This window comes from Natronorubrum sulfidifaciens JCM 14089 (assembly GCF_000337735.1).
In the GTDB taxonomy this organism is placed as follows: Archaea; Halobacteriota; Halobacteria; order Halobacteriales; family Natrialbaceae; genus Natronorubrum; species Natronorubrum sulfidifaciens.
Genome location: NZ_AOHX01000047.1, coordinates 56,275 through 113,945, shown reverse-complemented (window position 1 = coordinate 113,945; position 57,671 = coordinate 56,275). Strand labels below are relative to the sequence as shown.

49 protein-coding genes (1 of these 49 running past the window's edge) are annotated in these 57,671 nt (G+C 60.5%); 21 read left to right on the top strand and 28 right to left on the bottom strand.

The genetic code is table 11. The features are described from left to right. Both C495_RS15990 and C495_RS15985 read right to left on the bottom strand, forming a co-directional pair. Positions 1-1,246, bottom strand: the 5' portion of a protein-coding gene (locus tag C495_RS15990) for a cation:proton antiporter (protein ID WP_008164764.1). 422 nt of this gene lie to the left of the window's left edge; only the first 1,246 of its 1,668 coding nucleotides appear in the window; it begins with the start codon at positions 1,244-1,246; its stop codon lies off the left edge, out of view. Continuing rightward, entirely contained in the window at positions 1,239-2,993 is a 1,755-nt protein-coding gene (locus C495_RS15985; RefSeq protein ID WP_008164761.1) for a cation:proton antiporter, read from the bottom strand. The genes C495_RS15990 and C495_RS15985 overlap by 8 nt, the downstream gene beginning before the upstream one ends. Before the next feature lie 147 nt (positions 2,994-3,140). Here C495_RS15985 and C495_RS15980 point away from each other — a divergent pair, with 147 nt between their 5' ends. The 3 genes from C495_RS15980 to C495_RS15970 all read left to right on the top strand — a co-directional run bounded on the left by C495_RS15980 (position 3,141) and on the right by C495_RS15970 (position 5,726). After that, positions 3,141-3,644, top strand: coding sequence for a cation:proton antiporter regulatory subunit (locus C495_RS15980; RefSeq protein ID WP_008164760.1), 504 nt, complete (start codon positions 3,141-3,143; stop codon positions 3,642-3,644). Positions 3,645-3,681: 37 nt separating this feature from the next. Next, positions 3,682-4,959 carry a cation:proton antiporter gene (locus C495_RS15975; RefSeq protein ID WP_008164757.1) on the top strand — a complete coding sequence of 426 codons (1,278 nt, stop codon included), beginning with the start codon at positions 3,682-3,684 and terminating at the stop codon, positions 4,957-4,959. Between the two features lie 101 nt (positions 4,960-5,060). Next, positions 5,061-5,726: an HAD family hydrolase gene (locus C495_RS15970; protein ID WP_008164756.1), complete on the top strand. Its 666-nt coding sequence runs from the start codon at positions 5,061-5,063 to the stop codon at positions 5,724-5,726. 27 nt (positions 5,727-5,753) lie between these two features. On the opposite strand, the gene C495_RS15965 is transcribed toward C495_RS15970, so the two are convergent. From C495_RS15965 to C495_RS15955, 3 genes are all read right to left on the bottom strand, one after another. Then, a complete protein-coding gene (locus C495_RS15965) occupies positions 5,754-6,149 on the bottom strand; it encodes a hypothetical protein (RefSeq protein WP_008164754.1) in 396 nt (131 codons plus the stop codon). Between the two features lie 23 nt (positions 6,150-6,172). After that, a complete protein-coding gene (locus C495_RS15960) occupies positions 6,173-6,640 on the bottom strand; it encodes a DUF2240 family protein (RefSeq protein WP_008164753.1) in 468 nt (155 codons plus the stop codon). An 82-nt stretch (positions 6,641-6,722) separates the two neighbouring features. Next, a complete protein-coding gene (locus tag C495_RS15955) occupies positions 6,723-7,364 on the bottom strand; it encodes a ribonuclease H family protein (RefSeq protein WP_008164752.1) in 642 nt (213 codons plus the stop codon). Between the two features lie 241 nt (positions 7,365-7,605). On the opposite strand from C495_RS15955, the gene C495_RS15950 reads away from it, so the two are divergent. Beyond that, a complete protein-coding gene (locus C495_RS15950) occupies positions 7,606-7,971 on the top strand; it encodes a DUF7344 domain-containing protein (protein ID WP_008164751.1) in 366 nt (121 codons plus the stop codon). A gap of 234 nt (positions 7,972-8,205) precedes the next feature. Next, the gene (locus C495_RS15945; RefSeq protein ID WP_008164749.1) at positions 8,206-9,132 is read left to right on the top strand and encodes a DMT family transporter; all 927 of its coding nucleotides are present in this window, start codon (positions 8,206-8,208) and stop codon (positions 9,130-9,132) included. Between the two features lie 26 nt (positions 9,133-9,158). Here the strand turns inward: C495_RS15945 and C495_RS15940 are convergent, their stop codons facing one another. The 4 genes from C495_RS15940 to C495_RS15925 all read right to left on the bottom strand — a co-directional run bounded on the left by C495_RS15940 (position 9,159) and on the right by C495_RS15925 (position 14,044). Beyond that, complete coding sequence (locus tag C495_RS15940; RefSeq protein ID WP_008164747.1) at positions 9,159-9,434, bottom strand: hypothetical protein; 276 nt, start codon at positions 9,432-9,434, stop codon at positions 9,159-9,161. Positions 9,435-9,746: 312 nt separating this feature from the next. Then, positions 9,747-11,975: a CDC48 family AAA ATPase gene (locus C495_RS15935; protein ID WP_008164746.1), complete on the bottom strand. Its 2,229-nt coding sequence runs from the start codon at positions 11,973-11,975 to the stop codon at positions 9,747-9,749. A gap of 266 nt (positions 11,976-12,241) precedes the next feature. Beyond that, positions 12,242-12,967, bottom strand: coding sequence for a polysaccharide lyase (locus C495_RS15930; protein ID WP_008164744.1), 726 nt, complete (start codon positions 12,965-12,967; stop codon positions 12,242-12,244). Between the two features lie 66 nt (positions 12,968-13,033). Beyond that, positions 13,034-14,044, bottom strand: coding sequence for a GNAT family N-acetyltransferase (locus tag C495_RS15925; protein WP_008164743.1), 1,011 nt, complete (start codon positions 14,042-14,044; stop codon positions 13,034-13,036). 189 nt (positions 14,045-14,233) lie between these two features. On the opposite strand from C495_RS15925, the gene C495_RS15920 reads away from it, so the two are divergent. Further along, positions 14,234-15,892 (top strand): polysaccharide lyase, encoded by a 1,659-nt coding sequence (locus C495_RS15920; protein ID WP_152418919.1) that lies wholly within the window; start codon positions 14,234-14,236, stop codon positions 15,890-15,892. Between the two features lie 96 nt (positions 15,893-15,988). On the opposite strand, the gene C495_RS15915 is transcribed toward C495_RS15920, so the two are convergent. Further along, on the bottom strand, positions 15,989-17,053 hold the full coding sequence (locus C495_RS15915; RefSeq protein WP_008164739.1) for a DegT/DnrJ/EryC1/StrS family aminotransferase: 1,065 nt from the start codon (positions 17,051-17,053) through the stop codon (positions 15,989-15,991). A gap of 261 nt (positions 17,054-17,314) precedes the next feature. Between C495_RS15915 and C495_RS15910 the strand changes: the two genes are divergently transcribed. Both C495_RS15910 and C495_RS15905 read left to right on the top strand, forming a co-directional pair. Beyond that, positions 17,315-18,205, top strand: coding sequence for a polysaccharide lyase (locus C495_RS15910; protein WP_008164737.1), 891 nt, complete (start codon positions 17,315-17,317; stop codon positions 18,203-18,205). A 112-nt stretch (positions 18,206-18,317) separates the two neighbouring features. Then, the gene (locus tag C495_RS15905; protein WP_008164735.1) at positions 18,318-19,475 is read left to right on the top strand and encodes a glycosyltransferase; all 1,158 of its coding nucleotides are present in this window, start codon (positions 18,318-18,320) and stop codon (positions 19,473-19,475) included. Positions 19,476-19,564: 89 nt separating this feature from the next. Here C495_RS15905 and C495_RS15900 read toward each other — a convergent pair whose 3' ends face one another. Genes C495_RS15900 through C495_RS15885 form a run of 4 tightly spaced genes read right to left on the bottom strand, consistent with a single transcriptional unit; the run spans position 19,565 to position 24,084 of the window. Further along, on the bottom strand, positions 19,565-20,962 hold the full coding sequence (locus tag C495_RS15900; protein WP_008164733.1) for a nucleotide sugar dehydrogenase: 1,398 nt from the start codon (positions 20,960-20,962) through the stop codon (positions 19,565-19,567). Beyond that, on the bottom strand, positions 20,946-21,845 hold the full coding sequence (locus C495_RS15895) for an NAD-dependent epimerase/dehydratase family protein (protein ID WP_008164730.1): 900 nt from the start codon (positions 21,843-21,845) through the stop codon (positions 20,946-20,948). The genes C495_RS15900 and C495_RS15895 overlap by 17 nt, the downstream gene beginning before the upstream one ends. Further along, positions 21,833-22,807, bottom strand: a complete 975-nt coding sequence (locus C495_RS15890; protein WP_008164727.1) for an NAD-dependent epimerase/dehydratase family protein — start codon at positions 22,805-22,807, stop codon at positions 21,833-21,835. Before C495_RS15890 ends, C495_RS15895 begins: the two co-directional genes overlap by 13 nt. Further along, positions 22,804-24,084, bottom strand: coding sequence for a DegT/DnrJ/EryC1/StrS family aminotransferase (locus C495_RS15885; protein ID WP_161605572.1), 1,281 nt, complete (start codon positions 24,082-24,084; stop codon positions 22,804-22,806). The genes C495_RS15890 and C495_RS15885 overlap by 4 nt, the downstream gene beginning before the upstream one ends. Before the next feature lie 545 nt (positions 24,085-24,629). Between C495_RS15885 and C495_RS15880 the strand changes: the two genes are divergently transcribed. Next, entirely contained in the window at positions 24,630-25,658 is a 1,029-nt protein-coding gene (locus C495_RS15880; RefSeq protein ID WP_049890393.1) for a lipid II:glycine glycyltransferase FemX, read from the top strand. 12 nt (positions 25,659-25,670) lie between these two features. Here the strand turns inward: C495_RS15880 and C495_RS15875 are convergent, their stop codons facing one another. The 5 genes from C495_RS15875 to C495_RS15855 all read right to left on the bottom strand — a co-directional run bounded on the left by C495_RS15875 (position 25,671) and on the right by C495_RS15855 (position 32,654). Continuing rightward, positions 25,671-26,744 (bottom strand): glucosamine inositolphosphorylceramide transferase family protein, encoded by a 1,074-nt coding sequence (locus tag C495_RS15875; protein ID WP_008164722.1) that lies wholly within the window; start codon positions 26,742-26,744, stop codon positions 25,671-25,673. A gap of 155 nt (positions 26,745-26,899) precedes the next feature. Continuing rightward, a complete protein-coding gene (locus C495_RS15870; RefSeq protein ID WP_008164721.1) occupies positions 26,900-28,690 on the bottom strand; it encodes a DUF6541 family protein in 1,791 nt (596 codons plus the stop codon). 127 nt (positions 28,691-28,817) lie between these two features. Next, positions 28,818-30,308 carry a lipopolysaccharide biosynthesis protein gene (locus C495_RS15865; RefSeq protein WP_083902498.1) on the bottom strand — a complete coding sequence of 497 codons (1,491 nt, stop codon included), beginning with the start codon at positions 30,306-30,308 and terminating at the stop codon, positions 28,818-28,820. Positions 30,309-30,361: 53 nt separating this feature from the next. After that, on the bottom strand, positions 30,362-31,507 hold the full coding sequence (locus C495_RS15860; protein WP_008164717.1) for a glycosyltransferase: 1,146 nt from the start codon (positions 31,505-31,507) through the stop codon (positions 30,362-30,364). Between the two features lie 94 nt (positions 31,508-31,601). After that, positions 31,602-32,654 (bottom strand): lipid II:glycine glycyltransferase FemX, encoded by a 1,053-nt coding sequence (locus C495_RS15855; protein ID WP_083902497.1) that lies wholly within the window; start codon positions 32,652-32,654, stop codon positions 31,602-31,604. A 573-nt stretch (positions 32,655-33,227) separates the two neighbouring features. On the opposite strand from C495_RS15855, the gene wecB reads away from it, so the two are divergent. The 4 genes from wecB to C495_RS15840 all read left to right on the top strand — a co-directional run bounded on the left by wecB (position 33,228) and on the right by C495_RS15840 (position 36,996). After that, entirely contained in the window at positions 33,228-34,340 is a 1,113-nt protein-coding gene (gene wecB / locus C495_RS15850; protein ID WP_008164715.1) for a non-hydrolyzing UDP-N-acetylglucosamine 2-epimerase, read from the top strand. Next, positions 34,337-35,257 (top strand): nucleotide sugar dehydrogenase, encoded by a 921-nt coding sequence (locus C495_RS15845; protein WP_241430618.1) that lies wholly within the window; start codon positions 34,337-34,339, stop codon positions 35,255-35,257. Before wecB ends, C495_RS15845 begins: the two co-directional genes overlap by 4 nt. A gap of 34 nt (positions 35,258-35,291) precedes the next feature. After that, on the top strand, positions 35,292-35,726 hold the full coding sequence (locus tag C495_RS18635; protein ID WP_241430617.1) for a UDP binding domain-containing protein: 435 nt from the start codon (positions 35,292-35,294) through the stop codon (positions 35,724-35,726). A 10-nt stretch (positions 35,727-35,736) separates the two neighbouring features. Beyond that, a complete protein-coding gene (locus C495_RS15840; protein ID WP_008164714.1) occupies positions 35,737-36,996 on the top strand; it encodes a glycosyltransferase family 4 protein in 1,260 nt (419 codons plus the stop codon). Between the two features lie 27 nt (positions 36,997-37,023). On the opposite strand, the gene C495_RS15835 is transcribed toward C495_RS15840, so the two are convergent. From C495_RS15835 to C495_RS15820, 4 genes are read right to left on the bottom strand one after another with little or no spacing between them, the layout of a single operon-like run. Beyond that, complete coding sequence (locus tag C495_RS15835) at positions 37,024-37,956, bottom strand: NAD-dependent epimerase/dehydratase family protein (RefSeq protein ID WP_008164712.1); 933 nt, start codon at positions 37,954-37,956, stop codon at positions 37,024-37,026. Beyond that, on the bottom strand, positions 37,953-38,675 hold the full coding sequence (locus tag C495_RS15830) for a glycosyltransferase family 2 protein (protein WP_008164711.1): 723 nt from the start codon (positions 38,673-38,675) through the stop codon (positions 37,953-37,955). Before C495_RS15830 ends, C495_RS15835 begins: the two co-directional genes overlap by 4 nt. Next, positions 38,672-39,628 (bottom strand): NAD-dependent epimerase/dehydratase family protein, encoded by a 957-nt coding sequence (locus C495_RS15825; RefSeq protein WP_008164709.1) that lies wholly within the window; start codon positions 39,626-39,628, stop codon positions 38,672-38,674. The genes C495_RS15830 and C495_RS15825 overlap by 4 nt, the downstream gene beginning before the upstream one ends. Further along, positions 39,621-41,048: a nucleotide sugar dehydrogenase gene (locus C495_RS15820; RefSeq protein ID WP_008164706.1), complete on the bottom strand. Its 1,428-nt coding sequence runs from the start codon at positions 41,046-41,048 to the stop codon at positions 39,621-39,623. Before C495_RS15820 ends, C495_RS15825 begins: the two co-directional genes overlap by 8 nt. 508 nt (positions 41,049-41,556) lie before the next feature. On the opposite strand from C495_RS15820, the gene C495_RS15815 reads away from it, so the two are divergent. Continuing rightward, positions 41,557-41,835: a hypothetical protein gene (locus C495_RS15815; RefSeq protein ID WP_008164705.1), complete on the top strand. Its 279-nt coding sequence runs from the start codon at positions 41,557-41,559 to the stop codon at positions 41,833-41,835. A 41-nt stretch (positions 41,836-41,876) separates the two neighbouring features. Here C495_RS15815 and C495_RS15810 read toward each other — a convergent pair whose 3' ends face one another. Further along, the gene (locus C495_RS15810) at positions 41,877-42,803 is read right to left on the bottom strand and encodes an NAD-dependent epimerase/dehydratase family protein (RefSeq protein ID WP_008164703.1); all 927 of its coding nucleotides are present in this window, start codon (positions 42,801-42,803) and stop codon (positions 41,877-41,879) included. A 188-nt stretch (positions 42,804-42,991) separates the two neighbouring features. Beyond that, positions 42,992-43,822: a hypothetical protein gene (locus tag C495_RS15805; RefSeq protein WP_152418917.1), complete on the bottom strand. Its 831-nt coding sequence runs from the start codon at positions 43,820-43,822 to the stop codon at positions 42,992-42,994. Between the two features lie 444 nt (positions 43,823-44,266). Here C495_RS15805 and C495_RS15800 point away from each other — a divergent pair, with 444 nt between their 5' ends. The 5 genes from C495_RS15800 to C495_RS15775 all read left to right on the top strand — a co-directional run bounded on the left by C495_RS15800 (position 44,267) and on the right by C495_RS15775 (position 51,423). Further along, the gene (locus tag C495_RS15800; RefSeq protein WP_008164698.1) at positions 44,267-45,286 is read left to right on the top strand and encodes a DUF1616 domain-containing protein; all 1,020 of its coding nucleotides are present in this window, start codon (positions 44,267-44,269) and stop codon (positions 45,284-45,286) included. A 158-nt stretch (positions 45,287-45,444) separates the two neighbouring features. Next, a complete protein-coding gene (locus tag C495_RS15795; RefSeq protein WP_241430616.1) occupies positions 45,445-46,131 on the top strand; it encodes a hypothetical protein in 687 nt (228 codons plus the stop codon). Between the two features lie 488 nt (positions 46,132-46,619). Next, complete coding sequence (locus tag C495_RS15790; protein ID WP_008164695.1) at positions 46,620-47,804, top strand: sugar phosphate nucleotidyltransferase; 1,185 nt, start codon at positions 46,620-46,622, stop codon at positions 47,802-47,804. Continuing rightward, positions 47,804-49,600, top strand: coding sequence for a glutamine--fructose-6-phosphate transaminase (isomerizing) (gene glmS / locus C495_RS15785; RefSeq protein ID WP_008164693.1), 1,797 nt, complete (start codon positions 47,804-47,806; stop codon positions 49,598-49,600). Before C495_RS15790 ends, glmS begins: the two co-directional genes overlap by 1 nt. A 617-nt stretch (positions 49,601-50,217) precedes the next feature. Continuing rightward, a complete protein-coding gene (locus C495_RS15775) occupies positions 50,218-51,423 on the top strand; it encodes a surface glycoprotein (protein ID WP_049890384.1) in 1,206 nt (401 codons plus the stop codon). A gap of 367 nt (positions 51,424-51,790) precedes the next feature. On the opposite strand, the gene C495_RS15770 is transcribed toward C495_RS15775, so the two are convergent. Then, the gene (locus C495_RS15770; RefSeq protein ID WP_008164690.1) at positions 51,791-52,225 is read right to left on the bottom strand and encodes a hypothetical protein; all 435 of its coding nucleotides are present in this window, start codon (positions 52,223-52,225) and stop codon (positions 51,791-51,793) included. A 631-nt stretch (positions 52,226-52,856) separates the two neighbouring features. On the opposite strand from C495_RS15770, the gene C495_RS15765 reads away from it, so the two are divergent. After that, positions 52,857-54,683, top strand: coding sequence for a PGF-CTERM sorting domain-containing protein (locus C495_RS15765; RefSeq protein WP_008164689.1), 1,827 nt, complete (start codon positions 52,857-52,859; stop codon positions 54,681-54,683). 39 nt (positions 54,684-54,722) lie between these two features. On the opposite strand, the gene C495_RS15760 is transcribed toward C495_RS15765, so the two are convergent. After that, positions 54,723-55,469, bottom strand: a complete 747-nt coding sequence (locus C495_RS15760) for a hypothetical protein (RefSeq protein WP_008164688.1) — start codon at positions 55,467-55,469, stop codon at positions 54,723-54,725. Positions 55,470-55,589: 120 nt separating this feature from the next. Here C495_RS15760 and radB point away from each other — a divergent pair, with 120 nt between their 5' ends. Continuing rightward, positions 55,590-56,297 carry a DNA repair and recombination protein RadB gene (radB, locus tag C495_RS15755; protein WP_008164687.1) on the top strand — a complete coding sequence of 236 codons (708 nt, stop codon included), beginning with the start codon at positions 55,590-55,592 and terminating at the stop codon, positions 56,295-56,297. A 189-nt stretch (positions 56,298-56,486) separates the two neighbouring features. Here the strand turns inward: radB and C495_RS15750 are convergent, their stop codons facing one another. Further along, a complete protein-coding gene (locus tag C495_RS15750; RefSeq protein WP_008164685.1) occupies positions 56,487-57,644 on the bottom strand; it encodes a CBS domain-containing protein in 1,158 nt (385 codons plus the stop codon). Positions 57,645-57,671 lie beyond the last annotated feature (27 nt).

The window sequence follows — 57,671 nt, the reverse complement described above, 5'->3', positions numbered from 1 at the left end:
CACAGGTCTCGGCTAGGAACCGTCCTTGCCGACCGTATCCGGCGATGATGACGTGATCTGAGATCGTTTCGGGGACCGCACTCCACTCGTCGATTTTGCCGTAGGTGCCCCTGAGCAAGCCACGGCTTGCCAGCCCCCGGTGGATTCGTTCGTCATAGCGTTGGCTCACACTCGAGGTGATCATCGTCACGGCCGCGGCGAAGATGATCGCATCGAATACCAACTGAGAGAGCAAGCCCAACAGCAACGCTTCGATCGCGATGATGAGTGCGAACTCGCTGACTTGGTCAGTGCTCAAACTGGTCAGCGTTGCCGACCGTGCCTCATACCCCTTGTACATCAGAATCGCTGTCGCGACCGCTGGTTTCACGACCCCCGTCAGAACCACGAGGACAGCGACGATGAGGAGCTTCTCGAGGGTCGGAAACGCCACGAGCGCGCCGACCGTAAGGAAGAAGATCGCGACAAAGAAGTCCTTGATCGACTCGAGGCCGTTAAACAGGCCGAGATACTCCGTGGGCTCGTGACGGACCGCGAGGCCGGCAGCGAACGCCCCGACGACGATGGAGATGCCAGCGCTTTCGGCTGCGCCGACGAACACCACGAGCAGTGAGATGACACTGATGATCATCAACTCGTCCGAGCCGCCGGCAAACCGCCCGATCATGTCGAACAGGTATCGGTTGACGAGCACGGCAGCGGCGAGCAACGCGAGCCCGTAGCCGAGTTGGGCCGCGATCGGGTCTGCGGCGAGTGTGCCGGCACCCAACACGAGCAGGAAGACGATCGCGAGCAGATCCTGAATGAAGTGGATCGATTTGGCGAGTCGGCCGTGAACGAGATTCCGTCGAATCTCCGTATCGAGCAGTGCGGTTCCAACGATCGTCGATGAAAGCGCCGCAGCGATTCCGAGGTAGATCGATTCCGCGAGCGGAACCCCAAGGACGAGCCCGGAGCCGACTCCGAGTGTGCCAATCACGAACACCTGCCCGACCGCAGCGACTTCGCTGTCGGCAAACACCGTCCGAACGGCGGAGAACTGGATACTGAGGCCAAAGGAGAACACGAGCAGGGCGATCCCGTACTGAGCAAGTTCCAGCGTCGCCCCTTCGTCGATGAACAGGCCCGCGATGATCCCTGCGAGAATTAACAGCGGGACTGTCGGCAGTTTGAATCGGTTTGCTACCAGCAAGAACGGGCCGGCGATGATGAAAATTATCGAAACTGCGGTGAGTAGGTCAGTCATCGACCTCACCTCCAGTGTGGTCGATCGCATTCGGGAACGTCACCGAGCGGTGCAACAGCTCGAGGTCGTCCTCGATGGCTTCCATCAGCGTCTCCTCGTCTTCGAGATACGTCTCGAGCGATTCCGCGAGTCGTTCGGCAGCGAGGTGGTCGCTCATGATTACACAGTGGGCACCGTGGTCGTAGAGGTCGTGTGCGTCATCGATTTGCTCGGCCTCGACGAAGACGGTCGCGTCCTCGCCGGCCTCTCTGAGGAGCGCTTTACTCACTGCAGGTTCGACCGACGACGAGAGGACGAAGTCGGCCTTTTTCAGGGCCGCGTCCTTCCGGATCGTCGAATTTCGGAAATCACCGTACAGCGTGTCATACCCCTCATCATCGAGCGCTTCGATGTGTTCGACCGTCCGGTCGACGACGATAACATCGTCGTAGTGGGCGGCGAGGATCGGGAGGGCGCGACGAGTGACCTCGTCGTAGCCGATAACGACGGCGTGGTCGCGGTATTCTCGGCCGCCTCCCTCGAACTCGTCATCGGTGTCCCACCGCGAGAGCGCCGGTCTGAGGCGGGCGAACAGCTGGCGGTTGTACTCGATGAAATACACCGACGCGCTCATCGTGAACAGCGCGAGTAAGGTGACGAAGCCGAGCACCTCCGCGCCGACGAAGCCACCTTCGACGGCGACGGCGGTGACGATGATTCCGAACTCGCTGATCTGCATCATGTTGATGCTGCCCAGAAACGTCGTCTCGAGGCTGAACTGTTGCCAGTCGATCAGCAGGAAGAAGATGACGAATTTGGCGGGCATCAACACCAGCGCGGCGATGACGGCTTCCTGTGAGTAGGCAAGCAACTGACTCGGCTCAAGGTCCAGTGCGACCGTGACGAAAAACACCATGACGAACAGGTCAGTCAGCGGGTTAACACGGTCTTTGAGCTCCTTGCTGTAGGGGAGTTGGGCGATCGCCAACCCGGCCAAGAACGCGCCCATCTCGATAGACATGTAGGCCTCGATGCCAAGCGGTGCGAGAAAGAGGTTGATGTTGTCGGAGACGAATACGAAGATGAACGCCCACGAGATGGCGATCAGGAAAAAGACCTCCTTGTTGTCCGCGATCCGGCGGAAGACGACCGGCAACAGGTAGCGAGAGGCCCCGATCGCGGCGACGGTAATGATCGCAACCAGCGTGAGCACGACGGCCAGCGTCGTCGCGATCTCGGCCACATCGTCGGGTCGACCGGCTGCCAGCACGGCCAGCAGAATAACGACGACGACGTCCTGGACGAGCAACACCCCGACGTCGATTTTGCCGTGTAGAGAGGTCGCGTCGTCCTTATCAGTCAACATCTTGATGACGACTGCCGTCGAGCTGTACATCAGCGCGAGCCCGATAATAAACGCCTCGAGGAGGCTAAAGCCGAGTGCCATCGAAACACCCATGCTAACGATGGCAACCGCCGCCATCTGTGGAATCGATATTTTGACGATCGGGACGAGGACGTGACGAATCTCGTCGAGTCGCATCTTGATCCCGAGCAAGAACAGCAAGAACGCAAGCCCCAACTCGGAGAGCAGTTCCGTCATCTCGGTGACTTCAACGATGCCGAGGGCTGCCGGTCCCAGGATCACTCCCGTAATGATGTAGGCGATGACCGTCGGCTGGCCCGTCTGCTTTGCAATAAATCCGACAAGTGTCGCCGCGAGCAGGATAATCGCGAGATCGACAGTAAGGACTGCCTCGGAAACCATTCGTTGGGGTCGTTCTGTCGAAGTGGATTAACAGTATCGAAAGCTGGGCCGCGTCTCTCCGCTGTGACACGGAAGCGACGCCGAGCGACGGGGCTCGAGCGAGCAACCAGGCATTGTTTTAATAGGGACTGCGAGAGCCACTGACGTATGCCGATTACCGAAACCGACCTTCCTGGCGTCGGGAAGAAGTTTGAAATCGACCTCGAGGACGGCAAGACGCTCGTCATCGTCACCCACAACACGGGCAGGCGTGACGTGTTCCTGAAAGCGGACGACGATGCCGACTCAGAGCGGCTGTTCGAACTGTCCGACCAGCTCGCTCGGACGGTCGGAACCATCCTCGAGGGGGCGTACTTCCAGCCGATCAAGACAGAGGACAAGGCGACGACGCTGGGGGACGGAACCAACATCGAATGGTTCGACGTGCCGGCGGACTCCCCGCTCGAGGGACGGTCCCTCGCCGAGGTGCTTGCGGATGGCCGAATCCATGTCGCTATCGTCGCCGTCCAGCGCGGCGAGGACGTGATTCCGGCGTCAGAACCTGAAAAACGTCTCGACGAGGGAGACACGATCATCGCTGTCGGGACGAACGAGGACCTCGAACAGTTCAAAACGCTGCTTAGCGGCGACGACGGGTCGGGATTGGACTAATCCATGGCTGGAATGACGACGGTGGAGGTGGCCGACAGTGGCTGGTGAAACCGCACTACTCGACGTCGGTGTGCTCTTCGCTGCTGTTGCCCTTGCTGGACTGTTGGCAAACCGGATCAATCAGTCGGTGATACCGTTTTACATCGTCATCGGCATGGTTCTCGGGGAGTACGTTCTCGGACGAATCGACTTCCCGGCGCTGCTCGGGACGGATCTCGTCCCACACGGTGCCGAGCTCGCCCTGCTCGAGACCGACTTCATCTATGTGGGTGCCGAGCTTGGGATCGTCCTCCTGTTGTTCTTCCTCGGTCTCGAGTTCAATCTCGATCGGCTCATCGCCGCCAAAGAACAGATCGGGAAGGCCGGGACCGTCGATCTCGTGATCAATTTCGGTGCCGGGCTGGTCCTTGGCTACGTCCTCTTTGGTTCCTTTCTCCCAGCCTTTCTCACTGCGGGGGTCGTCTACATCTCCTCGAGTGCGATCATCACGAAATCCTTGATCGATCTGGGCTGGATCGCAAACGACGAGTCGAACCCGATGCTCGGGACGTTGGTTTATGAAGACCTGTTTATCGCGGTCTATCTGGCGATTGCGTCGGCACTCGTTCTCGGCGGCGGTGACGTCGGCGAGGCGCTGGGTCAGATCGGGATCGCCGTCGGCTTCATTATCGTCTTGCTGCTGTTAGTCTATCTGGGGACGGCGTGGTTTCAGCGCAGTCTGGAAACCGACTCCAACGAGTTCACCGTCCTGCGAGCGCTCGGCATTACAGTCCTCATTTCGGGGGCAGCACTCTCGCTGGGGGTCAGTGAAGCTGTGGCCGCGTTCTTCGTCGGGATGGCATTCTCCTCAACGGCACACGTCCACGACTTAGAAAACTTGCTCGAGCCGCTCCGTGACACCTTCGCAGCCGTGTTTTTCTTTTGGATCGGGCTGATCACCGATCCGACGCTGTTTCTCGACGTCCTGTGGCTCATCGCGGCGGCCGTCCTACTGACCACTCCGACAAAGCTGGTCAGTGGCTACCTCGGTGGGCGGATCTACGACCTCGACGAACGCCGATCGCTCCGGGTCGGACTCGGGATGACCACCCGTGGCGAGTTCTCGCTCATCATTGCGAGTATCGCACTCGCTGGCGCTGGCATCGGACTCGCTGAAGGCGTCGCGGACGACATCTACGCGTTCGCTGTCGGCTACGTCCTGTTCATGAGCATCCTTGGAACCACGCTCATGCAGTACTCGGACAGGATCGAAGCCGCCGTCGTTCCGTTGCTCGAAGGCGACAGCGAGCCGTCGGCCCACCCAAGCGACGACTGACCTGCAGCGATCGGCCGAACGATTTTCCGTCCGTTTTCGAGCAGGTTTCGACGCCATCGAAAAGGGATAGTTTCAATCTGCTCGAGCCCCCTGTGACTGCTATGCCACGGGCGGTCGTCTTCGACCTCGATTACACACTCGCCGTGCCCACACAGGACCGAACCACAATTCTGCAGGAGGCAGCCGCCACTGCCGGTGCGCCACCGCTGACACGCGAGGCGTATCTCGAGGCCCATCGGCGCAATCTCACGCGCGAGACCAGAGAACCGATTTTCGCCGACCTGCTCGAGGGCCGGGAGACCGACGCCGAGCCGGCCGCCGTCGCCGACGCCTACCGGCAGACGATCGCCGAGACGCTCGAGCCGTTACCCGGCGTCGAAGCCATGCTCGAGGATCTCAAAGCGGAGTATCGCGTCGGACTGCTCACCAACGGTCCCGTTCGCGCCCAGCGGGACAAACTGTCGACGCTCGGCTGGGAACGAGCCTTCGACGCTGCGCTCGTCACCGGCGAACTCGAGGCCGGCAAACCGGACCGGCGTGCGTTCGATGCGATCGTCGGCGAACTCGACGTCGCCCCCGACGAGGCCGTCTACATCGGCGACGAGGTCGAGGCCGACATCTACGGCGCGACGAACGCCGGCCTCGAGGCCGTGCAGGTGCTGCTCGAGGACGGCCCCAACCCCGACCCGCGGGCCACCGCCCACGTCGAGCAGGCGGCCGTCGGCGAGCGGATTCCTGACGTCGTTGGGACACTCGAGACACGATAAGAACGAAACGGGCTGTTTTGCGGCGCGTTACTCGCTCGAGTCGGTCTGCAGCGAGCGACACACTGCCTGCACCACGTCCGATCCTCGCTTGGCGGCCGCGCCGTGTTCGACGAAGACGAGCGTCCGAGGCGGCTCGGTCGCCTTCGGTCGCACGCGAAGTTCCAACTCCTCGGCTGTCTCGGCGGCGACGTCCTGTCCGGCCTCGAACTCGAGGCGAGCCCGGTCGTCGTGGACGAACACCCGGGCGATTCGCTCATCGGAGAACGTGACGTCGTATGCGCGCTCGCCGTCGACCGTCGGCTCGACGTCGCGGTCGGCGTTCGTGACCTGAACCGACTCGAGGACTCCGTCCTCGCGGCCGTCGAGTTCAGACGCAAGTAGTTCGGCGATCCGGCGGCCATCGGTGATCCGTTCCTCGACCATACGCGTGGTCGGTCGGCCGGCAACTAACGCCCTTCGGCTTGCCCGTCATCACGGAGCGTCGAGCGGGCGACGGGGAGCAGATCGGAGATGTCGACACCTTCCCGGCGAGCGTAGACGACGGCGGCGACTTCGATCGTCACCCCGAGTTCCTGCTGGAGCGTGTTGATCGCGCCGACGGCCTCGTGTTTCTCGACGCCTTCGGCGACGAGGCTCTCGAGGACGCGTTCGAACGCGGAGCGTTCCTGTAGGAGTTCCTCGCCGGGAACGAACTCCTCGTGGACCGTCACGTCGGCCGTGTCGAACGTCGCCTCGAGGGTCCCATCGACTCGCTCAAGGAGCCCCTCCTGTGTCGCGATATCGATCAGGCGTTTTGACTGGTCGGGCGAAAACCAGTCCCGGTCGAGTGAGAGCGCGACGACGAACTCGTTTTCCTGCAGTCGCTGGGTGCCGTTCTGGAGAAACGGCGCAGCAACGGCGACGCGGAGGCTCATCGAGTATGCATCTTCCGAACGACGAAATAACGGTGGCGGTTCCGGTCGCGTCCGTCACTGGGAACCGCGTCCCACCGCGCGGTCAGTCCGAAGCGCGGCCGCCGGTGTTGCGGTCGGCACGGGACGGCGGCGGGAACTGGGCCCGTGCTGCCGACGGCTCCGGCATTTCGGGGAGCACACAGCGGTTTGGCTCCTGATTGACGTGCTGGTAGCGGTCGGGCGTGTTCGCGAGCGGGTGAGCGGGGTTTTGGTCGCTATCGATGCGTGCGGCCCGAACCTCGCCGAAGCCGTGGAGTCGGGCCAGAATACCCCGCCAGTGATACCGTGTCGCGGCAGGGATAGAGACGGGGCGTGGCGGTTTTCCGTCGGGATGGTTCGTCGCGAGGATCGTGCTGTTGACGTTGCTGGCGAGTTCGTCGTGGTCGATAAGGACACCAACGCGGGCGTCTTGAGGGGCACGAGCAGCCAGTACGTCGAGGCCGAGATGGAGTGCGCGATACTCGGCGACGTTGTTGTCAGGCGGCATGTCCGTGGTTGCGACGCGGGCAACACGGGTGCCGTCGCGCGTTTCGATAACGGCGCCCAGCCCACCGCCCGACTCCCGGAACGACCCATCGGTAGCGACGTAGAAGTCACGATGATGGGTCCGCGGGGGATGGGCGATGTGCGGTGTGGGCGACTCGTCGAACAGGTCCCGCAGTGCGGACCGGCCGTGAGCGGCCATGATAATCGGTAGTTGTCTATGACACTTAACTGTTTTGTGCATGCTAACGAGTTGCAAATGAAGACCAAAACGGGCGTCGTTCGATCGCAGTTCCAGCAACCCCTTTGGCGGGAAGCTGGACATAGATCGTCTGTGTCGACCGGTGTGCGGATATTCTCGATGAGCCGTGATCGATCGTTCAGCGAGGAGACCCAATCTGTGTTGGCAGCAGGTGTAATATGACGGCGTTCGTTGAGCGGGTATGAACGACGCAACCGCCACTCGGATGGAAGCAGCCTGTTCTCTCCTCGCAGAGTCGGAACGCCGATACCTGCTCTACGAACTGGCGACCCACCGAGGCGCGAATCTCGAGGACGTCGTCAGCCAGCTCGCCGCGTGGGAACACGACACCCAGCCATCGCAGGTCGACTCGGAGCGCAAACAGCGCCTCTATATCTCACTGGTCCACAATCACCTTCCTCGACTCGCAGATCACGGCATCATCGAGTACGATCTGCGAAGCGGAGATATCGTCCTGTCCAACGGGTTCGACGATATCAAACCACTGTTAGAGCAGTTCAAACAGACCGAAGACGATCCGAAACTCCGCCAGCAGTCCTCGCTTTGACGTCCTCCCCACGCTGAACAGTAGACGCCGAACCTAATTCACGATGCTGCTGGTGAGGGTGTCTATGGTGAACAGCGAGGCGTTGCGCCTGTTCATCAGTAAACGGGTTCGAACACCGCATCCTGTCGGCCTCTCTGTTCGGGGGTCCGACCGTCGCGACACAGCCGTCTGTGCGACGAGCGTTTTGCGATTCCAAACCGAAACACGTAGGCGTCGACTGACGAGACGTTCGGTGTGCGTCGCTATCGAAATCTCGGGCTCTTTCTGGCACTCGCTGCGATCTGGGGAACGGCGTTCGTCGCGATCAGTGCCGGTCTCGAGCACTTCCCACCTGTGTTGTTTGCGGCCCTCCGATACGATATCGCCGGGATACTCATGCTCGCCTACGCGGCCTACGCCGTCGACGACTGGTACCCGCGAGGCCGTGCTGAGTGGGGGCTGGTCGCCGTCGGCGCAACGCTGTTGATTGCGGCCTATCACGTCTTCTTGTTCATCGGCCAACAGAACACCACGGCAGCGGCGGCCGCGATCGTCGTAAGTCTCTCACCGGTCCTGACGACCGGGTTCGCTCGGGTGCTCGTCCCATCCGACGCGCTGTCGCCGCTTGGGGTCGGTGGCTTACTCATCGGGCTGGTTGGCGTCGGCGTGATCGCCCGACCAGACCCGTCGAACCTGCTCGCTGCAGACGTCGTTGCCACGCTCTTGGTCTTCTGTGCGGCGGCCGCGTTCGCACTCGGGAGCGTCCTCACCCGTCGGGCCGAGACCTCGTTGCCGATCGAGACGATGGAGGCATGGTCGATGCTCGGTGGTGCCGTCCTGATGCACGGCGTGAGTCTGGCACTGCGCGAGCCACTCGAGCCCACAGCGTGGGTCCATCCCGAAGCGCTCGGCGCACTCGGCTATCTCGCGGTCGTCGCGAGCGCGCTCGGCTTCCTGTTGTATTTCGATCTCCTCGAGCGCCTCGGTGCCGTCGAGATCAACATGGTTTCATACGTTGCGCCGATCTTCGCCGCGCTGGTCGGGTGGCTCTATCTGGGCGAAGTCATCGATGCGACGACTGCCGTCGGCTTCGGACTCATCGCCGTCGGCTTCGTCCTCGTCAAGCGCGAGGCGTTACGTGACGCGTTCGGACGGGTCGGGTGGCGTCGCTCGAGCGACTGAGTCACCAACGCAACTCGTTCCCGAAGCTACTGGCGATGTGCATGCCCGACGTACAGCGCAGCGAGATTCAAGACGAGTAAGCCAAGAAAGACACTCGCTTCGAACGAGGTCGACAGGCCGGTTATCAACACCGGAATGTACAGGATTGGCAGGATGATCGCCCCCCAGAACCCGGTCGTCCGAATCGGACCGGCGAGCGCTGGGGCGACCTTCTCGAGTGTTCCGTCCACGCTGTCCTGTTCGACCGCCGATTCACGGGCTGCCGACGGGTCTCGGTTCGGGGCTGAAGGAGGGTTCGACATCGAACTACTCAAGGTAGTTTCGATTCTCAGGCCGAGCAAATATACCGGCGCGAACGTTGCACACAATTATACCGCATTCACTCTGCGTAAGGTCGGCTTACACCGGCTGTACCCGGTTCGTAGCTGTCTCTCCCGGCTCGAGACCCGTCGCGACCCCGAGGTATCCGGTCAGTAATCAGTGGCTACTGTCACGACACTCGACGTGGACTCCCCGAACGGGGGCGACCAGCACAGTCTGTGACAGAACACGTGGTTCGAGAGCGATCGTTGCCGTCTCAAGCCGCTGTGCCCGCCGCTTCCGACACGGCAGGGCTACTGGAAGCCGATCCGACTTCCGCGGCGTCCCGTCGGGTCCGGCCCGCTCGAGCCACCTTTGAACTCCTCTTCGATCTGCTCGTAGTACTCGAGGATGTCGTCGGTGATCGTCGGCCGGACGTTCTCCATCGCCTGTCGGAAGTGACGCATCTCGACGAGGTCGGCCTCGTGGTCTTCGCGCAGCGCCTCGATTGCCGCCTCTCGGGCGATCGACTCGAGGTCGCTGCCGACGTAGCCGTCCGTGATCTCGGCGATCTCACGGAGCGTGACGTCGGCGGCCAGCGGCGTGTCCTCCGTGTGGATATCGAGGATGCGCTCGCGGCCGTCGACGTCGGGTTCGCCGATCATGACGAGGCGGTCGAATCGACCCGAGCGCAGCAGTGCGGGGTCGATCATGTCCGGGCGGTTCGTCGCGCCGATGACCATCACGTTCTCCATCTCCTCTAACCCGTCGAGTTCGGTCAGCAGCTGGTTGACGACCCGCTCGGAGACGTTCGAGCCGACTTCGCCGCCTCGGCCGGGTGCGAGCGCGTCGAGTTCGTCGAAGAAGATCACCGTCGGCGAGACTTGCCGCGCCTTGCGGAAGGTCTGTCGGATGGCCTTCTCCGATTCGCCGACCCACTTGCTGAGCAGTTGTGGGCCACGCACCGAGATGAAATTCGCGTTGGTCTCGTTGGCGACGGCTTTCGCCATGAGGGTCTTCCCGGTGCCCGGCGGGCCGTACAGCAAGACGCCGGATGGCGGATCGACGCCCAGCCGGCTGAACCGCTCGGGGTTGTTCAGTGGCCACTCGACGGACTCTTGGACTTGCTCTTTGGCGTCGTGGAGACCGCCGACGTCGTCCCAAGAGATCTTCGGGAGTTCGACGAGCACCTCCCGCATCGCCGAAGGTTCGACCTCGTTGAGTGCGCCACGGAAGTCCTGGCGCTTGACGATCATCCGGTCGATCAGGCTCGGCGGGATATCCTCCTCGTCGAGGTCGATCTCCGGTAAGTACCGTCGGAGCGCCTTCATCGCCGCCTCTTTCGTGAGCGACTCGATGTCCGCCCCGACGAAGCCGTGGGTCTCGTCGGCCAGATGGCCGAGGTTGACGTCATCCGACAGTGGCATCCCGCGCGTGTGGATCTGGAGGATCTCCTCGCGACCCACCTCGTCGGGCACACCGATTTCGATCTCACGGTCGAACCGGCCGGGTCGACGCAGCGCGGGGTCGACCGAATCGACGCGGTTGGTCGCTGCGATGACGATGACCTGACCCCGTGCCTCGAGGCCGTCCATCATCGTCAGCAACTGGGCGACGACACGGCGTTCGACCTCGCCGGTGACGTCTTCGCGTTTCGGTGCGATCGAATCGAGTTCGTCGATGAAGATGATCGACGGCGACTCCTCGCTTGCGTCCTCGAAGATCTCCCGAAGCTGTTGTTCGGACTCGCCGTAGTACTTCGAGATGATCTCCGGCCCCGCAATGGAGAAGAAACTCGCGGAGGTCTCGTTGGCGACCGCTTTCGCCAGCAGCGTCTTCCCCGTACCAGGTGGGCCGTGGAGCAAGACACCCTGTGGCGGCTCGATCCCCAACTTCTTGAAGATCTGTGGGTGTTTCATCGGGAGTTCGACCATCTCCCGCACGCGTTGGATCTCTCCTTGGAGGCCACCGATGTCCTCGTAGGTAATGCCGCCACCGGTCTTCTCGAAGCCGCTGATCGGCTCCTCGCGGAGTTCGACGTCGGTGTCCTCGGTGATGAGGACGACGCCCTCGGGTTCGGTTTCGACGGCGATCAGCGGAATTGCCTGCCCGGGTGAGCGCATAAACGGGTGGTTCGTCGAACTCATCACGGGGACGATGTCGCGACCGACGACCGGCCGTTTCAAGATCTGGCGTTTGACCATGCCAGCCGCGTCGGAACCGAACTGGACCGACGCCTCCTCCGGTGGGGCGAGAACGAGCTTGTCCGCCTTCGTGGCTTCCGCTTTCCGGATCGTCACCCGCTCGCCGATCCCCACGTCGGCGTTCTGCCGGGTGAAGCCGTCGATACGGACTGTATCCGTGTTCCAGTCCTGCCGGTCGGCGCGCCACACCTTCGCGGCGGTGGTGTCCGCGCCTTCGATTTCGATAATGTCGCCCGGACTCAGCTTCAGATGCAACAGCGTGTCCGGATCGAGTCGGGCGATACCACGACCCGAGTCGTTCGGGTATGCCTTCGCAACCTCCAGTTGAACTTCATTCATGATTCGGGATGGACGGCGATGTCAATGACTCCGCTTCCTGAGCGGATAGTTTTTTTGCTAGCCTCAGTCATTATCTGTGCTAGATGCTACCACATCTGAATATGGCTGGCGCGTACATAGATGTACCGGCATCGGTTGGTTTTGATGGTACCGACAGCCGCTCGAGGCAGGCTTGTGACAGCAACTGCGGTTTGCTGAGACCAATCCCACGTCGGGGTGATGCTCTGTATCGAGAAGCGCGGACGTGAACCGACGCGTCGAGTCGTCTAGACCCCTTCGGAACGTGTTTCGAAGTAGAGGTTGTCCATATACAGCGTCATCGCCTGTGGTGCTGGGTCGACGTTGCCATGGTAGAAGTTGCACCAGAACTCCTGAATCCCGATGTCGGCCTCGTCTCGCCAGTGCCAATCATCGCTGGTATAGACCTGCTTCTGGTCGACCCAGCCCTCTAATACGCCGTCGCTTTCACCCGGCGTGTTCAGCTCGATGTACTGGTCGATTTTATACCAGCGACCCGGCTCGAGCGTGACGTCCCACCACGCGAACGTGCCATACGTCCCCATCCCAACGTGGTAGACGTAGTTTCCGATTCGGATGTTGCCGTCCGCATCAGGGGTGTCAAAGACGCCGCGAGCCGACCAGCCGTTCGTGCCATCAGTGATCCGACTGCCCCATCCCCCCTCGCGGGCCGTACCAGCGTATCGACCGGCAAACCCGGGGAGTTTGCCGTCGGTTGCCGGCTGGAACGTCTCGTCGAGATAGAGCCAGTATGAGGCGTACATCGAGTCCGGTTCTCTCTCGAGGTCGTCTTGGAACTGGTAGCTGAGATCCGCACCGTAGTGTGACCCCGCCGGAAAGAACACTTCACACGACGTCCGATCGGGGCCGGAGTCAGTATTGGAGTCGTCGTTGATCGAGACGAACTCGTCGTGAAAGCGCTCGGTAAACGACTCGAACGCGGTGGGGTCGTCGAACGAGAGGCTGGCTTGCATGCTGTGGCTCCGTATCCGCCACCCTGTCGTCAATCTTCTGCCCCTCACAGTGAGTGACTGTTTCGGTCACTGATACAGATAGCGCCCGGCCCTGTATACAGGCCACAGTGGCGTTGAACAGCCACGCTCCCAGATCAACGCCGGAACCGGTCGCGCGCCAAATTTCGCTTTAAACTGGTACAGGCCGTCTCTGAAGTCCAGTTCCGTCCCACCGAAGTCGTACGTTCGATAGCCGTTCTCCTGTCCCCACTTGATCGCGTGTTCGTGGAGCAACTCCGATGCATTGTACTCAAAATGTGCTTGCTCGACCGCAGACTCCTGATAGTGTACGATTTCCTGCTCGTCATCCAAGAGCAGCAGTATGGAGCCACGCTCTGTGCCGTCGGCATGGAGCGCAAATATCTTTATTTGATCGGAAAAGTTGACTAACTCGAGGAAGAACTGACGCGGCGGGATATCCCCGCCGACACGTTTCATCACGGACTGAAACCCCTCATAGAACGTCGACATCGTCTCGGCCGTAATCGCTTTGTCGATGATTTCGAACTCGTTGTCGTGGCCCTGTTTAATAGCACGTCGCCTCGAGCTGTCCATCTCGGAGAGAATCGTTTCCCACTCTCGAGTGATGTCGAGTTCGAAGTCACAATCCGCGAGCTTTTGTCTATACCCGTTCTCTTCGAACAGTCCATGATATCGCGCATATCGCTGGCCACGCGTCTGAATCTGGTTTGAAAGCACCGTCGCGTCGCACACATCTTCGACCTCGTCGAGGAGCAGTTGGATGGCCCGTTCTTCTTCTGTGGTTGCAATCGGGCCGCCTGAGCCCTGTTCGATGGACGTGAGATGAGAGACCAAGAACCGATCGTCTTCGACGAGAAAGTTCGGGAAAATGGCGATGGGGTTGTTCTTCTTCAAGACGAGGATATGTCTCGGCTCGTAATCAGTGCCGAACTCGATAGCCCGAAGCCATCCGTGCCGGTGATACACGCTGCTAACGGCGGCGTGATCAACGACGTGATTCCATTGATTCCGGTCGACGTCTTCGATCGTCTCAATCGTTGTAACCTCGAGTGACATGTACGAACCACGGAGTGCTGTTCTCCGACGGGATGCGTACGCAAAAGCGTTGGCCAGGAGCTATCACACGACAACGCCGCAGCCGTCATGGTTGGATATTGTACACTTCTATTTTGAAAGATATTTCTACTTAAAAAGACTCAACATATGACTCTCAAGCTCTTTTGTTGTTCATCAAAAGAAGATAGTATGTCCAAAAAGAGAGAGACAGACCCTGATACGTCGCGGACAGTCACGGAACGAAGCGACTTCAGGCGTCGATCGCTCTTGAAACTGCTTGGTGCGGGGTCGCTATCACTCGCCACCGCCTCGGTTGCGGCTGCTGACACCGGTAGTTCCCAAGACACGATCTGGGCGTTTATTACCGAACCGAGCGCACAGACGATTTCGTACGAGTTTGTCGTCCAACGCAGCGCCGATGGGCTTGCAGTGGAGTTTGCAAACGCTGGCTACGACTCACCGACTGGCCAGGGGGTCGAGGGTGGCACGTGGCCAGCGGAGGACTTCATTGACGAGGTAAGCGACGACGTGATCCACGCGGGCGGGACTACCGGTGAGGGATTCGGTGACGCGTTCGATGTGACCGGCGAGGTCGTCGCGATCTGGCTCGAGGACGCTGATCAGATGTGGGCCGAACGAGACGGTTCGACTGTCACAGATAGAGAACTATTTGCCGACGAGCCACCGAACCCGGACGAGTGGCCACAAGAGTCGACAGCCAACGACGAAACTGCGCAGGTGACTGAGCCAGCGAACTCGGTGTGGTCTTTCATTACCGACGAGAACGCTCAGAGCCTCTCACACGAGATGATCGTCAAACCCAGTAACGGCGAACTCGACGTTGCGTTTACCGACGCGGGCTACGACTCGCCGACTGGTCAGGGGATCGAAGGCGGCACGTGGCCGGCAGAGGACTTCATCGACCAGGTAAGCGACGACGTGATCCACGCGGGCGGAGCCACTGGCGAGGGCTTCGGTGATGCGTTCGACGTGACCGGCGAGGTCGTCGCCGTTTGGCTCGAGGACGCCGATCTGATGTGGGTCGAGCAAGGCGGCGTCGAGATCGGCGACGACCTGCTCACCGACGAACCGCTGGAGCCGAGCGAGTGGACCGACGATCCAGTCTCTGCGAGCGGACCGACGCCCGACTTCGTAGAATCGTTCGATTCGGGACCGGAAGCGTTCCACAGCGGCTGGCGGATGGATACGATGACGGCCGTGTCCTCTCCTACATCCCCCGACTCGAGCGGGACGGCTCTGCGGACGACGATCCACGGTGGAGACCACGTCGGCGGCCACGGATACATCGAGATGGACCGGGTGATCGGCTATCGCCCCGACGAACTCCACCAGCGGTACTGGGTGTACTTCGGCGAGAATGCGTACCCGAGCGACGATTGCAAGGCACCCGGGTTCAGCGGCGACCCGAACCGAAACCTCTCCGGAACAACCGAGCCGAACGGATACAACGGGTGGTCGGCGCGCGGGTCGTACCACGCCACGTCCGGCGGCGTCGAACCCGGATACTACGTCTACCACGCCGACCAGTCGAGCTGGTGGGGAACGTACGACCGCTGGGGAGTGACTCTCCAGCGGGGTCGCTGGTACCAGATCGACCAGTACATCGACCTGAACACGCCAGGCCGGAACGACGGCGTGCTGAAAGGATGGGTCGACGGTGAAGAAGTCTACTCGCGTTCGAACTGGCGATGGCGAGAGACGAGTGACCTGCCGGTCCACGCGTTCTGGCACGACTTCTATCACGGTGGAAACGGAACGGCCAGCAACACGTACCACATCTACACCGACGAGTACCAGTGTTGGGCTGAACAGGGCGAGATGCTCTGATTCGGACTCCTGTTAGTCATACTGTCTGACAGTGTAGTCCGGGGGTACCCGCGACTGCCTTACGAGGCCACTGGGAAAGTGGGACCAGAGATCGTCTCAGCCCTGGTAGTATGCGTGGAGATTCTGGATAAGTCGTGCTGTCTCGGATCGGGTCAGCGCTGCGATCGGAATCGTAATTATGTTCTCGGCCAGAAACTGCGTTCCAGGATATCGATCGGCGTGTGACTGGTCGGCGGACAACCCCCACGGCTCGTTCCAGATGACCTGTACCGGCGTGCCTCGAGCACGGAGATAGTCGACGAGCGCGTCGCGGTCTCCGGGGACGGTTGCCGGAAGGACGTAGTTGGCTCGGCCGGGTGCGTCGGGTTGAACGTCGAGCCCGTACCTTTCGAGCACCGTCCGGAGTGAGTCAGCGATCGATCGGTGTCTCCCGAGAGCGTGTGGAAACGCTCGGCGAAGGTAGCACTCGAAGAGCCAACGATTGATCGGGTCGAGTTCCCGAACGGACGGCGTCTCGTCCGCATTTTGGTATCCAAATTCGGGGTCTTGGGTTACGTACCGTCTGTTTCCGATGAGTCGTTCGTACAACGCACTGAGCCGGTTTTTATACGGAAGCTCCCACGGCAGTGCAGTGTACAGGAACTTGACGAACAGATCAACTGAAATCGTGGCGGGCGCGAGTTCGACTCGCGGCCGTTCGGAATGGGTCAAAAGCGCACCACCCGTGAACACGGGTGCGACCTTCGACAGCGAAAAAATGGCGTAATCGCCGCAGCCACCGACCAATTGCCCGTCACATCGTGCGGACAGCGCCCTCGCACAATCTTCGATTACCACAACATCGTGCTCCCGACAGTGGTCGACCCAGCGTTCGATGGGTGCTGGCAAACCGAAGGCGTGCACGAACAACGCGGCGTCGACGTCCCGTAAGTGCGGTCGCGCGTGATCGAACTCGAGGTGGTAGGTTTCCGTGTCGACATCGACGAATACGGGCTCGATCTCGTACTGGTCGACGATCGGTTGCAGGAACCGTTCGCAGATGAACGCAGGCACGAGGAGCCTCGATCCACGGAGTGATTCGCGTTGGATGACTCGCTCGAGTGCGGCACTTCCCGAAACAGTGTAGGCAGGTGAAGAACGCTCTGGGAACGGATCGACCATCTAGTATATGCCAACAGTGACTAAATATAAGACTCATAGTTAGTATATGCATATTTTCAGGTTGCTAGAATTTAGATTTACTGACTATCAATATTGACGAGCGATCAGGCTGACTGTAACGCCATTCGCATGCGATTGATGGCGTGAGACGTGTTACCAGATTTAGTTTCGAGCGTACCGAAGCAGTTGGATCGAGAGAGTGACCAGTTGTGCCGGGACAAGCGATTTATCCACCAGTGGCATAACGAGAGTCGACCTGTTATGAATCACACACGGCGAGAGTTGCTCATCTTCTCGGGGTTAGCCGCAGGAGGAGTATCGGGGCTAACCGGGTCGCCCGCGCTGTCGCCGGGAACCAATCCAGACAGTTCCGAAGGGTCCGCACAACCCAACACAACCGCCGATGATCGCACCGCTGACGGCTCGACAGTCACCGAGGAACAGACGGTGACCGAGTTATCTATCGATTTTCACGACTGGTCGTGGATTGACGAGTTCACTGAATCCGACATCACTGACCACCTCGAGTTGGTGTCGGATGAGGCATACGACGACCGCTCGCTTCGCGTCGATATCCCGGAAGGAGAAAGCGACGGTGCCTCACTTCACTACTGGTTTGACGAAGAATCGTCGGAGCCCGAAGAACTCTGGGCCAGTTACTATCTTTACTTCCCGGAATCGTTCGAAGTTACCGATCAAGTGGGCAAACTCCCCGGCCCGGCCGGAACGTACGGAGCCGGCGGCTGGGGTGGACGACGGTCAAACGGCAGGAACGGCTGGTCCGCCCGGATGGGGTTTCGAGACACGGAGTCGGACGAAATCGGACTCCAATACTACATCTATCATGCCGGAATGGACGACGAGTACGGTGAGTTCTTTATTTGGGATCGGTCCCTCTGGAAAGGGCAATGGTATCGGATCGACCAGTACATTCTGTTGAACGACCCCGAGCGGGCCGACGGCGTCCTCATGGGGTGGGTCGATGGGGAGCCAGCGTACGATCATCGCTCGATTCGCTTCCGGACCACGCCCGAGTTACGGATCGAAGACTACTGGTTCAACGTGTACTGGGGCGGAATGTACGACTCGCCCAGAGACAACTGGATACTATTCGACGATCTCGTCGTCCGGATCAACGGCGACGAAGGCTGAAGTCCACGACCGTCGTCGCGGGTCCCCGCCCGCGTCGAACACAACGAGAGATTGCGACCGGTAGACGATACTGGCGCTTATTCACGATTCACGTTGCCAGTTGTGTCGAACCATGCGTTCCGATACCGAAACAGTGGTCCTTCTCGGAGACTATGATTACGATTACTACCGTGAACTGTCGCTCCGTGATGGGCTCCGGTCACAGGGAATAACAGTCCTCGAATGCCGGTTTCGGGACGAGCCGCTGTCGGTCGGCCTGAAGAAGTTCCTACTGCTTCCGCTGTTTTACGTCCGCATCTGGAGGCAAATGCGCCGTCTCGCCCGCGAGGAGTCTGCTATCGATGCGATCCTCGTCACGAAATTCAATATCTCAGTCCTTCCGATCGCGGCCCTGTTTGCACGTCGTTTGGACACACTACTCGTCTACGATCTGTTCGTCTCGCTGTATCGAACCGCCGACATGCAGGACTATCCACGGTGGCAGGTAACACTTATTTACTGGCTCGAGTGGCTGACGTTTCGGCTGCCGGACTATCATCTCACGGAAACTGCCGAGTACGCACGGCTGTACGCGACGCTGTACTCGTTGCCACGCTCCCGAATCGTCGGGATTCCAATCGGGGCAGATGACACGTGGTTCCATCCCCGCGAAGACGGTGGAACGGCGTTCGATCGCTTTACGGTGGTGTACTGGGGTGCGTTCTTACCACATCACGGCGTCGAGACAATCGTCGATGCCGCAGCCGAGCTAGCGGCCGATGACATTCAGTTCGTCCTTATTGGCGAGGGTGTCGGAAAAGACCGGATCGAACGGCGAGTGGCCGAACACGGGCTCGAGAACGTCGAATTTTGGGGTCGAGCACCGTGGGAGACGCTGGGGCGTGCCGCAGCCGGGGCCGATGTGACGATGGGGATTTTCTCCGATGACCTGCGTGCTCAGGCGAGTATCACCAACAAGGTGTCGGAGGGGATCGCGTCCGGATCGGCAGTAATAACGATGGACTCTCCCCCGATTCAGCGCTGGTTTACACACACTGAAGACATCTATCTGGTACCGCCGGAAGATCCCACCGCGCTGGCGGCGGCCATCCGAACGCTTCGCGATGATCCGATGCTTCGAGAGCGGATCGCTCGTGGCGGACGAACGCTCCACGAAACAGTGTTTTCCGTCGACCATATCGGTAAGCTACTGCTCGAGAACGTTCCGTTCAGCGAGCGGTCACCGACACGACGGTCGGTTGTGGAACCGACTGACTCGAAACACGAGTGAGAACGAGCGTGACAACTGAACCGGGGTACGCATGCATCGCGCAGTTGTCGTGCCAGTGTGCATTGCTTTGCAGTATCCGCCAGTGACGGTCAGAACCGACGAGACGTCACGTCACCGCCGATGGCGACGTAAGACAGTCCCATCTGTTCGACCGTCCGCTCGTCGAGGAGGTTCCAGCCGTCGAGAAGCACTGCGTCCGGTGGCGCTGCATCCGCGACGGACGCCAACTCGAGTTCTTTGAACGTCGGATTGTTGTTCGCGAGCACGATCACGTCGTAGGCATCACGTGTCGCGACGTCCGTGACGGTTGCGTCGTCGTCCGTTACCGGTCGGGCACCGAGGGATGCGATTTTTTCGGGCTCGACGTTCGGATCGTAGCCGTCGACTGGGCCGCGCTCGGCGAGGAAGTCGATCACCGGCGCAGCAGGCGTGTGTCGGATGTCGTTCGTCGCCGGCTCACCTTTGAACGCGATCCCGAATACGAGCGATCGCAACTCGCCCGGCTCCTTGCCCAGACCGGAGAGCGCCGCCTCGAGTTGGTCGGTCGCGATGTGTGGCATCGACTCGTTGAGCTGTCTCGCATCCCGAATGAGAGACGTTGCCGCTGACAGGCCGGGCTCGGTTTCGTCGGGGAGACTCTCGAGGACGAGATAGGGGTCTTTGGGGAGACAGCCACCACCGACGCCGAGCCCCGGCGATTTGATCTGATTTCGATCGTACCCCTTGTTTGCGGCTTCGATCAGTCGTGTCCCGTCTAACCCGTGTGATCGTGCGATTTCGCCGAACGCGTTCCCGAGTGCGATCGTCACGTCGCGATACGTATTGTCCATCAGTTTGACCAACTCCGCGGCACGCAGCGACTCGACGCGCAGTATCGTGTCGGTGACGTGTCTGAAGAGGCGCTCGGCTTCGATGACCGAGCCTCTGTCGTCAGCGCCGATCACCTGCGGGAGGTGGCGAAGCTCTCGCAGCGCTGCCCCCTGCAGCGTCCGCTCGGGTGCGTGAACGAGCGAGAGTGTCTTGCCCACCTCGAGACCGGTTTCAGTCTCGATCTGGTCGACGATTCGTTCGGACGTCCCGACCGGAATCGTCGACCGAAGGACGACCAAATCGCCCGACTCGAGAACCTCAGTGACCGAGTCGACCGCTGATTCAACGATCGACGTATTCGGCGTCTTGTTCTCATCGAGCGGCGAGCCGACGGCGATGATGTACGCCGAGGCGTGTCCCGCGTCGGGATGGTCGGTCGACCGTCCGAATCGGAGCGTGCCGAGTTCGCACTGGGTCGAGATCGTTTTCTCGAGTTCCGGCTCGTCGAAGTGTGGGACGCCCTGTGTCAATTTTTCATACCGTTCGTCGTCTTTTTCGAGACCGACGACGTCGAACCCGGACTGGGCGAGCACGGCGGACAACGTGAGTCCGACGTATCCCTGTCCGAGGACGCAGACGTTTCGTTTCTCGAGTGTCTCGTTATCTCGTTCGTTCATAGGTTATCGTTTGATTGAGTCCGTCCGAAAGCGTGGTCTCCGCGGTCCAGTTCAGTTCGTGTTCGATTCTCGATGGGTCCGCAATCGTGGGATCGGTCGGCTCGAGGTCGCCGTCATGAATGACACGAATCGACCGGTCGGTATGTGCTTCGGCGATCGACGCGACCGTCTGTGCGAGCTCGTGGATCGACGTTCCCGTTCCTCGTCCCACGTTGAGTGGCCCCGACACCTCTCGCTCGAGCAAGGCGACGATCGCATCGCACAGATCGTCGACGTAGAGGAAATCCCGGACCGGATTGCCGGGATAGGGCTCGATAACGCCATCCGAGAGTGCCTGTGAAATAAACGACGGGACGACCTGATGGGGCCGTCCGCCGGGGCCGTACACGTTGAACGGCCGGACGACGCTGACGGTCATGTCGTACTGCCGATCATATGCGCAACACTGGGCGTCGGCAGCCAGCTTACTCGCCGCGTACGGCGTGCCGGCGTCCGTCGCAGCTGACTCCGAGAGCCGACCGGTTTGACTCCCATCGTAGACGTGGTACGAAGAGAGCGCGACGACGCGGTCGACTGATGCCGAGCGAGCCGCCTCGAGGATTGCCGCCGTTCCAGTTGCGTTAACGTCGAAACAGCGCAGGGGCTCGTCGACGCTTCCGTGTGCATCCGTGTACGCTGCCGTATGGACAACGGCGTCGACGCGTGTCCAATCCAGCGTCGTCTCGAGGCCGTGTCGGCCCAACTGCAGTTCGACCGGCGTGGCGCGTTCGAGCTCGGTGTCGGCGGGCCGACGGACGCCGGCGAACACCGTTCGGTCGGCGGCGAGTCGATCGACCAACTGTGAGCCGACCAGTCCGGTCGCGCCAGTGATCAGAACTCCCATTGTTCCGGCTCGTTTCCGGTGAGGTCTCGATAATAGTACTCGAAGGTCCGGCGAAGCCCCGTCTCGAGCGACGTCGTTGGCTCGTACCCCAACAGGTCGCGCGCTTTCGAGAGATCCGGCTGGCGACGATCCGGCGACCCTGACAACTCTTTGGACTCGATGTGTGTCACCTCGGGTCGTCGTCCTGTCACGTCGAACAGCGCTGATGCGAGTTCGGTGATCGTAATCTCGTCTTGCGTGCCAACGTTGAAGATTTCATCTCGAGCGGCGTCGGCAAACCCGGCTCGTTCGATGGCGTCAATCCCATCGTCGATGTAACAGAAGCTCCGAGTCTGTGTGCCGTCGCCGTAGATGGTGAATTCGGACCCTGTCACCAGTCGCTCGATGAACTCCGGAATGACGTGGTCGTACCCCATCGCCTCGCCGTAGAAGTTGTGCGGTCGAACGATGGTGTAGGCGAACTCGTGTGCCGCTGCCGTCTGGATGACGTACTGTTCGCCGAGGATCTTCGTGCCGGCGTAGCTGTAACGGGGGTTCGTCGGGTCCATCAGTTGGAGCGGATGCGTTTCCGGCGTTGGGAACGTTTCCGGGAACCCGTACACTTCCGAGGACGACGCGAACACGAGTCGGTCGATATCCTGCCCGGCGGCGATCTGTGTCGCGTGTTTGACCCCCTCGAGGTTCACGTCGAGGACCGCCCGCGGACGGTCATAGAAGTGTTTCGTCCCGTTGATCGCGGCCAGATGGAACAGGACGTCGGGATCGTCGACGGCGTCGGCAAACGCATCGTGGTCACGAACGTCGCCCTCAACGAACCGGATCTCGTCGAGGATTCCCTCGAGTCGGTCCCGCCCGCCGCGACTGACGTTGTCGAAGACGGTGACGTCGTGGCCGGCATCGACGAGTCGGTCGGCGAGGTGGGAGCCGACGAACCCGGCCCCGCCTGTGATGTGGACCTTCATCGGCTCGCGTGTTCGGCGACGAACTCGTCGACGACATCGACGATGTGGTCGATATGCTCGTCCCCCATCCGATGGTGGTTGCCGAAAAAGAACCCGCGCTCGTGCAAGCCCGCGGCGACCGGCAACGGTCCGGCTCGCTCGCGGAGGTGCTCGAACGCCGGCTGTTCGGCGAGGTTGCCACCCATGATCGGCCGCGTCTCGATGTTGTTGGCTTCGAAATGGGCGGTCAGCTCCGCGCGGGAAAACGGCGCATCGGCCGCGACCACGAGCGGATACCCATACCAGGTGTGGCGACCGTTGGGTTGTTCGTGTTGGAACTCGAGGACATCGTCGTAAGCCGCCAGTTCCGTAGACAGGCGCTCGGCGTTGTCGCGACGGATTTCGATAAACGGCTCGAGTCGCTCGAGTTGGTGGATGCCGAACGCACCTTGAACGTCCGTCGGCCGAACGTTCATCCCGGAGTCGACGAACAGAAACCGCTCGTCGATGTCTGGATGATCGTCAGCGAGTTCCTCACGGTCGTCGAGTTCCCGAACCCAGCCATGGGCCCTGATCGGCTTTGCCGCCTCGATTCGCTCGTGATCGTTTGAGACGACCATGCCACCCTCCATCGTGCTGATATGGTGGGAAAAAAAGAAGCTGTAGGTCCCGTATTCGCCGAACGTTCCGACGCGCTGCCCGTCGAACGCCGCCCCGTGGGCTTCACAGCAGTCCTCGAGCAGGACGAGATTGTGGTCCGCACAGAGGTCGGTCAGCGCATCCATGCGGGCCGGATTTCCAAGTAGGTGGACGGCCATGATCGCGGCCGTATCGTCGGTGATCGCCTCCGAGACCGCATCGATATCGAGGGCGAACGTGTCCGGGTCGGAGTCGACGAGCACTGGCGTGGCACCGACGTCGATAATCGGGGCCACGCTGGTCGACCACGTGCAGGCCGGGACGATGACTTCGTCGCCAGGAGCGAGTTCGATTCCGTGCCGATCGCTTTGCAGTGCTCGCAAGGCGACGAGGTTCGCTGACGAGCCCGAGTTAACCATCATCGCCCCGGCTGCGTCGAGGTACTCGGCGAACCCGTCTTCGAACTGTGCGACTTTCTCGCCCATCGTTACCCAGGTCGAAAGCATCGACTCGAGCGCTTCCAGAACTTCTGGAGCGCCGTAACTCGGGGCGTTCAACGAGATCGTTTCCACCTCCGGGTCGAACGATCGGTCATCAGTGAGCGGGTCCCCTATACACGCCTCAATATCATCCGAGACGGTAGCCAAGACGTTGTCCACGCTGGCGGAATCATTTGCCTCAGTTGTATCGTTTGCCTCAGTTACATCACTCTGTCCCGACATTGTAGCAGTTGCAACAGGAGTCGCTATTTAGCTGTGGAGGATGTTCTTGACCCGTAACGAACGATTTGAGCGGACAACACCGACTCGGGAGAGTGGGCAATGAAGCCAGTTTCACCGCTATAGTAACAACTGAACCGATGTACACACGCATCGCATAGCGCACGGGTCACGTCGTTCCCCGCTTGCTCGTTCGCGGTTCTCGCTCACGTCGTTCGCTCCGACCCGCGCACGCTCCGACGGTCACGTCGACCCATGCTCTCGTCGTGCGATGCGGTGTACAGTGACTGTCAGTGGCTACTATAGACAGCGAACTGTACCGCGATATCGGCCTCTCGCACTCTCCACGTCACATACTCGTCAGTTCGTTAGAACGAGCGTGGGTCACGTTCAAGTCGGCTCGAACGGTGTCGTGGTGCAGCAACGACATCTTTCCCCTGTACCGGACCTACACCATTATGTCGGCGTTCACCTTCGCACATCTCATGAGTATTCGGATCGAGCGGGCAGCGGGCGATGAACTCGAGCGGTGGGATTCGTACGTCGACCGATCCGTTCACGCGTCGCCGTTTCATCGCCGCTCGGTGCTCGAACTGATCGCTCGCCATCACGAACTGACGTGGTATCCGCTGGTTGGGTACAAAGGCGAAGAACCGTTCGGACTGTTTCCGCTGTTCGAAACGAAAGAGGGACCGTTTACGACTGTCGCATCACCTCCATCGAACACCGGAGTAGCATATCTCGGTCCGATACGGGTCGCCGACAACGGGCGGAAACAGCGAAAGATCGAGAAAGAACAGCGACGCTTCATCGAGGGCGTCATCGACTGGATCGACACCGAAATCGAACCGGAACTCGTCCAGATTCGGTGCGTTGATGGCTTCACCGACGTTCGTCCGTTTCTCTGGAACGGGTTCGACGTGACACCGTCGTACACGTACGTCGTCGACCTCGAGCGAGCGCCCGACGCGTTGCTCGCGTCGTTTTCATCGGACGCAAGACGGAGTATTCGCCGCGCCGAAGAACGTGATGTCGACGTTGAGATCGGCGGACCGTCGGTTATCGAACCGCTCAACGACCTGATTCGATCGCGACTCGAGGAGAAAGGGGTGCAGTACGACCTTTCTGCGGAGATGCTCTCGTCGATCTACGACGAACTCGGGAGCGAGCGCGTCCGGCCGTACGTCTGTCGACACGATGGAGACGTCGTTGGTGGCACGTTCGTACTTATAGAAGGCGAGACACTGTACGGATGGGTCGGTGGGGTAACACCGACGACTGATCTCCCGATCAACGAAGCGGTCGACTGGCAGATCATGCAGGACGGGATCGAGGAAGGGCTCAGCCGCTACGATCTCCACGGGGCGATGGAGCAGGGTGTAACCGAGTATAAATCCAAGTTCGATCCTGCCGTGACTCCCTTGTTCGAGGTGACTCGAAAGTCCGCCGGTGTGAAGGCAGCAACCGGACTGATCGAGCAGATACCCGCTTCGATTCAGTCGATCGTCCGATAGCGCTCGGCCGACTCACGCATCGAAGATTCCGATCGACCAGTGGTGGGTCCCGAACGCGCGTTGAAGACCGATGTTGCCGTCGACCGCACATCGCCAGCTGCCGTCGACGTACACCGGATCGAGGTGGTGCATTTTGCCAGCGTTCCAGCCGAGTGAGGTATCGTTTGGCTCGAGGACGGGCGAGCGTGGGTGTTCGTGGTCGTCGTACTCGGCGGGAGTGAGCGTCACGACCTCGAACGCCCTGAGCTTCGAGCCGTACCGGGCAACACAATCCTGCAAAAAGAGCAACACCCGGTCATCACTGACGATCGGCCGTCCGCCCGGACGAGCCCCGCGTGGACGGTTCGAGACGACCGGGTTCTCACGATGTGGCGTCCAGTCGGTAGCGGTCAGCTCGTCGCTGTAGTAGGCATACAGCTCGCGGCCGTCGCCGCCGATCCCCCACCAGCGGTCGTCGAACCGAAACGCAACGAAATCGTTCAGACGGTGTGTCGGCGAGACGAGCGTCGCTATTTCGGCCCACGAGTCGGGAAACGATGTCGCGCGGTACAGTTTGATGTCCCGTGGCTCGCCGTTGACGTGGTCCCATCGATCCGGGATCATGTACTGCGTCCCGTCCCACTCGAAGACGTACGGGAAGGCGAGGTGTGTGTCCGTCCGGAGGACGACGTCGGTAAACGACCATGTCCTGCCGGCATCCGTACTCGTCGCGTGGCCGATTACGGCGGGAGGGTCGCGGTGTCTGTTCGATATTTCGAAGAACAGATGCCAGACACCCTCCTCGACGAACAGGAACGGGTCGGCAACGAAGTCCGCATCACCGTGTCCGGAAACGTCGTCGACGGTCAACACCGGATTCTCGACGTCGACGGCAGGGCGCGGTGACAGTGGGTTGCGCGTTGGGAACGAACTGGCGAACGGAGGAACGGTTTCTCCGCCCGTTCCGTCGATGATCGCATCGTGCCCGTTCCCTGTCGGGGTGCTCCGTCGGGTCGACTGGAGTCCACGAGTGATCGTCTCCCCGGCTTTCCACCGCAGGTCCTGAATCGGTGACTCGGGAGCCAGCAGCGACTGAATCGTTCTCATGTGGACGACTGCGAACGGCCTGCTGGTGTGCGGTTGGGAACGACGATGCCGGATAACCGAGACTGCCGCGTTGACTCATAGTGTGTCTTTTCCGACATGCGTGTGAACACGGGAGCGTACGTAATAAAACACAAGTGAGAACACGGCGCACACAGTCACTCGCTCGTTGGTCGGACGATGTAGGTATCGAACTCGCCATTCGTATACACGTGATCGACCGTCGGATCGGACTCGAGTCGCTGGAACTCCGCGGGCGTATGACGCCAATGGTCGGGATAGTTCGGATACAGGGCCGGATTTTCGACTCGAGCGAGTTCCGTGACGAGGAGGTACGTGTCTTCATCGTACTTCTCGTGTTCTCCGGCCGTCGCGTGCTCGTCGTAGCCGAAGTGGTCCGGCGGTGCCGTGTCCCGTTCCCGCAGTTCCCACGTCGATGCCGTTCCGTCCGAGAGGTAGTCGATGTGGCGGTGTTGTAAGACGCCGTGGTCCTGTGTCGGCATCGTCTCGTTCTCGTTGGTGACGGCCCAGTCCATCCCCTCGACCTCTCGTTCGGTCACCTGGAGGTTCGCGGTGTCAGCAACCGGTGACGGAAAGAGCAAGACCACTGAGATGGAGACGAGAACCAGGAGGAACGTATACATCGAGAGCCGGAGCGCGTGTCTCGAGCGTGTGCTGGCACGCGACCGGTACAGCAACAGGAATCCGACACCGATGATGGCACCACCCGCAAGCATGCCGTATCGGGTGAATCGAAGCGGGTCGAAAATGACGTCAACCAAAAACGCGACGGCACCGAGAGCGAAGGTGACGGTGAAAATCCCGGCAAACCACGCGACGTAGGTATCGATGGGTGTCCGTCGTCTGTAATGACTGTAGACGAGGATGCCGAGAAATGCGACCGTCGCTGCGCCGATAAGTGCTTCCATACCGTACGTGGTGAATCCGGCCCGGAGCAGATCGGTGACTGTCGGCGAGACCCGATCTGCAACGTCCGTCGCGTGTTCGAACTGGGAGGGACCGCGGCCGAGAACGATCGAACTCGCGCTGAGAACGATCGTGTCGAACCGTGAATACCACGCGAACAACAGGACGAGCACGAGGAGACTGACCGTCACCGACGGCACGGCTTTGCGTTCTGAGACGAACCGAAGCGACCGCGGCACCCTCGAGAGAACCTGTGCGATGGCGAACAGAGCGACGATGAGGAGCCCGGTCAGTGGGTGATAGAATACGAGCGCAGTCACCAAGACGACCATCACGATTTTCGACCAGACTGCGGCTCGTTCCTGCGCTTTCAGACAGTAGAGAAGAACGAGCGGAACCAACAGAAAACTCATATTGTACGGCGTAAAGTGCAGGTGCTCGAATCCGACAAACAGGAGTGAGACGAACGGGAGAACAACGATCCACTCACGCCGCGCCGGGAACAGATATCGAATCAGACAGTAGGTCCCAAGCAGAAACGCCAGCGAAAACAGCGGTGGAATCGTTTGCATGATCCTGATCGGTTCGATACCCGTGAGAAACGAGAGCGTCGCCGCAAGCAGGTGCAACATCGGATAGTAGTTGTCCGGCTGGAGTGCGTGATTGACCGTGATGTAATCGATAGAGCCGGCGAACGTGAGCGTATCCGCCCGCCCCATGACGTACTGGTAGCGCATCGTCGGCAAAAACAAGAGCAGCCCGCTGGCAGCGACGATCAGCGCGTACCCCCGCTTCCAGTAGCCAGCGGGCTCCGACCGGAGCACGTCCTCGAGAACGAGTAGCTGTCCGGCAACGATCGTCACGATAATCGAAATCCAGAATGCGACGGGGTAGGCAGTATAGATCGAGATCTCGTAGCCCGAAGCTGGCGGCGTCATCGCGACGACGACCGACGCATACGAGAGCAAGGCGATCCCAACGGCCAGCAGTAGTTTCAAAGAGAGATCGCGACGTGAGCTCATTCGGCCCGTGCTACCGGAGCATCCGTAATGACGGTTGGCATAGTAACGCTAGTTAGTGGCGTTCGAACGGGAGAAATCACGCCTTTCCAGTGTCTGATAGACAGGCGTCCGTTGCTCCCCGTACCGATCACGAAAACAGCTTCACGACGCGATCGGGAGTACGCTCATACAGATCGTCAATGTCGTCGTGGTCGAGCGCGCCGACTGCGATCGCGGTCCCAACGTAGACGACGAGCCCGATGGGCGGCACGACCAGCAAAGAGAGGAGACTCGAGGCGATGGCAGCATCGAGCGGGTAGATGACGATTGTGGTGACAAGTGCTGCCGCGAGGATACGCCCAACCCGAAGATCAGACAGTGGCTCGAAGCCAATCCGGCGAGCACACCAGACGTGAAACACGAGCATCGAGCCGTATCCGATGCTCGTGGCGACCGCTGCACCGCGCATCCCGTACAGCGGGATGAGGATGATGTTGAGCAGGAGATTAAGGGCGACCGCACCGCTCGTTGCGTAGATGAGTGCCCGAAGCGCCCCTTTCCCCTGTCCGATCGCCAGAATCGGACGCGCAACTGAGTAGCCGACGACACCGACAAGGAGCAGTCGAAGCGGTGTGATCGATGCCTCGAAATCGGGACCGTAGTAGAGTGGGACGAACGAGTCAGCAAGCACCGCGATACCAACGCTCAACAGCATCGTGACGAGAAACACGTACCGTGTCACAGTGGCAGACATCGTCGTGATTCGTTCCTGTTGATCACTCGACCACAGCTCGGACGAGGTGTGGAGGAGTACAGTCTGGGCGGCGATAGGGACAACCCAGAGGAATTCAGCAACCACCAGCGCAGCTTGGTAGTAGCCGGCTTGGTCACTTCCTGCGATCGGTTGGAGCAGGAGGATATCCGTGTACAGAAGCGAATTTAACAGAAACATCAAGACGATCGTCTGGTTGTTGAAACCGAGGAGCGTTCGCCGCGGAAAATCAGACGGCGCTCGGTGGAAAACCGACGAGAGCGAAAGTGATCGGGAGAGCAGCACAAACGCGGCAACCGCGGTGAGAAACGCTGCAGCGATGTGTCCAATCAATACTCCGGCGACGCCGACGCCGGCAGCGGCGAGCCCGATCGCGATCGGCCAGAAAACGAACTTCTCTGCGATCAGCAACGGTTCCGAGAGATGCTCGTTGCCGAGCCCCATCAAGACGCTCCGTCCCACGGCCCGTAGCTGTCTCGCGATGAGCAACAGTCCAACGAGATAAAAAAACGTCGTGAACTGCGTTCCAAGTATGGACGACACGACACCCGAATACGCCGCGAGCGCGACGACGATCGAACTCGGGACGACGAATAGGATCGCAATACGAAAGTAGAACCCGAACACGTAGTTCTGCCAGTGTTCATCCGCTCGATCCTCGGCGATGTACTTTCGTACGCCGTCGAAAACACCGCCGTTGACGAACACCCATGCAACGCCGAGAAATGAGAGCATAAACGCGTACTCGCCGTACTGGGCGCTTCCAAGAGTCCGAACCAACACCGGCGTCAGCGGAAACGCAAGAAGCATTACGACGACGTTTGCTCCCGCGATAGAGAGAACACCACGGATGAGATTCCGGGACATCTATTCGACGGTCGCTACGAAACGATCTAGACCCGTGGCTGGCTTATCCACGTCTACGCCGTTTTAGCCGCCTGTCTGTGTCTTTGTTCGGGAAACAGCACATGCTCGTACTCGTCGGCAATGGTCGTCACCGAAAACTCACGGGAGCGCTCACGAAGCAGCGACTTCGGTGGCGGCGCTTGCAGCGTCGAGACGATCGCTTTCGCCAGCGCTGACGGCTCGTCCACCGGAACGAGTTCACCGTACGTTCCGTTCTCGAGAACTTCGACCGGACCACTCGAGCATCTCGTCGAGACGACAGGACACTCACAGGCGAGTGCTTCGATTAACGCGAGTGGGACCGCCTCGGTTCGAGACGGGAGTGCAAACACCGACGCCTGTCTCATGTACGGGTACGGGTTCGGTATCGTCCCGGGCATCGATACCACGTCCTCGAGGCCGAGTCGATCGACGTGTCGCTCGAGCGTCGGTCGCATCTCCCCCTCGCCGAGTATTACCAGTCGAGCGTCTTCGGTTTCTCGAACCCGCTCGAGCGCGGTTATCAGCGACCTGAAGTTCTTCTGTGGGTCTAGTCGCCCGACACCGAGAACGACGGGCGGTGACCCGTCGCCGAACCACGGGTGGTCGATCGGCTCCCGTGACTGCTCGAGCAGCGACGGCGTGACCGTCGGCTGGTGGACGACGGAGATCGAATCGGTCGGAATACCGAGTGACGCTGCAGCATCGCGTTTCACTTCTTCGGAGACGGCGATAACGGTATCTGCCAGTCGATAGCAGTGTCTCGTGAGTCGAGTCCACGTTCGATGGTGTCGATCGCGCTGGGCGAGTTGGTGTGAGGTCATCGTCTGGATGCAGACGACGGTCCGTGCATCGATGCCGGCGACACGGGTGGCAACCGCTGTAAGCGGGTTTGTGTGCGCCTGTGCCGCGAGCACGGCATCAGGCTGGACTGTTCGCAAGTGCCGTGTCAGCGACGGTGCATACGAGACCATCTCCGGACCCGGCACGCCAGCCCGCTCAAGCTCGACGATCCGGACGCTGTCGGGCACGGCAGCGAGCAGGTCTCCCGTCGCCCGCGTCAACACGAGTTCGACACCGTATCCGCGCGCGTCGAATTCGGTCGCGAGATTCACGAACGCTCGGCTGACGCCATCGATCTCGAGATCAGCGTTAACGATCGTTAAATTGGGTTTCGACATCTGCGATCACGGCGTGGGCGTTCTGACACAGCGGGACACAAAAGTCTACACCATGGTTCCACACGGTTTGTCGAGGTTGGAGACAGGCGCAACGTCAGTCAGCTGCTGTGTATCGCTGATAGAGTTCCCTCCCCGTACGAAACAGCGGCCACAACGCGCGTGAGTACCCCTTCTCCCACGAGACGATCGGCACGACCTCGCCGCCGAACTTCGATTTGAATTTGAACAGCCCGTGACTGTAATCTGCCCGCGTTGCGCCGAAATCGTACGTTTCATAGCCGTTTTCGATTCCCCAGTTGATTGCACGCTCGTGAAGCAACTCCGAGGCGTCGTACTCGAAGTCCGATTCGGTCACGCCAGAGAAAAAATAGTGCATGGCTGATTGCTCGTCATCGAGCAGATAGAGGAGCATTCCCCGGGTTTCGCCGTCGGCAGAGAGCGAGAACAGTTTGAGCCGGTCGCGCATCTCGAGCAGTGCCAGAAAGAACGACCGCGGGTACGCGGTCTCCTCGAGGCGGTCCATGACCGAGCGATACCGGGTGTAGAACTGTTCTATCGTTTCCCGCGTCAGTTCCTCGTCGATGACGTCCACCGTCTCGGTGTCCGCGTTCTGAATGGCTCGGCGACGGGAGCTTGCCATGTCGGCGAGGATCGTCTCCCAGCCTTTCCGGAGGTCGACTTCGAAGCGACAGCTTGCAACGGTCGGCTGGTAACCCACTGTGTCGAACGTCGACTGATAGCGAACCGCTTCGGGATCGACTGGCTGAAAGAGGTGAGTGATCACCTCTCGGCCACAGATCGCCTGGATTTGCTCAAATAACAGCGTGAGCGACGCCTCCTCGTCGGTGGTCACCAGTGGCCCACCGAACCCCGGCTCGATCGAGGTGAGGCGTCGAAACGGCGTGTTCCCGATCGGCGAGACCACGTTCGGAAAGATGCCGACGAGGTTGTCCTTTTTGTAGACGACAGCGTGTTTCGGTGTGTGTGTCGTTCCCGTCTCGATGGCCTCGAGCCACTCGTAGCGGTGGAAGACGCTGCCGTGGGGTGCTTGCTCGACGACGTGGTTCCACTGATTCCGATTGACGCTGTCGACTGTCTCGATACGCGCTGCACTGAGGTCTGATAGCTCCTGCATTCCGTGTCCCATTGTTCACTCGCGTGCCGTGGCGGTCGACAGGGACGGTATTAGATACTCGGCCTGAACAGGGGCCCTAATACGACACTTCGGTTCGATGAACTCGATTCGCCCCCGGTGAGCGGCGTGGTGCTCGAGACTGGTCGATTCGAGCGTGACAGCCCACAACCACCGTCCGTGGCGGCTCGTCGACGACGGCGGGTCGCCTCGAGTTCCACAAGTAAATCCACTGTTGGCTCCGTGCAACATCGGCTGAATCGGCGACGGACGGCTGTTGGCTGACGATGTTGTCCGAAACAGGAACGCTAGTGATGTGTCGGAAATCGCGGAGCTTCCGGACTGATTCACGATTCAATAGTTTCATGCAGCGACTGTCAAACACGCTGATTTGTTCTCGAGGCGGAACTGTACAGAACAACCAAAATGGGAATTTAAGCGGTCGGTGCGGAATATCACAGTACTCTACGGCGTCGATCCGACTGATCCTGGACCACTGCGGTTCACGTCGGCGGGGGCTCCGGATGGCGCCGATCCAATTGATTATGAGCAACACACGTTCCGATCCACGAGCGGGGGGTGAGACAGATGAGTAACGAGCGGGAGATCGCGATCGTCCTCGGGACACGACCCGAGATCATCAAACTGGCACCGATCATTCGCGAGTGTGAGGCACAGTCGATTCCGTACACAGTCATCCACACCGGTCAACACTACTCCGACTCGTTGACGAGCGTCTTTTTCGAGGAGCTATCGCTCCCGAAACCGGAGTACGAACTTTCGGTCGGCTCCGGCACGCACGGCCAACAGACGGGACAGATGATTATCGACATCGAGGCGGTGTTACTCGAGGAAGAGCCCGACGTCGTGCTCGTTCAGGGAGACACGAACTCCGTTCTCTCGGGTGCGATCGCGTGCTGTAAACTCTCGATCGAGCTGGGCCACGTCGAAGCCGGTTTGCGAAGCCGTGACCGGGAGATGCCCGAAGAGCGAAACCGCGTGCTTGCCGATCACGCCTCGGAGTACTTGTTTGCGCCCACGGCACAATCGAAGCGTTCGTTGCGTGAGGAAGGGATCGACGACGACCGGATACACGTCACCGGCAACACGGTTGTCGACGCAGTCAGACAGCACAAACGCGTCGCGATGGCAGAGACGTCGGTGTTCGACGACTACGATCTCACCCGTGGCGAGTACTGTCTGCTCACGGCTCATCGGGCCGAGACGGTCGACGACGAGGGTCGGTTCGCATCGCTTCTCGAGGGCGTCGGTCGCGTCGCCGAGCGACTCGACCAGGACGTGCTCTATCCGATCCATCCACGGGCTGCAAACGCAGTCGCGGAGTTCGGACTCGAGATACCAGACCGTGTCCGAACGGTCGATCCGCTCGACTACATCGACTTCCTTGCACTCGAGAGTGGGGCAACGCTGATTCTGACGGATTCGGGCGGTGTGCAAGAAGAAGCGTGTATTCTGGGTGTCCCCTGTGTAACCCTGCGTGAGAATACGGAGCGACCCGAGACGCTCGCCGTCGACGCCAACGTACTCGCTGGGACGGACCCACAGTCGATCTATGAGGGCGCTCGAGAGATGCTAGATCGGTCGCCAAACTGGGAAAACCCGTTCGGCGACGGCGACGCGGCAGCGCGGATCGTCGATGTCATCCGTCAGTCGGAGACGCCCGCGAGGGTAGCGGGATGAGTAGCATTTGCGTCCACGGGCTCGGCTACATCGGCCTTCCGACAGCTGCGATGTTCGCCAATTACGGCCACGATGTCGTCGGGTTCGACGTCAACGACCAGCTGGTTTCGGAACTCAAAAGCGGCGAAATCCGGATCGATGAGCCCGGTCTCAGAGCGTTCGTCAATCAGGCGCTTGACTCCAGCCAGTTGACGATCGACGACGAGATTCCGTCGTCGGAATACCATATCATCTGCGTCCCGACGCCGCTCGACGACGAGACCAAACGGGTGAACCTCTCGGCTGTCGAGGAGGCTGCGGCTGGCATCGCACCGACGCTCAGAACCGGCGATACCGTAATTCTCGAGTCGACGGTTCCACCCGGGACAACGGTCTCCACCGTCAAACCGATCCTCGAGCGCTCAGGGCTCGATGCTGGTGAAGACATCGCCCTCGTTCACTGCCCGGAGACGGTTATGCCGGGCAACATTATCACGGAACTCACGGAGAACGAACGAATCATCGGGGGCGTCAACGGCGTCTCGACGGCGGCGGCCGTTCGTCTCTACGAGACGTTCGTCGAAAGCGAAATCAGAACGATGGTCGACGCGACGACGGCCGAGTTCGTCAAACTGATTCAGAACACCTACCGGGATGCGAACATCGCGCTGGCAAACGAAATCGCCATGCTGGCAGCCGACTACGGCGTCGACTCTCGCGAGGCGATTCAACTGGCGAACACACATCCACGAGTCGACATCCACCAGCCAGGACCGGGCGTCGGGGGACACTGCCTGCCGATCGATCCGTGGTTTCTCGGTCACGACTCGGACGAGATTGACCTGATTGCGCACGCGAGGGAGGTCAACGACGGCATGGCGGGGNCACTGCCTGCCGATCGATCCGTGGTTTCTCGGTCACGACTCGGACGAGATTGACCTGATTGCGCACGCGAGGGAGGTCAACGACGGCATGGCGGGGTACATTGTGGATCTCCTCGAGGAAGCGTTGGGATCGATCACCGAACGAAAAATCGCGATTCTGGGTGTCGCATACAAAGGCGGTGTCAGCGATATACGGATGAGCCCGGGGCTGCACCTCGCCGAGGAACTGCAGGATCGAGCGCTACACGAGCCAGCAGTCGAAGCGCGGACGGACGGTGACAGCCCGATTCAGGTGTCGTTGCACGATCCGCAGGTAACGGATCAGACGCTCGCGCTCGAGACGCTCGAGGACGCGGTGCTCGACGCCGATGCGATCGTCGTGACGACCGACCACTCGGAGTACGAGTCGCTCGACCCGGCGAGTATCGCACAGAAGATGGCCGGAAACGTCGTCGTCGACACCAGAGCAGTGCTCGACGAAGCCGAGTGGGCAGCGGCCGACCTCGACCCAATCAGGGTGTGACCAAAGAGCAATGAAACGAGTCGCAGTCGTCTCACAGAACTTCCCACCGGACAGCTTAGGAAACGCGTCACGGATACACGACAACACGAAACACCTCGCGGACGACGACTGGGAGGTGACGGTCCTCGCTCCGCCGCCGACGTTTCCGTTCGGGTCGTTCGACCGGACGTGGCGGCGCTCGTGGACCGACGAGCGAGACGGGATGACCGTCCATCGACTCTGGACATGGCAGCCAACAACGGAAGATCCGGGACTCATTAGTCGGCTGTTGTACTACGTCATTTTTCCGTTGCATGCCCTGCTGTGGCTGACGCTCAACTACCGATCGTTCGACGTGATCTGGCTCACCTCGCCGCCAGTGTTCGTCGGTCTCGCCGGACTCCCGTTTGCCCTGCTCGATCGAAAACCGCTCGTGGTCGACGTCCGTGATCTGTGGATCGATAGCGCCGTCGAACTCGACTTCATCGAGGCCGGCGGCTACTTCGAACAGCTCAGCAGAATATACGAGCGCTATCTCCTCGAGGCAGCTGACCGAATCACCGTCACGACGGCCGTACTCGGCTCGCGGCTGGTCGCCCAGTACGGAATCGACGACACGAAAGTCCACCACATCCCGAACGGCGTCGACGCCCATCGGTACACGCCGACTGATGCCGAAACGCCAGACCCAAAGACCATCGTCTACACCGGAAACGTCGGTCACGCACAGGACCTCGAGTCGTGTATTCGGGCGATGGCCCGACTCGACCGGGATGACGTCGTTCTCCGGATCGTCGGCGACGGCGACAGAATGCCGGCGCTCGAGCGACTCGTCGAAACGGAGGGGGTACAGGACGTTGTCGAGTTCGTCGGATTAGTTCCCCGGGAGTCCGTCCCTGGCTTCATCGAAGACGCCGAGATCGGTCTCGCACCGATCAAAGCCGACGAAGCGTTGGCGTACGCCGTCCCGACGAAATCGTTCGAGTATATGGCAACTGGGGTTCCCGTCATCGCGACGGGTATCGGTGAAATCGAGTCGCTGATCGAGGCATCCAACGCCGGCATGGTCGTCGACACCGACCCGGACGTGATCGCGGCGGCGATGGAGCGCCTCCTCGATGATCCAACCGAACGGGGTCGACTCGGCACGAACGGCCGGCAACACATCGTCGAGCACTACGATCGCGCCGTCATCGCTCGCAAACTCGGGACGGTCCTCGAGACCGCTACCGAGGGGGAGTTCGACATGCCGTCGCAGTCCTCCCGAACGGTTCCTGCCGACGCCGAGTAGCGGCGCTCGAGTCTCGTATTTCCGTGACTACTCGAGGAGGGTTCGTAACCCATCCTCGAGACCGATCTCGGGGGCGTAATCGAGCAGGCGAGACGCTTTGGAGAGATCCGCTCGGCTGTGTCTGATGTCGCCCGGGCGGCTATCGACGTACTCGATCTCGGAGTCGGCGTCGGTCAGTTCGCGGATTGTCTCGGCGAGTTCGGTGATCGTCACACTGGTTCCCGTGCCGACGTTGAACGCTTCGCCAGTTGCCTCGGTCGTCGCCGCCGCGATGTTGGCCCGGATCACATCGTCGACGTGGACGAAATCGCGCGTCTGTTGTCCATCGCCGTCGACCGTGATCGGCTCGTCGGCAGTGGCCTGTTCGAGGAAAATCGAGATGACGCCGCTGTAGTCGCCGCCGGTCTGACCCGGCCCGTAAACGTTGAAGTACCGAAGCGAGACGGTCGGGAGGTCGTACAGGTCGTTGTACAGTTGCGTATACCGGTCGGCAGTCAGTTTCTCGAGGCCGTACGGTGAGGACGGGTTCAGATCGGCGTCTTCGGCGACCGGTACCGTCTCCGGTGTGCCGTAGACGGCGGTGCTCGAAGCCGTAACGACCCGAGCGGCGTCCGATCGCGCGGCCTCGAGCACAGTGAGCGTTCCCTCGACGTTTCTCGAGTGGCTCTCGAGTGGTGCGTCGATCGAGCGGCTGACGCTCGGATTCGCGGCTTCGTGAAAGACGAGGTCCGCGCCATCGAGCGCCTTCCCGACCGTCGTCGACGTTCGAACGTCACCTTCGATGAGCGTTGCCTCGTCCGGAACGTTTCGAGCCGTCCCCGTCGACAGATCGTCTAGGATACGGACGTCGTTGTCCGGAGCGAGGGTCGCAGCGAGTCGGCTCCCGATGAATCCGGCCCCGCCCGTAATGGTGATCGTTTGTCCCGTCAGGGAGTGCGCTGGTGTGTCTCTGCCGATCATCGTCGGACGAGCTGTTTCAGTGCGGCGGTCGCTCCGGGTCGGTTCCACCAAGTCACGCTAGGGTACAGAAATTTGAGTCCGTCGTAGTACCCCAGATGAGACTCCTCGTCCGCGTAAATACACGAGACGGGAACTTCATCGAATCCAGCGCCAAGGGCGTCGAACGCCAGAATCTCTTCGACACCGATCCTGAAGTCGTCCGAGAACGATTGGTACGGCGTTTGCGCGAGCACGGCCGCGTCCATCGCTCGGTACCCACATGGGGGGTCGGTGACGCGGTGGCCAAGTCGAACGCTCGTCGCGAGGGCGACGACCCGATTGCCAAACCGTCGGTCGAACGGCATCGTCTCCCGAAACGACGGGTCCGCGAACCGATTGCCGAGTACGTACTGACAGTCGGGTACCTGCAAGGCGCGACGAAACCGGCGAAGTTCCGCCGGATCGTGTTGGCCGTCGGCGTCGAGGCGGAATATCAGGTCGACGTCGAGCTCGAGTGCGCGTTCGTATCCCCGTTTTATCGCGCCGCCATAGTCACGGTTTCGCTCGTTCGAGAGCAGTGTCGCGTCGGTGGCTTCGACGCGAGCGGCGGTATGATCAGTCGAGCAGTCATCGACGACAATCGTGTGATCGACGAGTCCAGTCGCTTCGACCCGCTCGAGGACGTCCTGGATGTGGGCTTGCTCGTTGTACGCGGGGATGACGGCTGCAGTCTCCGTCATTGGGACGGCCTCGAGGACTCCTGTGTTTGCCGGTCGAAGTAGTCGATCGTTCGCTCGATCCCGTCTCGAATCGACATCTCCGGTTCGTAGCCTAACTTCGACTCGGCCTTCGAAACGTCGGCACAACGTTGCTCGATGACGTACGGGCGAGGATGCTCGACATGGACGACTTCCGTCCCGTCGACCGCGTCGGCAACCGCCATCGCGAGCGAGCGAATCTTGGTCTCGCGTCCGGTCCCGATATTGAACGTCTCGTTTCGCCCGTCGGGACCAAGCGCAGCGATGGTACACGCGACGGCGTCGTCGATAAACGTGAAGTCCCGCGTCTGATGGCCGTGGCCGTGGACTTCGACCCGCTCGCCGGAGAGCGCCCGATCGATGAAAATCGGAACGACGTAGCCGTACGGCGAACTGTCCTGTCTTGGCCCGTACGCGTTGAAGTATCGAACGATGGTGTAGTCGAGGTCGTGGCTCGAGGCGTACGCGCGGACGAATCGTTCGCTGGTCAGTTTGGCGACGGCGTAGTTCGTCTCCGGGGCGAGCAGGTCATCCTCGTGATATGGAACGTCCGGGGCGTCGCCGTACACTTCGGATGTCGAGGCAAACAGCACTCGATCGACGTCCGCGTTGGCTGCTGCCTCGAGGACATGCCGAGTACCGTCGATGTTTACCTGCAAGACTCCCAGAGGGTTCTGCAGGGTTCGCTGGACGCCCATCATGGCCGCCATGTGGATAACGATGTCCTGTCCGTCGACCGCATCCCGAACCGTAGCGGCGTCACGAACGTCGGCATCGATGAGACGGTCGGATGGCAGGAAAGAGAGGTGCCGTTCGCTGCCGACCGAGAAGTTATCGAGCACAGTGACATCGTGTTCCGTGGCGAGCTGTTGGGCAACGTGGCTGCCGATGAAGCCGGCCCCACCAGTGATCAGTATCCGCTTGTCGTCAGTCATGATTTTCCCTCCGGTCGGTGACGGTTCCATCAGCTGGCGTCTCGCCCATGGGTTCGCCGAGCCGTTGTCGTCCGGCCCAGCCAGTCTCGAGTTCGAGCGGTCGGTGCAGGTCGCTGTCGGCGACGGCTGCCGGATCGAACAGCCGTTGTGGGTCGATCAGAATCGGATTGGGTGCCATCGCCACGGCTAACGCGTCCGGGTCGAACTCCCGGAACGAATCGTGTGGCGTTCCAACGACGAGAACGTCCGCGTTACGCACCGCCGTTATCGGTGTCGATCCGTTCGTGATACCACTGTCCTCGATCTCCTCATCAGCGGGGTACTGACTATCGTACACCTCAACGGTGATGTTCTGAGCCTGTAAGCGCGATACGAGTTCGACAGCGGCACTGTTCCGAAGATCGCTGACGTTCGGCTTGTACGTCACGCCGAGCACTGCAACAATCGCGGAAGTGGGGCGTTTGCCGACAGCGGTGAGCAACTGACGGATCATCTCGAGATATCGTGCCGGCATCGAATCGTTGATATCACGCGCAACCGGGACCAGTCCCAGCGTTTCGCCCTGATCTTCGACAGCCGACAAGAAGTAGTGCGGGTCGACTGGGAGACAGTGTCCACCCACGCCGAGCCCCGGGTCGTACCGATCGAAGTTCCACTTCGTCGCTGCCGCATCGAGGACCTCCGAGACGTCGATACCGATCGTGTTCATCGCAGTGGCGAGTTCGTTGACCAGTGCGATGTTGACGTCACGTTGGATGTTTTCGACGAGTTTTGTCGTCTCAGCGACCTCGAGCGACGAAACCGGCTTCGTGTCGTCGGCAACATCCTCGTACAACGCGGCGGTGACGTCGCGCCACAGGTCGGTGATCGATCCGATGATCCGCGTCGCTCGCTCGGATCGGTCATTTCCGGGACTGTACCGCTCTGGAACGTGCGATACCCCGAAGTCGGTGCCCGCCTCGAGTCCCGAGCGCTCGAGTTCGGGGATCACGTCGTGTTCCGTACATCCCGGGTAGATGGTACTCTGAACCACGACCAGATCGTCTTTCTCGAGGACGGTCGAGACGTCACGGGAGGCCGCTCGAACGTACGAAAGATCGGGTGTGTCGTCGTCCGAAAGCGGTGTGGGAACACTGATAATGTATGCGTCGGCATCGGAAGCGTCCGAGATCGTCGTCGTTACTTCACAGGTCCCGTCGTCGATGTGTGCGTCCAACGCCGTCGTTTCGAACGGCGCGTCTCCGTGTCGGATGGACTCGATCAGTTCGGCATCAGTGTCGACGCCGATCACGGGATACGACGATCGGCTGAACGCCACGGCAGAGTTGTAACCGACGAATCCGAGCCCGACACAGGCGATCTGCATCGACGTTTTGAAGCGCGTGGTTCGGTCGGTATCGATAGAATTCGTGCGTTTCATCGGGACTGCCCCCATCGTCCCAGAGCGATTGTGGCCACGCTCGAGCGCCCTCCAGGCGTGTGTCTTGCAGCAGCTTGCCCGAACGCGACAGTCGCATTCGGTACGGAGCGCGCGAGAGCCTCGGCCGGACACACGCCGGCGGCTGGTTCGGAACACCTGTACTGATCACTCGAACAGGTAGTCTGGTTGAGTGTTGCTGGTGTGTATTGTCCCGCCATCTCAACCGGTATACCGGCGTCTCGGTCAAAAGGGGCTAATACTGTTACAGCCACTCTCTAAGAGTTATGATATGATATGTTAGTGAGGATTACGGCGAGACGAGTCGACCACACTGTTTTACCCAGTAAACGGTGGTTTCTACCAGGGTGATCGCCAACACGTACCGCCACAAAACCGAAGTGCTGTGTCGGAAACCAGCCACTGCCCGTTCACCCAACGACGATGCGTTCGGACCGACGCTGTGGCGGTGCTACGGTTTTACAATCCTCCTCGGAATGAGGGGTGATCGATGGCCACTGAACGTCGACTGCGACTCGTCTATGGGCAGGTCCTCTGGATGCTTGCGATAACCTTTGTGCTCTCGGCACTCGAGGCCCTCTCCATCGAAATGTTCGTGACAGCGTCGCTCGTCGGGTTCCTGCTCTGTATGGAGCTGACAGCCCCTGCACACGCACGTCCAACATGGCGACGGCGACTCTGGTGGGCGGTCCTGTTTGGACTGCTCGGCTTTGCAGTCATCATCGCATGGCGGATTCTACTCACGGCACCCGTCGACGTCACGACATAACGACTGATTGCTCACACCACTCGTGTTAACGAGCGTCGGTGTTAGAAGTCATCGGTGTACTGTGCACACACTCGTTCGATACCGTCGCGAAGGTCGATTTCGGGTACCCACCCGGTTTCAGCCTCCATTTTCGAGGGATCAGCGACAGTGTCATGCACGTAGACGTCATCCGGGATCGGATTCTCGACATACGTGGGTTCGACGTCGGTGCCGAGTTCGTCGTTGAGCAGGTCGACGACCGTGTTGAACTCGTACTGCTCTCCTGTCCCAAGGTTGTAGACGCCGTCGATACGAGCGTCTGCTGCGAGCTTGAGGCCACGAATGATGTCGTCGACGTGCGTAAAGTCTCGAGACTGGGTCCCATCACCGTACAGTTTCGGCGACCGCCCATGGGCGATATCGTTGGCGAACTGTGCGACGATATTCGCGTACTCCCCTTTGTGGTCTTCTGCGCCACCATATCCCTGATACACCGAGAAAAACCGCATTCCTGCGACCTGCATCCCGTAATGTGTCGAGAAGTATTCTCCGTAGCGTTCTCGGGCAAGTTTCGACGCTTCGTACCCTGTGTTGGCCGTCGGTGACAGCTCTTCAGGCGACGGTTCCGTTCGACTCCCGTAGATCGATGACGTCGAGGCGTAGATGACCGTCTCACAACCATCCGCACGGGCCTGTTCGACGACGTTGGTAAACCCCTCGACGTTGACCCGGACACCGCGACAGACTGCCTCTTCGTGCATCGCATACGACGACAGCGCTGCGAGGTGAAACACGACGTCCACGTCCGTCGGGAGATCCGACTCGAGAACGCTCGCCTCAACGAACTCCACGGCAGGCGACAGGTGCTCAGGCGTTCCCAAATAGCAGTCGTCGAGGGCGATGACATCGTTGTCAGTGGCGAGTTCGTTTGCGATGTTCGATCCGATAAAACCGGCCCCACCTGTCACGAGGACGCGCTGGTCGTGCATACTCGCCTCCACACCCCTGTGTCCGAAAAACGGCTATTTCTGTTGAATCAGGGAAACAGGCTCCTACCCACCGTCTATGGGATGTTTCCCCACGAAACAGTCGCCGGTGACGGACGCCGTGGTCATACGACTGCTCGTCTCACTGTGGCGCTCGTTGCAGACGAACTGCTGTCGTCATCGCCGGAACGCTACGGCGTGTCGTCCGCGCGCTCCCACCGATAGACAGCAAGCCAGTCCGCAGTATCTGCGTGTGGGCTGACCTCGAGTGAGACTGGGCGCTCGAGTCCGGCAGCGAGACCGACAGCGAGAAACGAGGTGATCGGGTGATCGAATCGGTCAACATCACCGAGTGCACTGCCCGAGATTGCGACGGCGATGCGACCACGTCCATCGCGAACTGTCGTGGTCGGCTCAACATGCCGTGCGAGTTCGAACTGTTCGACGACGGCGTCCGCGAGTCGTGTCGCGAGGGTCGACGGCGCGTCCGAGAGTGCGTTGGGAACGGTTCGTTCGAATTCCTGAACGAGGTCGGCCCCAGTCGGAGTGAGCGTGATGCCGTGCTCGAGACCGGTCGAAACAGGTGAATCGTCGTCTCGGTCGGGATTCTCATACTCGGAGCCCGCAGGAATAAAAAGGGACGCACCGCCGTCATCGTCCGGGACGTAGAGAGGAACACCACTGAAGTCCTGCTCGGCAGCGAGCGTGCTCTTGGTGTCCGCAACGGCAGTATAGATCGCCTCACAGACTGTCGCTGAGAGAAATCGGTCGCGAGAGAGGGAGTACGTCAGTACGCCACCGAACAGTCCGGTTGCGGCGATGGCAAACAGGAGTGCCCGTGTCTCGGGAAAAACAAGCCCACCCAGTCCCGAGAGCGTGCCGAGAAACAGTAAGCTCCGTCCTGACTGGCGGTACCAGGTTCGGTGTGTGTGCGTCGCACGAAGTCGCTCGTTCGCGTCGCGAAGCTGCCTGTTTTCTTCAGCCAGCCGTTCGGCGCGAGCCGCGAGTTCGGTGCGATCCATATCGTCGATTCCGACCGCTGTGTCATCCGTCTCCTGGAAACGACCGTCTCCACTGAGATTGTTCGTATTCATCGGTGGGAGGGGAACAACTGTAGCGGTTCACACACTGGTCGCGCAGTTGTCGTGTCATGGCTGTAGTACCGTTCGCCGGCAGCGAAACCCCTATTCCACCAACTGTGCTCGTCCATGCCACTGCGGTAGGCTGAACGGCAGTTTGAACCCCGTGGTCGTAACAGCACACAGTATCAGATTATTCGACTGGATGCAGGCGTTTTAACAGCCCACTGTCGGTCAATGATCGATTGTTCGGTGCTGTAGTCGCCAGGCGACAAACCGGTGTGACCACCAGTCGCTCGAGGACGCCCGAGCGCATGACGTGAACACGACAATGGCAATGAACGATGGCCCGCCAACTTTACCGATCGAACGCGTGGACGAGACCTGATGTTCGCAGAACGCTCGTCTCGGTTCGCTCGCCTCCGCAGTGTTCCACTCGACCTCGCCGTCGTCCTTGCAGTGACGGGGCTCGTTGCCGTCGCTGTCGTTGCACCGATCGACTACCTCTCGCCGCTTCGTGTTCCACTCGGTTTCTTCTTCGTGTTTTTCGTTCCCGGCTACGTGTTCGTTGCGACACTGTTTCCCGAAGCCGGCAGCTCAGTCGTCACGGCGACCAGTGACGAACCGGACACGCCATCGTCCCCACTCCGAAAGCGGATCGATAGCCTCGAGCGTCTCGTGCTTTCGTTTGGCTCAAGCGTCGCAATCGTCCCTGGGCTCGCCCTGCTGTTGAACTATACTTCGTGGGGGGTTCGGACAGAATCGGTGCTCCTCACCGCGGTGACGGTCACGGTGTTTCTGACGGGGACAGCGCTCATCCGACGGCTTCGTGTGCCCGAGGCGGAGCGATACCAGCCGACCGGCCCCCGACTGCTGGCAGCCGTCCGGGCCGAACTCTTCGATTCGGCTGACAGGGCGGAGGTCGCACTCACCGTGTTACTCGTCGCAGCACTCGTCCTCGCCGCTGGCGGCGTTGGCTATTCGGTGACCACACCCGCCGACGGGGAGCAGTTTTCCGCAGTGTATCTGCTGAACGAGGACACAGATGGCGAGCCGATTGCTGACGGGTATGCAACTGCGCTCGAGGCGGGCGAGAGCGGGGAGTTGGTGATCGGAATCGACAACAACGAGCACGAACCAACGAACTACACCGTTGTTGTCGCCGAACAGGCGCTCGAGTCGACTGATGGAGAGCTGCGGGTCATCGATCAACAGGAGATTGAGCGGTTCGAACCACGACTCAATCACGGCGAAACGTGGCGACAGGAGCAGACGATTGAGCCCTCAGCTGTCGACGTGCCTGTCCGAATCGTGTGGCTGGTCTATCTCGACGGGGCCGTTCCGGACGAACCATCAACCGAGAACGCAGCGTATCACGTCCATGTGTGGGTCGACGGCGACCTCTGATCGCCGAGTACACCACGAGACGTGACCAAAGCGGCGTTCAGAACGCTTGGTCCACCGTGGGTCGCGGCTGGTGTCAAGCGGGAGATCCAGCGTTATCCGTGATTACCACCGTGTTTCGATCCCGATAAATTATATACGCGATCCTCACAGGAGGCGGCATGTATCGACGCACTCTGCTTGTGGCTAGCGGGCCTGTACTCGTGGGGATGGGTGGTGTCTCTCGACCGGCCCTCGCCCAGGCCCAAACCGAAGTCGACGACGACCGGGCAGCGTCAGCATCGCTCGAGTTCGCTGGCGACGGCGTTGCAGTGACCGACGAGTTCGAGACCGAGAGCGGGCCAGCGGTTCTCGAGGCGACACACGACGGCGAGGGTGAGTTCTTCGTTCAAGCCGTCTCCCGCGACGGTGGACAAACACAGTCGTTGCTCACGCAGTTCGGACCGTTCGATGGCACCACCGGCACGTTCATCGAGGAGGGAACGTACGCGATTTACGTCGATGCCGATGGGGAGTGGGAGTTGCACCTTTCGCAGCCGGATGTAGACGAAGACGACGCGGAGACGCCACCGATTTCGGTGACGAACTCCGGCCCGGGCTGGCTGGGACCGATTCTGTTCGACGACACGACACTGGTTGGCGGAGCACACGAGGGGGACGGGAGTTTTCGCGTGCGTGTGATCCCACAAGATGGGGACGCAAGCGACTATGTGTGGGACGGCGGCGAACTCGTGTTTCACGCCCTCGGCGAGTTCCGCGGTGCAACGTCGGTACACGTCAACGGGATCGGCTACATCGACGTGGCAGTCGACAGCGAACAGGTCGAGTGGGCGATTGAACTCGAGTGATGGTCGATCGCGTCCGTTGTGGACGCGATATCGTATCAACAGGACCGATGAACAGACAGATCGCGCAGCCGTCGTGCGATCTGGTGTACGCTGACGATCAGTGGCTACTATAGCTCGGCAGCGAAGTGGCGTCAAAACACGTTTTCCGTGGAGGGGACGCCCCGATCCCATCTCCGCTCTCGAAGCGACCTGATGTCTCGGGGTCGATGGTGGGTCCGTTCGGAAGCGACCGGCAGTCGAATTTTTCAGAAACAAAATACGATAACGAGAGTATAACTCAGTTGGAACAATCGGAAACAAGGGATAGTGGACCCGACCGCGTGAGTCCTGCTATTGCCCAACTGCTGTCTCGGAACGAGTGAGAGTTTCTCAGTGTTTAAAAAAGCAGATCACAGTGGCAGTGTGGAGAATATAATCGACACATTTATTATTTAATTGACAATACGGTCGACGGGTCAAAAGACGCTTCGATATCGAAGGACGAGTATATGAACGACAACGACACCACTGCGATCGTCTTAGCGGCTGGAGAGGGGAACCGATTGCATCCGTTGACGAAAAACAGGCCGAAACCGATGCTTCCGGCGGCTGCAAAACCGATCCTCGAGCACGTGTTCGATCAACTCATCGACGCAGGGATTACCGAGATCGTCGTGGTAGTCGGATACAAACGGGAACGGATCCAATCGCATTTCGGTCCCTCCTATCGGGACGTGCCGCTTACGTACGTCACCCAAGACAAGCAACTCGGTACCGGCCATGCCGTCCTCGCCGCCGAAGCAGCCGTCGACGGGACGTGTCTCGTGGTCAACGGCGATCAGATTGCTGCGAGCCGGATCATCCGCGACACACTCGAGGCACACGACACCGCCGCAACGGTCGCATTGTTGCAGCGCTCGAGCGTCGATGGCTACGGTGGCGTTCTGGTAGATGAAGACCGGGTTACGACGATCGTAGAAGACCCGCCCGATGACCGGGAGTATCTCCTCAACGCGGGCATCTACGTGCTCGAGCCGGTGGCGTTCGACGCCATCCGAGCGGCAGAACCGCGGGCTGGTGAACGCTTGCTGGTCGATGGGCTCTCGAAACTTATCGAGTGGGGCGACGTTGTTCGTGGTGCGATATCCGAGGGCTTCTGGGTTGACGCGACGTATCCGTGGGACCTTCTCGATGTCTCGTTCGAACTGTTCGACACCGGCCTCATCGATAGACAGTCGACGAGGAACGTGCACGAGACGGCAACGGTTCACGAATCTGCAGTGATTCGTGAACCCGTCATCGTTGATCGGGACTGCGTTATCGAACCGGGTGCCGTCGTCGGCCCCAACGTCTGTCTCGGTGAGAACACTACTGTCGGCTCGAACGCGGTCGTCGAACGGAGCGTCGTCGACACCGATACGCGTATCGGAGCCAACGCAACGGTGACCGAGTGTGTCACCGGAACGGGAGTGAGAATCGGTCAGGGGTCGACGATTCCCGGCGGTCCCGGCGACGTTCGTGTCGCGGATCGTGTCTTCGAAAACGAAACGCTGGGTGCGTTGTTAGCCGATCGCGTCCACGATCACGGCGGCGTCACGTACGTCCCCGGCACACTGGTCGGCCCACGCACGGAGATCCAAGCAGGGACGACGGTTCGTGGAACACTCGAGGCGGGAACGGAGGTTCGATCCTGATGTGTGGAATCATCGGCTACACTGGAACGCGGAGAGACGAGGCGCTGTCGGAAGTCCTGTTGAACGGCCTCTCGAGTCTCGAGTACCGAGGCTATGATTCGGCCGGCGTCGCGATCGCCAACGCCACCGTCTCGGTGTATAAAAGCGAGGGCGAACTGTCGGAACTCGAGGAGACGCTTCCGGCGACCACACTCGAGGGCACTGCGGGGATCGGGCACACGCGATGGAGTACGCACGGCCCACCCTCCGATACGAACGCCCATCCCCACACGAGCTGTAACGGCCGCGTTGCCGTCGTCCACAACGGGATCGTCGAGAACGATCAGGAACTCCGCGACGCACTCGAGGCCGACGGCCACGAGTTCGAAAGCGAGACCGACACCGAAGTCATTCCGCATCTGATCGAGACGGCGCTCGAGCAGGGCGACGAGCCGGAAGCGGCGTTCCGGCGGGCGATTTCGCAACTCGAAGGGAGCTATGCAGTGTCGGCGGTCGTCTCCGGTCACGACGCCGTCTTGGCGACACGAAACCAGTCGCCGCTCGTTCTCGGAGTCGGGGACGACGGGTACTTCTTGGCGAGTGACGTCCCGGCGTTTCTCGAATACACGGACGACGTCGTCTATCTCGAAGACGGGCAGTTCGTGTCAATTACCCCGTCAGGCGTCGAGATTTCCGATGAACAGGGTGATCTCGTCGACATGCCGGTCGAGACCGTCGACTGGGATATCGAAGACGCAGGGAAAAGCGGGTACGACCACTACATGCTCAAGGAGATCAACGAACAGCCACACGCTCTCCGCGAGTGTCTTCGCGGGCGACCCCGCGAGCTGGAAGGGTCGATCGAGATCGACGAACTCGAGGGACTCGAGCGACCGGCCCATGTCCACTTCGTCGCCTGTGGAACCTCATACCACGCCGCACTGTATGGAGCCAGACTGTTTCGCGAACAGGGGATACGGACGAACACTTTTCTCGCGAGTGAGTACGACGTCGACTCGATTCCGGTCGACGAGACGACGCTCGTCGTCGGCGTCACACAGAGCGGGGAGACGGCAGACACCCTGCGTGCGCTTCGGGCCGCAAACCGCATCGGTGCCGAGACGCTCTCGGTGACGAACGTGGTTGGATGTTCGGCAGCGCGCGAGACGGATTACGTGATGTACATCCGTGCCGGTCCCGAGATCGGCGTCGCTGCGACGAAGACGTTCGCCTCACAGCAAGTCGCGCTGGCGATGCTCTCGCGGGCGCTCACAGGGGCGTCCTCGAGTGGATTCATCGAGGCGTTGCGCGCGCTCCCGGATCAGGTCCAGTCGATTCTCGACACGTCGCACGCAGCAGCGGTCGCCGACGAGTACGTCGACGCGGACGCCTATTTCTTCATCGGCCGTGGCTACAACGCACCGGTCGCACTCGAGGGCGCACTCAAGATGAAAGAGATCACGTACAAACACGCCGAGGGGTTCCCCGCCGGTGAGTTGAAACACGGGCCACTGGCACTGGTCACCGACCGGACACCGGTCTTCGCGATGCTTCCCGGGGACTCGACCGCCGAGAAGATGCTGGGGAACGTGCGGGAGGTCGAATCCCGTGGCGCACCGATCGTCGCGGTCACGGATGTCCCGGCACAGCTCGGGTCCCACGCCGACCACGTCTTGGAGATTCCGGACACACACGAACTGTTCGCTCCGATCCTTTCGAACATCCAGTTACAACTCGTCTCATACTGGGTCGCGAACCGACTCGAGCGATCGATCGACAAACCACGGAACCTCGCAAAGAGCGTCACCGTCGAGTGACGGTCCTGATTTTCTGTGACTCGTTCTCGAGTGAGTGTCAACGGAACTGTCGGCCCCCCGGTAGTGGGCTCGTTCCCCATGCGACCGGTGTTGTGCAGTTCACAACAGTCGAGTGTGATGGGAGAAGACCGACGTTACTGACCGGTTTCGAACACGTGTTTTCGGCCACGGGAGACGAGGTTCGCACGGATGGGAGTGCATACGGCGGAGTGTTCGCCCTGATCAGGCGTCGACCTCGAGGCCGCGTTCCCGCCGAACGGCGACGCCGACACGAACGGTGAGCGCCGTCCGGGTCGTGGTCTCGGTAGGCGACTCCTTCGAAACGATAACCATTCTCTTCTCGAGTCATTGCTGTGTATATTAAAGTTACCTATCGAAATAGCCTGTTTCACCCCGAAAGGGTGAGTGAGACAGATGGTCCGAGAAATCGAACGGTTGCGGCGTACAGAAACTGCTGCTCTCGTGAGTGTCACGGGAGCAGGTGCGGGTACGTCCGCGCTCTCCAACGATCCGACGCCAGTTCGCGACGGGGACCGTCGTGGCTGGGACCAGCGAGCTCACGACAGTAACCCTCGGGTCGAGACCAAACCGAGCGAAACACAAAAACAACACAACACATGACAAGCAATCCAACGACGCTCCAGAAAGGACGTGCAGTACTGTTAGCCGGACTGATGGTGCTGTCCGTCATTGCCATGTCCGCAGCGTTTGCGGGCGCAGCGGCGGCAAACCACGGTGACGAAGACGTAACGTTTACTGACCAAGCTCTCGGGATGAACGACGGTGACACGGCCTTCGTCGTCGAATCCGTCACCGCCCACGAGGGACAGTACCTCGAGATTGAACACGAAAGCGGTGAGGTCGTGTTCGAAACCGAACTCGACGGAGACCTTACGAACGCTGCGGTCTACGTGCCAAGCGAGAAGCCGGGACAGTACACGGCAACCGTCTACGCGGATGACAGCAAATCTGACACCAAAGCATCCGCCACCGCGACGGTGTACGGTGCCGGTATCGAGATGAGCGACCAGTCGGCGGATGACCCGATCGACCAGGTGAACGTTGATGTCGCCGCGCTGCTCGATGGACACGGTGACGACACCGAGTTCGACGTCGTCCTCACCGACGCGGACGATAACGAACTCGGCACCGCAACCGGACTGACCGGTGTGAACAACGACGTCAGTATCGATACGTCGACGATCGAGACGGAGACCGTCGTTACGGCAACGGTCTACCTCGATGGCGAACCGATTCAGGCCTACTACGACGAGGCTGACGGATTCGTCACGATCGCCGATTCGGCCACCGTGACGCCCGGTATGGACGACGGCGATGAGACGGACGAGACTGACGAGAAAGACGACGATAAGAAAGACGACGAAACTGACGAAACGGACGACGACAAGAAAGACGAGAAGGACTACGAGAAGAAAGGCGACAAGGACTACGACGATAAGAAAGACGACAAGAAAGACGGAAAGGACTACGAGAAGAAGGCTGACAAAGACTACGACGACAAGAAAGACGACGACAAGGAGGACGACAAAGACGACGCGAACGGAGACAACGGCGCCGAAGACGATGACGGCGTCTCGAACGACGGCGATGGCGACCAGGACACGGACTCGGAGACGGACCAGAGCCAGGAGTCCGAACAGGACGCTGAGCAGGACGCGTCGAACGAGCAGGAGCAGGACTCTGAGCAAGAAAACGTCGCCTCGGATAACGAAGACGAAGACGGACTGCCAGGCTTCGGTGTCGGCGTCGCCCTCGTCGCGATGCTCGCCGCCGCCATGCTGGCACTCCGCCGCCAGAACTGAGCCGCTGAAGCGAACACCAACTAACACGACTCACACATCCTTCACAGGGCCGTCTTGTGGGGTGTGCAGTGACTGCCAGTGGTGGCAGAGCCACTGAATCAGTTCGGACGAGACTCGTTTATTTTTCCCGACGCTTCGATCGACCAGCGATAGTGCCGTCTGCTGCTGGCTTGCAATCAGTCGAGCGAACTCGAGGCTGTCGTTCAGTTCGTGATCACCAACGACTCGAGGGCGCTGCGAGGGGCGGCCGAGGTCGAAACGAACGTCGTCACTGGTGAGAAACGAGCCGTATCACTGCTGAACGCGAGGTCAGTGACGCAAAATATGCGGTGAAAATCGGTGCTGCGGCAGTGCTACGTCAGCGGTGTTAGAAGCCGAAGTTGATGAAGTCCTGCAGTTCGAACTCCTGCTCGAACTCGCTTTCGGCTTCGGTGTCAGCGTCTTGGTCCTGCTCGTTGTCCTGGTCGATGTCCTGGTCGATGTCAGCGTCCTGTCGCTGGTCGAGGTCGTTCTCTTGGTCAACCTCGTTTTCCGCTTCTGCGTCACCGTGGACGGACAGTGCGATGTTATCGCCTAACCACGCAGTGTTGGCCTGGTCAGCGTCTTGGTTCTGGTAGTTTTTGGCGTCTTGTTCAGCGTCCTGTTCGGACTCCTGGTCCTGGTCCGTCTCCGCGTTCGTGTCTTGCGTGACGTCAGCGTTGTTCTCGATCGTAGCGTCTGCAGCAGCTGTTCCAGCGAACCCCATAAAGACGAGGCTGCCGATCAGTGCGACCGTCAGTGCGAGTGAGAGTGCGCGTTTCATGTGTATCGTCTATCGCGTGTCGGGCACACGTGTCAGCGTCACAGTGGCCATCGTCTCATCGACGGTGCCGACGTCGCGTCTGTGTCACGCTGCCCGGTTGGTAGCCACCCCGGAGATGAATATGAACCCCGGGAACAGTTTCGACTCAAATTCGAAGTTGGCCGATCTCAGGCCGACAAAACAACAATACAGCGAATGAGACACTCGTCTGTACGAGTTTGATACGGAACCGTGAGCGAGTGACGACTGTTGACTTGCCGTACTGGAGGCCCCGCTGCAGTCGCCGATATTTATGAACTGACTCGAAGGAGTCCTCGATTCCTGACTGTCGTTTCTGTGAACCACTTCCGAAACCATCCCCTACGAGAGACACTCGAGATCGCTGAACCGTTCCACCCCGGTCACGTCACCCCCTTCCCGATCGTATCCGCGGGTCATAGGGGTTTGGACCGCGTTCGCTCCAGCCGAGCGCACTCCGCTCGAGGGGTAGTTGTTGTCCGAGTAGCCGACTGCTTCGTTCTCGTAACTACCAGATAACAAAGACAGTGTTCGGAAACTACTGGTTTGAAACGATGATAGTCAGGCAACGGGGACACTCACCAGCGATTTTCAAATCCGGAGACTGATAGCGATGCTCAGACGCTCACAGCTCACGATACTGCTCGTCGCCGCGATGGTTGTCTTTTCGATGACCGGCGCAGCGGCTCCTGCAGACACGATCGACATCGACTCTGAATCGGGTTCGACGGCGGACACGGTGCAGACACTCGAGCACGGCGAAGACCTCTACTTCGTGTTCGGTGCAGAACTCGAGAATCAGTCGCTTGATGAGTTCATCGAGACGCAGCTGGCGGATGCACCCGACCCGATTACCGACCGGGAAGAGATCGCCGACGTCGTCCAGTATCAGGACGTCGAGCAGGTCGATTTCAACCAGCAAGGTGGGGCGATCTCCATCGCGATCGATGGGGGTGAGGCGACGGCGATTCAGGAGGCGAATCAACAGAACGCGAACAGTCAGGTCGGTGAGGCAACCGCCGAAAACACGCTGGCTACATCCGAGGATCTCGTCTTCGAAAACGTCGGCGACGTACACATCGTCTTCGGAAACGGCGACAGACAGGAGTTCGATGGGTGGAGTGTCGCTGACCAGACGGACGGCGACGCCGTGCAGGACGTCTCACAGCCGACCGAGGCGTCGACCACACAAGATCAGGACGTCGAGCAGGTCAATTACAACGACCAGAGCATCGCCGTCGCAATCGCTGAAGGCGCAAGCGAGGCCGTGGCGTACCAGCGATCGACACAGGCCAACCAGAACCGACAGCAGGGAACGACGACGCTCCACGAGACTGGCGACGTCGGCCCCGATGGCCAGTCGACGGAGGCGACTGTCGAGCAGTCACAGGAGGTTGTGCAGGCGAACCAGAACCAACAGGGGATGGCAGTCGCCATCGCGGTCGGTAACGGCTCCGTCGCGACAGCGATCCAGATCACCGACCAGACCAACCTCAACGAACAGCTTGCATCGACCGAGACGGTCTCGCTGCTCGAGGCGATGTCGGGGATGAACGTCGCCACTGCGGCGGTTGAGGACAACAGCGTCATGACGACGGACGGGAACGGTGGGGTCACCCACGACAGCGAGGAGCCAGAAGTCAGTGTGAGCCAGTACCAGAACACAGAGCAGGTGAACGTGAATTTACAGAGCGCGGCTGTGGCGATCGCGCTCAATCAAAGCGATGCGACGGCCATTCAGCTGGCTGAACAACGGAACTACAACGAACAGGTCGGTGTCGCAAGTGTGGAACACCTCGGTGACTCGTTCGACCCCGAAGCCGGAGCCGTGATTACCAACGAAACGACGGTGACGATCGGTGGGAACGATATCAACGGCAGCTCGCTGCTGTCGTTCGATTACGACGGCGAGAACGAACAACAGATTGACGGCGACCAGTACTGGATCGCCGACCTCGAGCACACCCAGTTCGTGACACAGGAGAACCTCAATCAACAGCAGACCGCGCTTGCAATCGCCGAAGACAACGGCAGTGCCGATGCCTCACAGATCACGATGCAAGAGAACAGGAACGTCCAGTTCGCCGACGCTGAGCCGACGATCGCAACGCCGGGCAGCGGCGACACGGGAGACGAAAGCGACACCGGCGACGGGACGAACGACGAGACATCGCCTGCAGACGGCACGGACGGCGACGCCAAGAAACCAGCGGACGGACCAGCGAAGACGGACAAAAGCAAGGACAAGGCGACCGCCAACAACGAGACGGCGACCGAGCCCGACGACGGGTCGGCCGATGACAACACGTCCACCGATGAGCCGGCGATGACGGTGACTGGCGACGACGAAGCAGATGATTCGATGCCCGGACTCGGCGTCGGCGTCGCCCTCGTGGCAATACTCGTTGCCGCCCTGTTCGCATCGCGCAGCGAGCACTGACCTCGAGGGACGGCTCGTCAACCGGTGAGACGGCCCGTCTCAACTCGCGTCGTCGGGATCTTCACCGCGGTGTGCTGCCAGTGCTTCGTCGATCGTCAACTCACCCGACGCGACTCGTCGGGCCAGCGATTCGTCGATCGCGCGGTTTTCCTCGCTTCGCTCGCGCGAGCGGTCTTTGATCACCTGCAGTTCGCCCGCCGTCGGCTCGATTTCCCGTGTGTCAACGGCCGCTCCCTCGAGGCGGGCGATGTTGACGGCAGCGAGCACGTCGCCCATTCCTCGCGCGCCCGTCCCGAGATATGGCGTCGTACCGGTCTCATCGACGAGTTCGACTCGCACGTCTGCTAACTCGTTGACGAGTTTCGACCCATGGAGACGCGAGCCGTCGCCAACGCGGACGATCGGAGCGGTCGCCTCAGCCGCCTCGCGCTGGATCACGTCGACGGCATCCGAGAGCGGGACCTGAAACGCGGCGACGACCATCTCGCCCGTCAGGACAGCGATTCCCGGTTTGCGGCCCGGATCAACGCCGATGATCGTTTGCCCGCCGTCGCCTCGAACCGCGGCGAGCGCCTGATCGACGGCGCGCCGAGGGGCATCCGGCTTCGCGACGATCGTCGTCACGGCGTCGAAGCCGTCGGCGTGGTCGGACCCAGTGATGACGACTGTAGTGCGAGCCGGGAGCGACATATCAGGCTCGACGGTGGTAAACTCGGTCCCACGGTCGCGGAGTTCGGTGACAACGCCGTGGTACACTTCGAAATCTGACGTGGCGACGACGATCACAGCGTCGCCTTCGACGCGAGCGTGAATAAACGTACACGGATTCGGTCGGCTGCGTCCCTCGAGTGCGACTCGACCAGCCGGTTTCGGGGGCTTTTTCCTCGCTACCTGCAAATTCGAACCGTGAACGACGAGCCGATTCCGACCGGCTGTGGCCCGGTCGACGAGTTACTCGGAGGGGGGTTCGAACGCGGGACCGTCACGCAGCTATACGGCCCGCCAGCCGCGGGCAAGACGAACATCGCGCTGTCCGCAGCCGTCGAAACGGCCGTCGCCGGCGGGACGGCCGTCTACATCGATACCGAAGGCGTCTCGGTTGACCGCTTTCAGCAACTGCTGTCGGCCCACGTCGACGACGAAGACGTCGAGGCTGTCGCCTCCCGCATCGTCATCGAGGACGCACTCGATTTCGACGAACAGGCCGAGGCCGTCCGCGACGCCGAGGGGTTCGCCGAACGGGCGGATCTGATCGTCCTCGACAGCGCAACCGGTTTCTATCGCCTCGAGCGAACCGCAGAGGGTGACGAAGGCGAAGCGCTACGCAGCGTCGCCCGGCAGGTGACCCATCTCCTCTCGCTGGCCCGCAAACACGATCTGGCGGTCGTGCTCACGAATCAGGTCTTTTCGGACCCCGACGCCGACCGCACGCGCGCGCTCGGTGGCAATACACTCGAGCACTGGACCGGCGTCGTCGTCCGACTCGAGCGATTCCGTGGCGGGAACCGACGGGCAACCCTCGAGAAACACCGCTCGAAGTCGGCTGGCGAGTCGGTCCAGTTCCGGATTACGGATCGCGGCCTCGAGGGCGGGGCCGAGTCGCCGCGGCGCTGACTCTCGAACAGTTACCGGACATCCGGCTGGTCTGGACACGATACATGAACGATTCGTCGGCCTGCGTCGAGCAGCCACTCACGGAGTCGTCGCGAAGAAAAACTGCGGCTGGTTCGTAGGTGGGACGACCCCCGAGGGGATGGCGACGGGGTCTTTCCGGGCGTTGCAGCCGGCGGCGCGACGGCCCGATTACAGCTCGTTCAGTTTGCGCAGGAGCTGACCGCGGTACTCCTCGTCGCTCGTGATGCCTTTGATCTCCAAGACGTTGCGCTCGAGTTTGTCGATGGCCACGCGGAAGGCGTTCTCCGCACCGTAGCCTTCGCCGGTGCCGGCGACCTGTCCTTTGTTCGTCCGCAGGCGGACCTGACACTGGACAAGCGGGGTGCCACGGAGCGTCTCGTTGTGCTCGTGGAAGCGCACGTGGGCGTGCATCACCTGCATGTCGGCGTACTTATCGGAGACCTGCTCGATGCTCTGGACGATCGACTCTCGAGTGATCGTATCGAGCATCGAGATGTTGGTGATCTGGACGTCCATGTGCTCTTCTTCGGTGAACGTCAGCGCACGCAGCACGTCCGTCTTGGTGACGACGCCGATGACGACGCGGTCGTCGTCCTCGGGCGTGACCATCAGCCCGGCGTAATCCTGCTCGAGCATCTGCTCGACGGCGTCTTTGGCCGTCGTGTCGAGTGTCGTCGTCGCGACGGGACTGGTCATGATGTCGTAGATGGGGACATCGAGCAGTCGCTGGGAGTCGCCGACGCGGTCGCCGGTCGTCGTCGTGTGGTTCTTTCGGATGGCGAAGTCGGCGATGTCGTGGGTCGTGACGACGCCGGAGAGGTAGCCGTTCTCGTTGACGACGGGCAGACGGGAGATTCCGTGCTCTCGGAGGTGGTTGATCGCCTTGCCGATTCCGTCGTCTTCCGCGAGTGTAACCGGATCGTCCGAGTAGACGTCCGCGACGGTGAGCGTGTCGAGGTTCTCGAGGACGGCCTCGAGGATCGCGTCGCCGCTGATGACGCCCCAGAGGTCGCCGTGTTCGAACACCGGTGCGACCTTCGAGTTGCTCTCGATCAGGACGCGTGCGGTCTCCCGGACGTCTTCGTTCCGGTCAACTTTGGGTGCCGGCGAGTTCCGGCTGGGTTTGATCAGTGCCGACACTTTCGCGTCGTCCTCCACGTGGGACTGGAGGACCTCTCGTTCGCTGATGACGCCCTCGTACTCCCCATCATCGGTGACGATAATTCCCTTGGGATTGCCGTTGTCAAAGGTCGAACGGACCTTCCCCATACGCGTGCCAACGTCGACTTCGATATATTCCGTGGTAGCGATATCAGCGATATTCATGTTCCTACTTCGGTATACTCACGCCGG

Excerpts from the sequence above, each read along its gene's own strand:
- C495_RS15925 (WP_008164743.1), bottom strand. The coding sequence starts at position 14,044 with ATGTCACTCGAGGTTACAACGATTGAGACGATCGAAGACGTCGACCGG.
- C495_RS15855 (WP_083902497.1), bottom strand. The coding sequence starts at position 32,654 with ATGGGACACGGAATGCAGGAGCTATCAGACCTCAGTGCAGCGCGTATC.
- C495_RS18635 (WP_241430617.1), top strand. The coding sequence starts at position 35,292 with ATGGCGGGGTACATTGTGGATCTCCTCGAGGAAGCGTTGGGATCGATC.
- C495_RS15830 (WP_008164711.1), bottom strand. The coding sequence starts at position 38,675 with ATGACGGAGACTGCAGCCGTCATCCCCGCGTACAACGAGCAAGCCCAC.
- C495_RS15980 (WP_008164760.1), top strand. The coding sequence starts at position 3,141 with ATGCCGATTACCGAAACCGACCTTCCTGGCGTCGGGAAGAAGTTTGAA.
- C495_RS15880 (WP_049890393.1), top strand. The coding sequence starts at position 24,630 with ATGAGTATTCGGATCGAGCGGGCAGCGGGCGATGAACTCGAGCGGTGG.
- C495_RS15955 (WP_008164752.1), bottom strand. The coding sequence starts at position 7,364 with ATGGCCGCTCACGGCCGGTCCGCACTGCGGGACCTGTTCGACGAGTCG.
- C495_RS15915 (WP_008164739.1), bottom strand. The coding sequence starts at position 17,053 with ATGGTCGATCCGTTCCCAGAGCGTTCTTCACCTGCCTACACTGTTTCG.
- C495_RS15775 (WP_049890384.1), top strand. The coding sequence starts at position 50,218 with ATGACAAGCAATCCAACGACGCTCCAGAAAGGACGTGCAGTACTGTTA.
- C495_RS15815 (WP_008164705.1), top strand. The coding sequence starts at position 41,557 with ATGGCCACTGAACGTCGACTGCGACTCGTCTATGGGCAGGTCCTCTGG.
- C495_RS15795 (WP_241430616.1), top strand. The coding sequence starts at position 45,445 with ATGTATCGACGCACTCTGCTTGTGGCTAGCGGGCCTGTACTCGTGGGG.
- C495_RS15790 (WP_008164695.1), top strand. The coding sequence starts at position 46,620 with ATGAACGACAACGACACCACTGCGATCGTCTTAGCGGCTGGAGAGGGG.
- C495_RS15750 (WP_008164685.1), bottom strand. The coding sequence starts at position 57,644 with ATGAATATCGCTGATATCGCTACCACGGAATATATCGAAGTCGACGTT.
- C495_RS15870 (WP_008164721.1), bottom strand. The coding sequence starts at position 28,690 with ATGAGCTCACGTCGCGATCTCTCTTTGAAACTACTGCTGGCCGTTGGG.
- glmS (WP_008164693.1), top strand. The coding sequence starts at position 47,804 with ATGTGTGGAATCATCGGCTACACTGGAACGCGGAGAGACGAGGCGCTG.
- C495_RS15965 (WP_008164754.1), bottom strand. The coding sequence starts at position 6,149 with ATGGTCGAGGAACGGATCACCGATGGCCGCCGGATCGCCGAACTACTT.
- C495_RS15865 (WP_083902498.1), bottom strand. The coding sequence starts at position 30,308 with ATGTCCCGGAATCTCATCCGTGGTGTTCTCTCTATCGCGGGAGCAAAC.
- C495_RS15905 (WP_008164735.1), top strand. The coding sequence starts at position 18,318 with ATGCGTTCCGATACCGAAACAGTGGTCCTTCTCGGAGACTATGATTAC.
- C495_RS15900 (WP_008164733.1), bottom strand. The coding sequence starts at position 20,962 with ATGAACGAACGAGATAACGAGACACTCGAGAAACGAAACGTCTGCGTC.
- C495_RS15920 (WP_152418919.1), top strand. The coding sequence starts at position 14,234 with ATGTCCAAAAAGAGAGAGACAGACCCTGATACGTCGCGGACAGTCACG.
- C495_RS15950 (WP_008164751.1), top strand. The coding sequence starts at position 7,606 with ATGAACGACGCAACCGCCACTCGGATGGAAGCAGCCTGTTCTCTCCTC.
- C495_RS15820 (WP_008164706.1), bottom strand. The coding sequence starts at position 41,048 with ATGAAACGCACGAATTCTATCGATACCGACCGAACCACGCGCTTCAAA.
- C495_RS15810 (WP_008164703.1), bottom strand. The coding sequence starts at position 42,803 with ATGCACGACCAGCGCGTCCTCGTGACAGGTGGGGCCGGTTTTATCGGA.
- C495_RS15935 (WP_008164746.1), bottom strand. The coding sequence starts at position 11,975 with ATGAATGAAGTTCAACTGGAGGTTGCGAAGGCATACCCGAACGACTCG.
- C495_RS15835 (WP_008164712.1), bottom strand. The coding sequence starts at position 37,956 with ATGATCGGCAGAGACACACCAGCGCACTCCCTGACGGGACAAACGATC.
- C495_RS15890 (WP_008164727.1), bottom strand. The coding sequence starts at position 22,807 with ATGAAGGTCCACATCACAGGCGGGGCCGGGTTCGTCGGCTCCCACCTC.
- C495_RS15875 (WP_008164722.1), bottom strand. The coding sequence starts at position 26,744 with ATGAGAACGATTCAGTCGCTGCTGGCTCCCGAGTCACCGATTCAGGAC.
- wecB (WP_008164715.1), top strand. The coding sequence starts at position 33,228 with ATGAGTAACGAGCGGGAGATCGCGATCGTCCTCGGGACACGACCCGAG.
- C495_RS15985 (WP_008164761.1), bottom strand. The coding sequence starts at position 2,993 with ATGGTTTCCGAGGCAGTCCTTACTGTCGATCTCGCGATTATCCTGCTC.
- C495_RS15970 (WP_008164756.1), top strand. The coding sequence starts at position 5,061 with ATGCCACGGGCGGTCGTCTTCGACCTCGATTACACACTCGCCGTGCCC.
- C495_RS15960 (WP_008164753.1), bottom strand. The coding sequence starts at position 6,640 with ATGAGCCTCCGCGTCGCCGTTGCTGCGCCGTTTCTCCAGAACGGCACC.
- C495_RS15860 (WP_008164717.1), bottom strand. The coding sequence starts at position 31,507 with ATGTCGAAACCCAATTTAACGATCGTTAACGCTGATCTCGAGATCGAT.
- C495_RS15805 (WP_152418917.1), bottom strand. The coding sequence starts at position 43,822 with ATGGATCGCACCGAACTCGCGGCTCGCGCCGAACGGCTGGCTGAAGAA.
- C495_RS15825 (WP_008164709.1), bottom strand. The coding sequence starts at position 39,628 with ATGACTGACGACAAGCGGATACTGATCACTGGTGGGGCCGGCTTCATC.
- C495_RS15800 (WP_008164698.1), top strand. The coding sequence starts at position 44,267 with ATGTTCGCAGAACGCTCGTCTCGGTTCGCTCGCCTCCGCAGTGTTCCA.
- C495_RS15940 (WP_008164747.1), bottom strand. The coding sequence starts at position 9,434 with ATGTCGAACCCTCCTTCAGCCCCGAACCGAGACCCGTCGGCAGCCCGT.
- C495_RS15895 (WP_008164730.1), bottom strand. The coding sequence starts at position 21,845 with ATGGGAGTTCTGATCACTGGCGCGACCGGACTGGTCGGCTCACAGTTG.
- C495_RS15840 (WP_008164714.1), top strand. The coding sequence starts at position 35,737 with ATGAAACGAGTCGCAGTCGTCTCACAGAACTTCCCACCGGACAGCTTA.
- C495_RS15770 (WP_008164690.1), bottom strand. The coding sequence starts at position 52,225 with ATGAAACGCGCACTCTCACTCGCACTGACGGTCGCACTGATCGGCAGC.
- C495_RS15910 (WP_008164737.1), top strand. The coding sequence starts at position 17,315 with ATGAATCACACACGGCGAGAGTTGCTCATCTTCTCGGGGTTAGCCGCA.
- C495_RS15930 (WP_008164744.1), bottom strand. The coding sequence starts at position 12,967 with ATGCAAGCCAGCCTCTCGTTCGACGACCCCACCGCGTTCGAGTCGTTT.
- C495_RS15765 (WP_008164689.1), top strand. The coding sequence starts at position 52,857 with ATGCTCAGACGCTCACAGCTCACGATACTGCTCGTCGCCGCGATGGTT.